Source organism: Paenibacillus sp. sgz302191, from assembly GCF_057749925.1.
Genome location: NZ_JBYLHY010000002.1, coordinates 57,672 through 115,342, shown reverse-complemented (window position 1 = coordinate 115,342; position 57,671 = coordinate 57,672). Strand labels below are relative to the sequence as shown.

The window sequence follows — 57,671 nt, the reverse complement described above, 5'->3', positions numbered from 1 at the left end:
TCTATGCCGTTATTCGCGCTACAGCGATCAATCATGGGGGCAAAACGAATGGTTACACGGTTCCTAATCCAATGGCACAAGGCGAGCTTATTCGCAAAGCACTGGATAAAGCGGGCATCCATGCTCGTACCGTGAGCTATATGGAGGCGCACGGAACAGGAACCGAACTGGGCGACCCGATCGAGATCGCTGGACTTACGCAGGCGTTCGGAAAAGATACGCAGGAAACCGGATTTTGCTCCATCGGCTCCGTTAAATCGAATATTGGCCATTTAGAAGCAGCTGCTGGCATCGCGGGCTTGACCAAAATTATTTTGCAAATGAAGCATCAAAAGCTTGTTCCTACGCTTCATGCGGAGCAATTGAATCCGAACATTCATTTTGCCAAAACGCCTTTTACCGTGCAGCAGAAGCTTCAAGAGTGGAGAAGACCGTCGGTCATCCTTCATGGAGTTGCACGGGAATATCCGCGCATCGCCGGCATTTCTTCTTTTGGAGCGGGCGGGGCTAATGCGCATGTCGTGATTGAGGAATATATACCGCGAACGGAAGAGCGTCCCTTATTCGCTGTTTCACCGGACCAGCCTGCGCTTATCGTCCTTTCTGCCAAAAATGAAGGGCGCCTTCGGGAACAGGTTCTGCGTTTGAACGCCTATTTGGAGAAGCATCTTCTGCAGGATGCAGCTCTTGCCGATATCGCCTACACCTTGCAAACAGGGCGCGAAGCGATGGATGAACGTTTGGCCTTGATTGTATATTCAATGAAGGAATTGAAGGAGAAGCTGCAAGCTTTTATAGAAGGTCAGGAAAGTACCGAATATGTATATCGCGGACAAGTGAAGCGCAATAAAGAAACGATGGCTCTGTTTGCCGACGATGAGATGCAGGAAGCCGTAACCCGCTGGATCGCGCGAAAGAAATATACGAAGCTGCTGGATCTGTGGGTCAAGGGGCTTTCCCTGGATTGGGATCAATTTTATGGAGATGCTCAGCCTCGCCGCATTCCTTTGCCGACGTATGCATTTGGTAAGGAACGGTATTGGATGCCTGAGGATCAGGCGAACACAAGGAGCAGAGCGTTGGTTCAGGGTGTGGAATCCCGCTTGCATCCGCTGCTTCACCGCAATACTTCCGATTTGGCGGAGCAGCGGTACAGCTCCAGCTTTACAGGTCATGAATTTTTTCTCCGTGATCATCGCGTAAAAGGCAGCCGCGTTTTGCCGGGTGTGGCCTATCTGGAAATGGCCAGAGCTGCAGTCGTTGACGCGCTGGGGAGCAGCGTGCAGGGTTCGATGTTGCAACAGAATCAAATCGAGAGAATGCGGCTCAAGAACATCGTATGGCTGCGGCCCGTCATCGTCGATGAGGAAGAGACCGGCGTTCATATTGCTCTGTGTCCAGAAGATAACGGAGAAATTGCTTTTGAAATTTACAGCCTGCCCCGCGGGAATGAAGCGGAGGCAATTGTTCATTGTCAGGGAGTGGCAGAAGCAGGCGCTCCGGCGATCCAGCCGAAGGCGGATCTGGCAAATCTGATGCATGAATGCAAAAACGGGTTTATTTCTCCTGAGCTGCTCTATGAAGCTTTCCATCAGATGGGGATCGAATATGGACCGGGTCACCGCGCCATTGAATCTTTGTACATGGGAAACGATCTGTTTTTGGCCAGGCTGTCTTTGCCCTTATCGGCATCCGATCAGGATCAGGCTTACGTGCTGCACCCAAGCCTGATGGACGCTGCCTTGCAAGCACCGCTTGGTTATTTCCTCAGTTCCGCAGGCGGAGCAGTGCCTGCCCCGGTGAAGCCTGTGCTGCCTTATGCTCTGCAGGAGCTGGAAGTGATATGCGCATGCACGAGCTCAATGTGGGCATTAATCCGGCACAGTCAAGGAAGCAAACCGGGCGATAAACTGCAGAAGCTCGACATCGATCTGATGGATGAAACGGGTCAAATTTGCGTGCGAATGAGAGGATATACAACTCGCGTTCTGGATGAGGAGGGAGACCGTGCAGATACGGCGGTTCAAACAGCGACTTTGTTGTTTGAGCCGGGTTGGGACGAACAGGCGATTGAACCCGCTGTGCAGGCTTCTTTTGAGCAGCATGTGGTGTTGATTTGCGAGCAGGATAACAATCTGGCGGCTTGGCTTGCACAACATATGAATGAAACAAGCTGCATCCATCTTCATTCGGAAGAGGACAGCCTCGCTGAACGCTTTCAAGCGTATGCGGCTCAGATATTGGCACAGCTGCAGGCGATTCGGAACAACGGTTCCAGCGGCAAAGTGCTGATTCAGCTTGTCGGCTCGTGCAGGAATGAACAGCGGCTGTGGACCGGCCTGTATGGACTGCTGCAAACAGCCCAGATGGAGAATTCCAAAATTGTGAGTCAATTGATTGAAATGGAGCCCGAAGCTGCTTCGGAAGTCTGGAAGCAGAGGCTGCTGGAGAACCGTGTACGTCCAACGGACGGACGGGTTCAATATCGCCAAGGTAAACGCCGTGTAGGCGTTTGGAAGGAGATAGAGGCGTTGGATCATACGCCAAATTATCCCTGGAAGGACCGCGGCATTTATGTCATTACAGGAGGTGCGGGCAATCTCGGGCTTATTTTTGCTGCTGAAATGACCCGGCATGTGGAAGGGGCCGTAGTTTTTTTGACAGGACGGTCGCCGCTTTCCGCAGATATGCAAGCCAAGCTGCAGAATCTGGCGTCTTCCGGCAATCAGGTTCACTACAGGCAGGTGGATGCAGCGGATCAAGAAGCCGTTGTTGCTTTCATCGATAAGATCGTACAGGATTATGGCCGATTGGATGGCATTATCCACAGTGCAGGTCTCATTCGCGATCAGTACTTGCATGTGAAAAGTCAGGAACAGCTGCGCGAGGTTATGGCTCCCAAGGTGAACGGCCTGATCCATATCGATGAGGCCACCCGCGGACTTCCGCTGGACTTTTTTATGATCTTCTCCTCTTTGGCTGCCGTGATGGGGAACTTGGGACAGGGCGATTATGCGGCTGCCAACGCTTTTATGGATGCTTATGCCGGATATCGGGTATCGTTAGCCGAGCAGGGTCAACGTCATGGTCAAACGATTTCGATTAATTGGCCGTTGTGGCAGGAAGGCGGGATGCAGGTGCCTGCCCAGACCGGGCAATGGATGGAGGATAATCTGGGGATCGTACCGCTGCCGACGCCATCGGGCATACGAGCTTTGCTTCAGGGATTCGCCGCAAATAAAAGCCGGATTATCGTTGTGAATGGGCGGCCGGCGCCAATCAGGCAAAAGCTGTTTCCGCCGCGCGTTGCTGCGGCAAAGCCGATTGCCGCAACCGCTTCATCCATCGGACAAAACGCGGTTGGAGATGCAAAGAGCTTGCCGGACAAGCTGCTGGCCGCTCTAACGGCAGCGATTTCCAAATTGCTTAAAGTGAACGGCGATGATATCGATATCCATACCGGGCTGAGCGAATATGGGTGTGATTCCATTTCGTTCACTCAATTCGCCAACGATCTGAATCGGGATTTCAAGCTTGAATTGGCGCCTACCGTCTTTTTTGAGTACGAAACCTTGGCGAGTCTGGCTGCCTATTTATTGGAGGAACACGGCCCTAGTATTAGGGAAAAGTTTGCCGAATCGATTGGAAGCCCCGGCGTTTTACGGGCTGCGGGGGAAGAGGAGAGCTTGACCGGTTCAACCGGACAGATCAACCAAGCCGCGTCTGTTTCTTTCGCAACTCGCCGCGGCCGCCGATTTGCCAAGCTTCCCGAGGTTTCTTCCGAAAGAAAGGCAGCTGCCGCCGCCGATTCGGATGCCATCGCGATTGTAGGTGTAAGCGCCTGCTTCCCGATGGCCCGGGACATCGATGAGTTCTGGAGCAATCTGGCCGAGGGCAAAGATTGCATTCGTGAAATCCCCGCTGATCGGTGGGATTGGAGAGCTATTTACGGCGATCCGGCGAAAGAAGAAAATAAGACAAATATCAAGTGGAGCGGTTTTATCGACGGTGTGGACGAATTTGATCCTTTGTTTTTCGGGATTTCTCCGCGCGAGGCCGAATTAATGGATCCTCAGCAGCGGCTGTTGATGACCCATGTATGGAAGGTGATCGAAGATGCGGGAATGTCACCGCAAAGTTTATCGGGTACGAAAACGGGGATTTTTGCAGGAACATCTTTCAGCGGCTACAGCAGTCTGATTTCCAAGGCTCAGCTTCCCGTAGACAGCTATTCCTCAACCGGGCTTGTTCCTTCTGTAGGACCTAACCGAATGAGCTTTTTTCTGAATATCCACGGGCCGAGCGAACCGATTGAGACCGCCTGTTCAAGCTCTTTGGTTGCTATTGTGCGTGCGGTGAGCGCGATTGAAAACGGCAGTTGCGAGATGGCAATTGTCGGAGGGGTGAATACGATCGTTACGCCGGACGGGCATATCAGTTTCAACAAAGCAGGTATGCTGGCGCATGACGGCCGTTGTAAAACATTTTCCGATGAAGCTAATGGATATGTCCGCAGCGAAGGCGCAGGCATGCTCTTCTTGAAGAAGCTGAGCGCAGCCGAGCGGGACGGCAATGTGATTTACGGATTGATTCGGGGAGCTGCCGAAAATCACGGCGGCCGGGCGACTTCATTGACGGCTCCGAATCCGAAAGCCCAGGCCGATCTGCTCAAAACAGCCTATACGCAAGCAGGCATTGATCCGAACACGATCACTTATATAGAAACACACGGCACGGGCACGGAGCTTGGAGATCCGATTGAAATTAACGGGCTCAAATCCGCCTTCCAGTCTTTGCATGAAATGGCGGGAAGTTCACCGAGGCCGGAGGCTTACTGCGGCTTGGGCTCCGTCAAATCGAATATTGGACACGCTGAGTTGGCTGCGGGAATTGCCGGAGTAATCAAGGTGCTGCTGCAGCTTAAACATCGGACATTGGTAAAAAGCCTGCACTGTGAGACGATCAATCCATATATCCAATTGAAAGACAGTCCCTTTTACATTGTGCAGGAAAAACAGGCCTGGATGGCCGTGAAGGATAAGGATGACAATGAGCTGCCCCGGCGAGCGGGCATAAGCTCCTTTGGCTTCGGAGGCGCCAATGCGCATGTGGTGCTTGAGGAATATGTGCCCAAGCATCCTGCTGATCGCCGGACTGCCGCAATCACACCTGACGCCCCCGCGGTTATTGTGCTGTCGGCTAAAAATGAAGATCGCCTTTATGAGCAAGCGAAGCAGTTGTTAGCTTTTTTGCAAAAAAGACAGATCGATGACGCCGCCTTGGCGGATGTCGCTTATACGCTACAGACAGGGCGTGAAGCGATGGAAGAGCGTCTGGCTATGACGGCTTCCTCCGTCCCTGAATTGGAACAGCATCTCCAAGCATTCATACAAGGCGGCGAAGGCAGCGGATTATTGTATCGAGGGCAGGCTCAACGGATTCAAAAGCTGATTGCCCAGTTCGGCTCGGAGGAGGAGACCAGGAACTCTGTAACGCGATGGATGGAGCAACAAGCTTACGCAAACGTGCTGGAACTGTGGGTCAGAGGACTTTCCGTGAACTGGAGTCAACTGTACAAGGAGGGCAAACCGCGTTTAATCAGCTTGCCGACGTATCCGTTCGCTAAGGAACGCTACTGGGTGCCGGATGCCAAGAAAGAGTATGGCAGCCAATCTAACGGGACTTTGGCGTTCCTGCATCCGCTGCTGCATCGCAACACCTCCGATTTTTCGGAACAACGGTTTGAATCGCTTTTTACAGGACAGGAATTTTTCTTCAAGGATCACCGAGTCAACGGGCAAAAGGTTTTCCCGGGCGCAGCCTATTTGGAAATGACTCGCGCTGCCGCGGAGAGATCGCTTGGCGGACCCAACGAAAGCCCGGGAAGCGATAGGACGGATATCCTGTATTTGAACAATATCGTCTGGGCAAGAGCGGTTACGATCGCTGAGGAGCCCGCCAGCCTGCATATTGCACTTGTTCCCACGGAAGCCGGCCAAGCGGCTTTTGAAATTTACAGCGCATCGGATGGCAGTAACAACGAACGCATCGTACACAGTAAAGGATTAGCCGTATGGGGCTATGGAGCAGCTGTGGAAAAGCGGGATTTGCCGGCTTTGCAGGCTTCGTGCAGTCATACCGAAATAAGCCGGAGCCGCGTGTATAAAACGTTTAAGGCCATCGGAATCGACTATGGTCCGTCCCATCAAGGCATTGAAACCCTTTATATCGGAAAGGGGCAAGTTTTGGCCAAACTGGCTTTGCCAGGACCCTTTGCAGTCGGTTCGCATGAATTTGTGCTCCATCCCGGCATGCTGGATGCGGCCTTGCAGGCAACGATTGGCTTTTTGTTGGGTTCGTATGCTGAAGAGGACATGCCGTTAATCCGTCCCATCGTCCCATTTGCCCTGCAGGAGATCGAAATCAGGGGGGCATGTACGGCTTCGATGTGGGCTTTGATCCGTTACAGTGAGGGCAGCCATCCCGAGAGTTCGCTCCAAAAGCTCGATATCGATATGATGGATGCCGATGGAAGTACGCGGATACGGTTGAAGGGATACACTTCTCGTGCATGGGACAGTGAATTGCAACAGGCTGCGGATAAGAATGGAGCCGAGCCGTCGTTGTTTGCGCCGGCCTGGACAGAGCAGGCGGCCAAGGCCGGGCAAGATGTCGAATATGACGAGCATCTGGTCATGATGTGCGAACCGGAACATCCTCTGGAAGACGATTGGAAATCTCGCTTTAACCGTGTTCGCTTTATTGTCCTGCAATCGCAGGAACAGGGCGTTGCTGACCGGTACAAGACGTATGCGGAATGGATACTTGAAGAGATTCAGGCGCTCTTGAGAAAGCCTTCCGCAGGGAAGGTATTGATTCAGCTTGTCTTCTCAACAAAAAAGGAACAGCAGCTTTTCAGCGGTTTGTTCGGGCTTCTGCAAACAGCTGCCTTGGAGAATCCGAGAATAACCGTGCAATGTATTGGCGCGGAGTCGACCGAGGACGTATTTATTTCCAAATTATTAGAAATAAACGCAGGCACTTTGGACATGAGAGTTCGGTATGAAGCGGGTAATCGGTATGTGGGCAACTGGGCAGAAGTGGATCGCCCCGGACAACTGGCAGCCCTGCCATGGAAGGATCGCGGCGTCTATGTCATCACAGGCGGAGCCGGCGGTTTGGGTCTGATCTTTGCCAACGAAATTATCCGCCGGGTGAAAATGCCCGTCCTGCTGCTTGCCGGCAGCACTTCTTTGAAGCCGGAGAAGCGAGACAAGATCAGAGAGATGGAAAAGCTCGGCGCTAAGGTTGCTTACCGGCAAGTCGATATCACGAAGGCTCACAGCGTAAATGAATGGATTCATGAGATACAGCGGGAATATGGCAGAATTGATGGGATCATCCATTGCGCCGGCATCATTCGCGATAATTATTTGTTGAAGAAAACGCAGGATGAGCTGCAGGAAGTTCTCGCTCCGAAGGTTAGCGGTGTGATGCATTTGGATGAAGCGACCAAGGATGAAACGCTCGATTTCTTTATTATGTTTTCTTCCTTGGCGGCAATGGCGGGAAGCGCCGGCCAAGGCGATTATGCCGCCGCGAATGCATTCATGGACGCTTATGCGCACTATCGTTCCCAACTGGCGGCAGAAGGCCGACGTCAGGGACGCTCCCTATCGATCAATTGGCCGCTGTGGCAGGATGGCGGGATGCAGGTTGAGCCCGATCTAGCGAGAATGATGCGTCAGCACACGGGCATCGTCAGTCTGGAGACAGAAGCCGGCCTTCAGTCTTTCTATCGAAGCTGGGCCGCGGAAGGGAGTCAGGTATCGGTAGTGGCTGGCCATCTTCAGCGTCTGCAATCCGCGATGTTCCGGCAGCCCTCGCCGCCTGTGGAGCAAGCACAAGCAGCTTCCAAGCTGTCAGAGGTTGCGGTTCATCCGGACGAATTGCGGGAAAAAGCGGTTCATATGTTGAAGCAACTGCTCGCTGCTGTTATCAAACTGCCGGCGAATCGGATTGATCCCATGATGCCAATGGAGAAATACGGGATTGATTCCTTGATGATCATGCAGTTGAACAACCAATTGGAAGAGACCTTTGGTTCCCTGTCTAAAACACTCTTTTTCGAATATCAGACGTTAGATGCATTGAGCGATTATTTCCTTGAAAACCATCGGGCGCAGCTGCTGAATCTGTTAGAGATTCAACAGCCGCAGCCTGTTTCAGAGGGAGCTGTCACTCACACCGCAGCCTCAGACCCGGTAAGCCGCGAGAAGGTGGAGAGGATCGGCAGTAAGCCTGAGCGATTCGTTCCTTCCCGTCGAGACGAGAAGGAAGCAAGGTCATCCTCTGCATTGGACATCGCGATTATCGGTGTAGCCGGCCGTTATCCCGGCGCAGTCGATATTCAGCAGTTCTGGAGCAATTTGCGGGATGGCAAAGACAGTATCACAGAAATTCCGCAGGAACGCTGGGATTATCGTTTATATTACGATGAAGATAAGACGAAGTTGGGTAAAACGAACAGTAAGTGGGGCGGTTTCATGGAAGGCGTAGATCGTTTCGACCCGCTCTTTTTCCACATCTCGCCTCGAGAAGCGGAAATCATGGACCCGCAGGAGCGTTTATTCCTGCAATGCGCATTTGAAGTATTGGAAGATGCCGGTTATACCCGTGAAGCTTTAAGTAAGCGTTATGGGAATGGCTATGGCGGCAACGTGGGCGTATACGTCGGAGTGATGTATGAAGAATATCAGCTTTACGGAGCGCAGGAGCAGACGCAAGGCCGTTCTATCGCTCTTGCAGGAAGTCCGTCATCAATTGCCAATCGGGTATCGTACTTCTGTAACTTTCACGGTCCGAGTATGGCGATTGATACGATGTGTTCCTCTTCTCTTACGGCGATCCATCTGGCTTGCAATGCGCTCTTGCGCGGCGAATGCGAGCTGGCGCTTGCCGGCGGTGTGAATGTATCGATTCACCCGAATAAGTATTTGAATCTGGGTCAGGGCAAATTCGTTTCGAGCAAGGGCAGATGCGAGAGCTTCGGGGAAGGGGGAGACGGGTATGTCCCGGGGGAAGGAGTGGGCGCATTACTGCTCAAGCCGTTTCATCTGGCGGTCGCTGACGGCGATCAGATTTACGGAGTGATCAAGGGAACTGCGGCTAACCACGGCGGCAAAACGAACGGATATACCGTTCCTAATCCGAATGCCCAAGCTGATGTCATTGCACGAACATTGAAAGAAGCGGGCATTGACCCAAGAACGGTGAGTTATATCGAAGCGCACGGCACGGGAACATCGCTTGGCGATCCGATAGAGATGACAGGATTGACCAAATCTTTCCAGAGGTACACGAAAGACAAGCAGTTCTGTGCGATTGGCTCGGTGAAGTCTAACATCGGGCATTGCGAGAGCGCAGCGGGGATCGCTGGGGTAACGAAAGTACTACTACAGATGAAGCATAAACAGCTTGTTCCTTCGCTGCACGCAGAGACGTTGAACCCGAACATCGACTTTGGCAAGACACCGTTTGTCGTTCAGCAAAGGCTGGAGGAGTGGGTGCGTCCGCAAATCAGCATAAACGGAGTTATGAAGGAATATCCGCGAAGAGCAGGCGTTTCCGCATTCGGGGCCGGAGGCTCTAACGTCCATATTCTTCTTGAAGAATATGTGCCTCAAAGCCGTCAGCATTCTCCGCAGCCTGCCATGGGGCAGCAGCCTGTACTCATTGTGCTGTCCGCCAAACAACCGGAGCGGCTGCGCGAACAGGCAGATCGATTGCTGCATGTATTGCGGCAACAATCGATTTCTGACAACATGCTCGCTGATATCGCGTACACGCTGCAAATCGGAAGGGAAGCTATGGAGGAGCGCCTGGGCATTGAGGCTGCTTCATCGGAAGAGCTTAAGATGAAGCTGGAGGCTTTTCTGGAAGGCAACAACGCTGTGGAAGGCCTTTATCCGGGGCATCGAAAACGAGGGCAAGAGGCATTTCTCGCTTCGGCCGACGAGAGCTCGGCTCCTGATATACCCGGATTGCTTCAACAACGTAAATATGGTGAAGTTCTGGCGTTGTGGAGCAATGGGGCATTTGTGGATTGGGAGGATATGTATGGCGGCGGCATACGGCAGCGAGTCAGTTTGCCCACGTATCCTTTTGCCAGGGACCGCTATTGGGTTCCTGCGATGAGTGACAAAGCGGATATGGAGTTTACCGGCCGTACTCTTCCGCTCCATTCCGGCGATCAGAAAGAAACTGAGGCCGAGGAACAGGTTGCGCTGTACCCGGAAACGGTTGCCTCTGTGTTTCAGAACATGAAGCAGCAACTGAAAAGCGCAGTGAAGCCTTTGGATTTGTCTGCTGCTTCCCCGCAAGCGGCAGAGTCGGAGATCGGGGAAGTGCGCTCTCAAGTGCAGGAGGTTCTCGTACGGTACTTATCTGAATTGCTTGAGGTCAGCGACGAGTACTTGGATGTTCATGTGGAGTTGGATGAGTACGGATTCGATCAAATCAAACAGGTCGAACTTATTCAGAGATTAAATCAGACCTACGAACTGGATATGACACCGGCTATTTTCTTGGAGTATCCGACAATCCTTAATCTTGTCCAATATTTGTTAATTACTTACACCGAAAGATTGACAGCCTACTATCAACGGTTAACCGTCAAAGTGTAAGATATTTGCTGCACGTGTACAGGAGGGAAAAGAATGAAGGTAATGGATCGGCATCTCAGCAAGCTGCTGTGGGCGCAATTGCAGGCTGTGGGCATATCGTTCCATGGAAGTAAGGGAACGGACATTGACCTCAAACACACCGGGATCAGCCATGGATATGAGAGATGGTTGGAAACGAGTTTATTGTTGCTGGTTCAAGAACGAATACTTGCCTGCGATGGGCAGTTTTATTATCTGGCCGATGAAGTTCCTGCGAATGTGAACGCCGTATGGGAGGAATGGGAACAGCAGAAGACAGCTTGGTTGAATGAACCCGATCTGAAAGCTCAAGTGAGATTAGTCGACGCAGCGCTTCGTGCGCTGCCCGACATTCTCGCCGGAAAACTGCCCGCTACAGATATTATGTTTCCAGGATCCTCGATGGAATTGGTTGAGGGTATCTATAAGAACAATCGTGTATCGGACTATTTTAACGATGTGCTCGGAAATACGCTGATTTTATTTATAGAAGAAACACTCAAGCATAATCCTTCTGCGCAGATACGAATTTTTGAGATTGGCGCGGGGAGCGGAGGGACGAGCGCAGGGTTGTTCAATAGATTGCAGGCGTACAGGGATCATATCAAGGAATATGGCTATACGGATATTTCGCGAGCCTTTTTGCTGCATGCCGAAAAAGAATACGGCCCGGACAATCCTTATTTGACTTACCGAATTTTCAATACAGAGCAGTCTGTTGCCGGACAAGGCATTATACCGGGTGCCTATGACGTGGTAATTGCCGCTAATGTGCTGCATGCCACGGCCAATATTCAAAAAACCTTGCGCAACGCCAAAGCCCTCTTGAGAAAAAACGGTCTCCTTTTATTGAATGAAATCAGCACACATTCTTTGTTCACCCATCTGACCTTTGGACTGCTGAAAGGATGGTGGCTGTATGAAGATCCGGAGCTGCGCATTCCGGGCTGTCCTGGACTATATCCTAGTGTATGGCAGCAGGTGCTGGAAAGCGAAGGCTTTGGCTCTGTATTCTTCCCGACGGAAGAATCTCATCATTTGGGTCAACAAATTATCGTTGCTGAAAGCGATGGAGTGGTTCGGCAAATACAGGAAAGCAAGCCCGCTCCATTATCTGAAAAGGAAAAAGGCGAGCTGCCCCCGTCCCGTCGGGACAAACCCAATCGTCCGGTGACGAGCGTGCGTGAGGCTTCCTCCAACTCCAGAATCGTCGATTTCGTGAGAGAGAGATTGATCGTAACGATGTCTGAAGCATTGAAGCTGGACAGGGATCTGATCGATCTTGATCAATCGTTTGCCGATTATGGACTTGATTCCATTATTGGCGTCAATTTTGTTCAAGCGGTTTCCGACATACTGAGGATCGATTTGCAAACCACCGACATCTTTGATTTTAGCTCGATTCGCCGCCTAACGGAGTTTATTGTGTCAGAGCACGGAGATGCCATTGCAGCCATGTTGCCGGGAAGCGAGCATTCTTCGGTTCCTCATCAGGAAATAAAGGCAGAGCCGCAGGAGCATAAAAACGCTTTTAGGCAGGTGGGAAATTCACAGAGAAGCACGATCAGAGAAACGGATACTTCTCAACTGACCGATCAAGCAGACTCTGCCGCTTATTATGAACCTATTGCTATCATTGGAATGAGTGGCAGATTCGCCAAGTCCGGCAGTGTGGATGCGCTGTGGGAACATTTGGCTAATGGCGATAATCTGGTAGATCGAATTTCCCGTTGGGACTTGTCCCAATACCATAAAAAGGAAGACTTGTATTGCGATTACGGAAGCTTTTTGGATGGGATCGATCAATTCGATCCGTTATTTTTCAATATATCGGGGATTGAGGCCACTTATATGGACCCGCAGCAGCGTCTTTTTTTAGAGGAGTCATGGAGGGCGCTGGAAAATGCGGGGTACGCAGGAGCCAAAGTTGGGGGAACTCGCTGCGGGGTGTACGTTGGATGTGCGGCAGGGGATTATAACACACTGTTTACCGAAAACCTTCCTCCTCAGGCGTTATGGGGCTCTCTCAATTCAGCGATTGCGGCTCGCATTGCTTATTGTCTGGATCTTCAAGGTCCTGCTATTGCTGTGGATACGGCTTGCTCCAGCTCTCTTGTTTCGATCCATCTTGCCTGCCAGGGATTGTGGTCCGGAGAGACGGACATGGCCTTGGCCGGAGGTATTTATATCCAGGCTACGCCTCAATATCACTTGTTGGCCGATGGAGCGGGGATGCTGTCGCGTACCGGCAAGTGCTACACCTTTGACAACCGGGCTGACGGTATGGTGCCGGGAGAAGCCGTTGGGGCGGTTGTACTCAAACGCCTCCGCGACGCAATCGATGACGGTGACCATATCTACGGCGTCATTCGCGGTTCGGGGATCAATCAGGACGGTACGACCAACGGCATAACGGCGCCCAGCCTCAAGTCGCAAGAACGGCTGGAGCGCGAGGTGTATGAAACGTTTGGCATTGATCCGGCACAGATTCAGATGGTTGAAGCGCATGGAACGGGCACCAGGCTCGGCGACCCGATCGAGTATCAGGCGCTCAGCCGGGCTTTCCGCCATTATACCGATGATGAGCAATTTTGTGCGATCGGTTCGTTGAAAACGAACATTGGGCATACGCAGCTTGCCTCCGGTGTAGCCGGGTTAATCAAAATTCTGCTGTCCTTGCAGCATAAGCAGATACCGCCCTCTCTACACTTCGAGTCGGGCAATTCGAACATTCAGTTTGCGAGCAGTCCCTTTTATGTGAATACAGCATTGAAGGAATGGAACGTGAAGCCAGGGGTCAAAAGGCGTGCCGCCATCAGCTCATTCGGCGCTACAGGAACGAACGCGCACATGGTGATCGAAGAAGCTCCGCAGATGGAGCGCGTGCACGCCGGGAAGCCGGGTTACCTGATCGTCTTATCGGCGCAAAGCCAGGGGCAGCTGCGTCAGCAGGCTGAACAGCTGGCTGCCTTTTGCACGCAGGAGCCCGGCATCGACTGCGGCAACATCAGCTATACGCTTTTGCTCGGCAGAAAGCACTTCAAGCATCGCTTGGCCTGTGTGGCACGCACGGCCGAAGAGGTGGCAGCCCTCCTTCGCGGCTGGATGCAAAAAGGGAAGCAGCCGCAGGTATATGTCTCCGAGGTTCAGGAGAATGAACGACGCGAGCAGCCATCGCTGAAACGTTATGGCAATGCGTGCATCCGCAGCTGCCGGGAAATCGGGGAAGCTGGCGAGTATATGGAACAATTGTCAGCGATCGCCGATTTATACAGCCTGGGCTACGGCTTGGAGTATGAAGAGCTGTTCGCGGATGGCGGGTATTCGCGGATTCCGCTGCCGACGTATCCGTTTGCGCGGGAGCGTTACTGGGTGCCGGAGAAAACCGCGGCGGCAACCGTGGAGGCAACTGCGGAGGCTTCACACAGCGACTCTGTCTGGGCTAGTAGAGAGGCAGCGAGCGAACAGGAAGCGGCAGAGCTGCTGACCTTTGAGGAGCGGTGGCAGGAGCGGGCGCTCACGGGCGAAGCGGCCGGACAGCGGCAAGAAGGCCGGCGGCAGACGCTGGTCTGTTTCTTGTCTGCGCCGGAGCGGCAGCAAGCGGTCAGCGAAGCTCTTCGGAGGCTGGCCCCGGCAAGCCGTGTGATCTTCATCGGCGAGGGCTCCGGCTTCGAGCGGCATTCGCCAAGCTTCTACAGCGTTCGGCGGGATCAAGGCGATACGTATCGGGAAGCCTGGCAAGCGATTGGCGCCGAACACGGGGAGATCGCTGCGGCCTTCTATCTGTGGCCGCTGGAGGATGCGGGCTTCAACCGGGATTACACGAGCCTGCTGCTGCTGCTGCAAGGGGCAGCGGCAGCGCCGTTCAAGCCTCGGCGCCTGCTGCTTGCCGGACGTTATGAGGAGGGGCTGGAGCGCAGCTTCCTGGAATCGTGGATCGGGCTGGAGCGCTCCTTGGGCATGGCTATGCCGGACGTTCAGGCGGCCTGCATCTATGGCGAGGAAGCCGCTGGAGTCGAAGCGGACCTGAGCGCGTGGACGCAGCGGCTGTGGGCGGAGCTGCAGGAGCCGAAGACGCAGAGCGCGCGTTATCAAGCGGGCAAGCGCTATGTGTGCGAAGTGAAGCCGGCGGAGCTGCCGGCGGTGGACCGGCCGTTCCGAGCGGGCGGCACGTATGTGATCACGGGAGGTCTGGGAGGTCTGGGTCTGCTGTTCGCGGAGCATTTGTTGAAGCGGCAGCCCGTGAACCTGATTCTGACGGGAAGAAGCCGTTTGGATGCGGAGAAAGGCTCCCGAATTCGGGAGCTGGAGGCGGCGGGCGGGCGCGTGATGTATCTGCAAGCCGATGTATGTGATCGGGAAGGGATGGAAGCGGGGCTGAGACAGGTCCGGGACCGTTTTGGCGCCATCCATGGCGTGATTCATGCGGCGGGACTGCTCAGCAGCCAGACGATCCTGAGCACAACGGCAGCGGAATTCCAGCGCATCCTCGATCCGAAAATCGAGGGCGCCCTTGTGCTGGATGAGCTATTGAGGGAGGAAGCGCTGGATTTCGTCTGCTATTTTTCCTCCTCGTCGGCGATTCTGGGCGACTTTGGCTCCTGTGACTACGCGATGGGCAACCGGTTCTTGATGGCGCATGCGAATTACCGGAACGAGCTTAGCCGGCGCGGGCAGAGGCAGGGCAAAACGGTAGCGATCAACTGGCCGTTATGGAAAGGCGGAGGCATGGGAGCCGGCGACGGCGAGCATGCGAAGATGTATTTGCAAGCGAGCGGTCAGCGTTATTTGGAAGCGGAAGAAGGCTTCGCGGTCTTTGAACGATTGGTGAGCGGAAGCAGCGCTCACACGCTGGTGCTTGTCGGACAGCCAAGCCGTATACGGCGGTTTCTGGGATTGAGCGGGGCTTCGGTAGAAGCGAAGCCTCAAGGTGATTCGCTGTCGCCAGCCGTTGCCGCTGCCCGTCCGTCAGGGCAAGGAAGACGCCCTGAGATGAGGGGCTGGAGCGTGGAGCAGTGCTTGGAGTGGGAACTGAAAGAGCTGGTCAGCCAACTGCTGAAAATATCCCGCGAGCGGGTTGACCGTGAAGCGAATTTAACGGATTTTGGCTTTGATTCGATCAGTTTAGCGGACCTTTCCCGGGAAATAATGAACCGTATTGGCATTGAAACGACTCCAGCCTTATTTTACGGATATCCAACGCTTGCCCGATTGGCTGGCTATTTCATGACCGATCATGAAGCTGCGATCCGTACGCTATATCGAGAGCAAGAGCAGGCGCCGCAGCCAATCGGCGTGTTGAGCCCGGTCGTACAAGCCGCCAAACCGGACTCTCCATCCAGCAAGCGCCACATGTCCAGTTTGGGCACAGAGGCGGTGGCGGCACAGCGATCTTCGCAAGAAGAGATTGCGATTATCGGTATGAGTGGGCGCTTTCCCGATGCTCGGAATATTGAGGAGCTCTGGACAATCTTGACCAATGGACAGGATGTGGTGAAGGAGCATCCTTCGAACCGATTTACAGAAGATCCTGGCCGTACTGCCAAATGGAAAGGCGGCTGGGTGCCGGGCGTTGCTGAGTTTGATCCTTTATTTTTCGGCATATCGCCTAAGGAAGCGGAGATGATGGACCCGAGACAGCGCTTGCTGCTGCAGGAATCGTGGAGGGCGTTGGAAGATGCCGGATATGGATCCGAGCAAATCGAACGGGGCAAAATCGGCATGTTTGTCGGCGTGGAAAGCGGTGATTATCAGTATTTAACCGGAATCAACGCTCCGATAACGTCCAATCACGATGCGATTCTGGCGGCGCGCTTATCTTATTTTCTCAATTTGAACGGTCCCAACATGGCGATTAATACAGCCTGCTCGTCCGGTCTGGTGGCGGCCCATCAGGCTTGCTCCAGCCTGCGCAATCAGGAATGCGACACCGCCATTGCTGCGGGAGTGAATTTGATTCTTGCCTCCGGCACCCTGGCAGCGATTAATCAAGCGGGGATGCTGTCCGAGGATGGCAAGTGTTATGTGTTCGATAAGCGGGCTAACGGTATGGTTGCGGGCGAAGCAGTAAGCGTAGTCGTGCTCAAGAGATTGTCTCAAGCGGTGGCCGACGGCGATCCTATCTATGCAGTCATCAAGGGAAGCGGCATAAACTATGACGGCAAAACGAACGGCATTACGGCTCCAAGCGGCGTTGCGCAAGCGAATCTTTTGAAATCCGTTTACGAGCAGTATCAAGTGAATCCGGCTCATATCGAATATATCGTCACGCATGGTACGGGAACTCGCCTCGGCGATCCGATAGAGATCAATGCCCTGTACGATTCATTTAAAAGCTATACCCGTGAACAAGGCTATTGCGCACTGACCTCCACGAAGACGAATTTCGGTCATACTTTTGCCGCTTCCGGATTGGTCAGCCTCATTAGTCTGGTGCAGGCAATGCGGCACGAAACGATTCCGGCCAGTCTGCATTGTGAGACGGAGAATGACTACATTAACTGGAAGGAAAGTCCATTCTATGTGAATAAAACAGCAAAACCGTGGTCGAACAAAGCGGGGCGCAATCGTCTTGGAGCGGTCAGTGCTTTTGGCATGAGCGGCACGAATGCCCACATGGTGGTGGAAAGTTATTCGGCGGATGAAGTAGGGCAACTGCCTTCGGGAACTACGTCTTATTTGCTTGTACTCTCAGCCAAAACAGAAGAAAGTTTGCAGGAAAAAGTAAATGATATGATCGGCTTCATTCAAACGGGAGATGCCGAACAACCGAATTGGAGTCGAATCAGCTATACGTTGATGACAGGAAGACAGCATTTTAGCCATCGCTGCGCAATTGTCGTACAAGGAAGGGAAGACGCGGTTCATCTGCTCGGGACAGCTAAAGGAATAGAAAAGCTGCCGAACCTTTTCCGGGGACAGGTTCCTCGCGATTTTACCGGACAGAAGGCGATGTATGCCTATATCCGGGACTTATTGGCACAGAGCGAAGCCAAACGAGAGGACAGGGAGAAATATCTGGATATGCTCCATGTTTTGGCGGATTTGTACTGCCAAGGTTATGACATTCCGTGGAAGCATCTTCATGAGAATGCACATCGGGGACGCCTGCATCTGCCGACGTATCCGTTTGCCAGAAGCCATTATTGGGTTCGTGATTCTGCGTCTTTGGGCAATCACGCGGCAGCAGTCCAGCCTGCTTTATCGACTATTCAGGAGACGGTTGTTAATGAATCCAGGCCGATTGTTCCAACTGAAAGCGGATCTGTCACTTTGATTGAGCCGCATGTGATAGAGAAGCCGGTGAAGATTACACTGAGTCCGATCCAGCCTGATCCGGTGCGTCCACCGTCTGTGGCGAATTCTGGAAAGCCGACGATTTCCCTGCCATTGACAGGCGGTTCGGAGGCATTCGAGACTCCAACGCTATCGATTGCTTTGCTGGAGCAAAAGGCGACAGTTGCCCCTGCACAAGGGATTTCGATTTCGACCAAACAACTGGAGACCGAGCTGAAACTTAGTTTGGCTGAGGCTTTGGCAATGGAGAGCCATCAAATTGATGAAGAGATATCTTTTATCGATTTGGGATTAGATTCGATCATTGGCGTGGAATGGATACAGAAGATCAACCAGAAGCATCAGACTTCTTTTGCCGCCAGTGTCATTTATGAACACCCCAATGTACGAGACTTCGCAGCGTATTTAGCCAAGGAACTGCATGCAGCAGCGAGCCAGTCAAGCCAGCAGGACTCGGAGTCTGGGAAAACTTCATCCGGAAGTGCGCTGCATGCGGTCCGATTGCCTTCCCGTGAACCTGAACCCGCCGCTGCGGAACAAAAGGGGAACGGCGCTTTGTTCCGCACGATTGCGCAGGAACAACTGCATGTTGAGCTGACGGATAGTTTGGCGGAAGCTTTAGGTATGGAGCGCAGTCAGATTGATCAGGATGCCAGTCTGATCGACATGGGAATGGATTCTATTATAGGGGTCGAATGGATTCAGAAGATCAATCAAACTTATGGTACGGCATTGACAGCTAATGTAATCTATGATCATCCAACGATTCGCACTTTTGCGTTGTTCCTAGAGGAGCAACGGCAACCGCAGCAGGGCAGCGTTCAACCAATTGCCGCCCAAACACCGTCGTCTTCTCCGCTGCAAGAACTGCTCCAACAGGTACAGGAAGGAAATATGGATATTGAGCAGGCCGATCTGCTTCTGCAACAACTGTACTTGGCATCTGTCGGCAGTGCATCCGGGCAAACGAATTGACGTTCTTTTACATACCCATAACCCAGGAGGTAATCATTATGCAAAAACAAGAAATTTTCAATATTGTCGTAGGCCATACTCGCGAGGTGCTTCCCGAATTGGAAAATCATGATTTCAAGCCTGCGGAAAGCTTGACGGAGCTAGGCGCGAATTCCGTCGATCGTGCCGAGATTGTCATGATGACCATGGATTCTTTGGAACTTCGCATTCCTCGCGTTGAGCTATCAGGTGCGCAAAATATCGGGGAACTGGTCGAGGTACTCTATGGGAAATTACAATCCGTCTAAAATTGTTGTCACCGGAATTGGCGTCGTATCGGCGATAGGGCAGGGAAAAGCTGCTTTCACAGAGGCGCTGCTGGCAGGGCGCCATGCCTTCGGCATCATGCAGCGTGCCGGCAGGCAAAAGGACACGGCATTTATAGGAGCAGAGATTTCTTCTCTGCTCCCTCCTGAGTCTATCTCCAAACGGCTGCTTCGAACTTTATCCTTATCGGGTCAGGCTGCGCTCATTGCTTTGCAAGAAGCATGGGAGGAGGCGAGATTAGATGCCGTTGACCCATCGCGTATTGGCTTAGTGATCGGCGGTTCCAACGTTCAACAGCGTGAGCTGCTGCAAACGTACGTAACATATGGAGAGCGGATCGATTTTGTCCGGCCGACCTACGGGATCTCTTTTATGGACAGCGATTTGGCTGGTCTATGCACCGAACAATTCCCGATAGAAGGATTTGCCTATACGATCGGAGGCGCTTCGGCAAGCGGTCAAGCATCAATTATTCAAGCGCTCCACAGCGTTCGTTCCGGGCAGGTGGATGTATGCATCGCGATGGGAGCTTTGATGGATCTCTCCTACTTGGAGTGCCAAGCTTTGCGCTCGTTGGGTGCGATGGGCAGTGACCGCTATGCACAGACGCCGGAGCTGGCATGCAGGCCTTTTGATCAGAATCACGATGGATTCATATATGGAGAGAACTGCGGCGTTGTCGTCATTGAACGGACGGAATCAGCCGTCCGCCGAGGCGCGCAGCCTTACGCGGAGCTGTTGGGCGGAGCGATGAAGATGGATCGCAATCGCAATCCGGATCCTTCGTATGCCGGAGAAGTTCGCGTCATTCAAAGCGTATTAGAGCAATCAGGCTTGTCTCCGCGGGATATTGATTATATTAATCCTCATGGAACGGGCTCGTTGATTGGAGATGAAACGGAGGCCAGGGCGATTATTGACTGCCAGTTGGGACACGCATTTATGAATACAACCAAATCGATTATTGGACATGGCTTAAGTGCTGCCGGCACAGTTGAGGTGGTGGCAACGCTCTTGCAGATGAAAGAGAAGCGGCTGCATCCGAGCAGGAATTTGGAAAATCCGATTCATGACGCATGCCGATGGGTGCAGGGCGAATCCATTCCTCATGCTATTGAGCACGCGCTCACGTTAAGCATGGGTTTCGGAGGGATTAACACCGCTCTTTGTTTCAAAAGACAAGCAGATCCTGGGGAGGAATCATAAATGGTTGCAGTTGGTATCGAGGCGATGAATGTATTCGGGGGAACCGCATATTTGAACGTGATGGAGTTAGCCAAGCACCGTAATCTGGATACGACGCGTTTTGAAAATCTGCTTATGAAAGAGAAGGCGGTTGCACTTCCTTATGAAGATCCCGTTACCTTTGGCGTCAATGCGGCGAAGCCTATTATCGACGAGCTTTCCGAAGCAGAGAGGAATCGAATCGAACTGCTGATTACATGTACCGAATCCGGGATCGATTTTGGGAAATCGATGAGTACCTATATCCATCATTATTTGGGATTAAATCGGAATTGCCGCCTGTTCGAGCTGAAAAATGCTTGCTACGCAGGGACGGCCGGATTTCAGATGGCCGTCAATTTTATTTTGTCTCAGGCTTCTCCCGGAGCCAAGGCTTTAGTTGTAGCGACGGATATTTCACGCTTCCTGGCGGCAGAAGGCGGAGAGGCGCTGACCGAAGACTGGTCCTATGCCGAGCCTAGCGGCGGGGCTGGAGCCGTAGCTGTTTTGATAGGAGAGAATCCCCAAGTATTCCAGGTAGACGTGGGGGCTAACGGATATTACGGATATGAGGTTATGGATACGTGCCGTCCGATTCCCGACAGTGAAGCAGGCGATGCCGACCTCTCCTTATTGTCTTATCTGGATTGCTGTGAAAATGCTTTTCTGGAGTATCAAAAACGCGTAGTAGGCGTGAATTACCGCGATTCGTTCCAATACTTGTCATTCCACACGCCGTTTGGCGGCATGGTTAAAGGGGCGCATCGCAGCATGATGCGCAAGATGGTCAAGGCCGCCACGGCCGAGATTGAAGCCGATTTCCAGCAGCGTGTCACTCCCGGGCTGAACTATTGCCAGAGAGTCGGCAATATTATGGGCGGCACGGTCTTGCTTTCCTTGGCCAGCACAATCGATAATGGCCGTTTTGAAAGCGCCAAACGAATCGGGCTCTTCTCTTACGGCTCAGGCTGCTGTTCCGAATTTTACAGCGGAGTCGCAACCTCGTACGGGCAGCAATTACAGCGCCGATTCCGGATAGAAGATCAGTTGAATCATCGCTATGCCTTGAGTATGAACCAGTACGATACGCTGTTGGCCGGCAGCAATGCGGTGAAGTTCGGTACTCGGAATGTCAAACTTGATGTGGATCTGCTTCCCGAGCCTTTCAGGGCTTCCCAAGGGAAAGGCTTTCTATTTCTGGATCGAATTAGCGAATTCCATCGCGAATACAGGTTCGTCTAATGAATTACGAAACGATTAAAGTCCGTTTTCAAGATAAGGTTTGCGTGATTCAGTTATATCGGCCGGAAGCGAACAATACGATCAATGATCGAATGATAGAAGAGTGCCATCATGTATTGGCGTTGTGTGAAGAGTCTGTCAAGGTTGTGGTTTTGGAAGGATTGCCGGAAGTATTTTGCTTCGGCGCAGACTTCCAGGGAATTTACGAGAAAGCAGCCGACGGGCAAGCGCCTGGGCATGATCCCGAGCCTTTGTATGATTTGTGGCTGAAATTGGCAACGGGTCCGTTTATAACGATTTCGCATGTTCGTGGAAAAGTGAATGCCGGAGGAATCGGCTTTGTTGCCGCCTGTGATATCGTGCTCTCCGATCTAACGGCGGTGTTTAGTTTGTCCGAGCTGTTGTTCGGGCTTTTTCCCGCTTGTGTGCTTCCTTTTTTAATTCGCCGCATAGGTTATCAAAAGGCGCATTATTTAACGCTGATGACACAGCCTGTCTCAGCTTCGCAAGCGCATACCTGGGGTTTGGCGGACGTATGCGACGCTCAAAGCGAGGCGCTGCTTCGCAAGCACTTGCTCCGTCTTCGCAAGCTGCCGAAATCGGGCATAGCCCAGTATAAGCGCTATATGAATCAATTGGATGACGTTCTGGTAAAATCCAAATCTCCGGCGTTGGCAGGAAATAGGGAAATTTTTTCCGATCCTCGCAATCTGGAGGGAATTTTCCGATTTGTCGAGCAAGGACAATTCCCATGGGAGCGTGAGTAATGATGGTTTCATCCGTAGTTTCGATGCATGAGCTTACTCCCGAAATTGTTCAAATCACGATGGAGGACAGGGAGCATAAGAACACGTTTTCCAAGGAATTGATTGAAGGCTTGACGGAAGCCTATGAAAAGATTGAGACTCATCCGAACTACAAGTGTGTCGTCCTGACAGGTTATGACAGCTATTTTGCTTCCGGAGGAACGCAGGATGGACTGCTGGCCATTTTTGAAGGAAAAGAAAAATTTACCGATACGAATATTTACAGCCTGGCTTTGGCGTGTAAAATTCCGGTCATTTCGGCCATGCAAGGCCATGCCATCGGCGGCGGATTTGCCATGGCGTTGTTTTCCGATTTTGTGATTTTCAGCCGGGAGAGCGTGTATACGACCAATTTCATGAGATATGGCTTTACACCGGGGATGGGGGCTACTTTCATCCTGCCGAAGAAGCTGGGATTCAGCTTGGCGGAAGAGCTGTTGATTAACGCCGGCAATTACCGCGGAGGAGAATTGGAGAAGAGAGGAATCCCTTTCCCGGTTCTCCCTCGCTCTGAAGTAATGAATTACGCTTGGGATCTTGCCCGGCAAATTGCCGAAAAGCCAAGAGTTTCTCTAATCACTTTAAAAGAGCATTTGGCAGGTCCGCTTCGGGCCGAACTGTCCAAGGTTGTGGAGCAGGAGGTTGCTATGCATGCCAAAACGTTCCACCGTCCGGAAGTAAAGGATCGAATCTATGAATTTTTTGGCAAATAGCTGACGAAGCTGATCTATAGGAAATCAGCAGTCGGCCGCCGGGAAGGTGAAATTCGTTGAATGTCAAAGACATTTTATATGCGCTGCAAATCGGTACGATGAATTCCGCAGAAGCGGAAAAAGAGCTGATCCGCCGGATCGATGCCGCTGCGGGACAGCCGCCTGCAAGGGTGCGGGAGGAGCAAGCGCCAGCCATGGAGCAGGCGCCTGTACTGCCCCCGGGAGTGCCTGCGGAATCGAAGGTTGTCGAGGTTCAGCGTATAGAGCCGGGAATTGCCCTTGTTACGATGAAGGATCGGGAAAATAAAAACACATTTTCTATAGAACTGATTGTAGGCCTGTTTCAGGCCTTCCATTCCATTCAGGCTAATCCGGACTATAAAGTCATCGTTCTTACCGGATATGACACGTACTTTGCGTCTGGCGGGGGAAAGGACGGATTATTGGCTCTGCATGACGGCAAGATGAAAATGACCGATGTGCATGTCTACACCCTGCCCCTGGATTGCAAAATTCCGGTCATCTCGGCGATGCAGGGTCATGGAATTGGCGGGGGGTGGTGTTTCGGCATGTTTAGCGATTTTGTGGTCATGAGCCGGGAAAGCAGCTATACATGCAACCATATGAAGTATGGTTTTACTCCCGGGGATGGGGCGACTTTGATTTTTCCCGAGAAACTGGGCCCTGTTCTCGCGCAAGAGATTCTTTACACGGGCAACCGCTTCCGCGGAGCGGAATTGGCGGCCAAGGGAGCGCCGGTCCCGATTGTACCGCGCAATGAGGTTATGGCTTATGCGATACGGTTGGCGAAGGATTTGGCAGAAGTGCCCAGAGAATCTCTGATGCTGATGAAAGAACATATGACCGAGCCAATCAAGAAACGGATTACAGCCGTGTTAGAAAAAGAATGGGGGATGCAGCAAAAAACCTTCGTTAACAAGCCGGAGGTGCTGCAAAAGATTTTGTCTGTTTTCGAGCAGTCTTCTCCGATGACGAATGCGCCTGAACTCATTTCCCTGAATCGCAGTACGCGGGGGAATCCTGTATTTTGGCTGCACGGAGAAGGAGGAGGTGTTGAAGGATATCAATATTTTGCCCAGCGGACAGGTCGTCCTTTTTACGGGATTCAGGCGAAAGGGCGCATGAATGCCGACGCCCCGATTCATGGATTGATGGCCATGGCGGCCTACTATGTGCAGTTGATTCGTTCCCTTCAGCCTCAAGGCCCTTACGATTTGGGCGGATATTCGCTAGGCGGCCTGCTTGCTTATGAGACGGCCCGCCAACTGCAACTGTCCGGCCAGGCGGTAAGATCGCTGGTTATGCTGGACACGCTGGACCCTCACGGGATGAGCAAGGTGGCGATATCGGAGCAGGGCCGGATGTTGCAGGCGGTCAATCTGTCCTTGATCAGCCGGCTTCGCCAAGAGCCGGATAAGCTCTACCCGAAGCTGATTCATCCCGAGGAGATCAACTTGGATGCACCCGCTGACGAATTGCTGCTGCATCTCATCTCACTTGGCAAAACACGAGGTTTGTCCATAGCCAAAAGCGATAGCGAGCTGGCTCAGATTTTCAGGAAAAATTTACAGGTTCAAGCCGCATTCAAAAGTGAAAATTTCCGGGTTCTGCCCCTGCCTGACCCCCAAGCGGTCTCCTGCTATTATTTCAGGAACAAAAACGGCAAGTTCTACGGAGATCTGGAACCGTATTTAACGACCTTGCACGATCAGCTTTCCGTAGACCGTACGGCTTATTGGCAAGAATGGGAACGGAGCTTGCCTGATTTTCAACTTATCGATGTAGAGGCATCCAACCATATTACGTTATTGTTTGAAACCGGCGTGTGTGAAACGATAGGGGGATTTTGTGAACAATTGTATCAATAAAATAGTATATGGAGTGATGGATCATGGATCATGCTGAGAAAATGGCTAAGGAAAAAATCCCGACATTGCTGCTGCAATTTTCAATTCCGGCGATTATTGCTATGCTGGTAGGTGCGTTATATAACGTAATCGATCGTATTTATATCGGACATAGTGCAGCAGGTACGCTTGGTATTGCCGCAATGACGATCAGTCTGCCTGTGATGCTGTTTATTTGGGCTTGCGGAACGCTGATTGGAGTGGGGGCTTCCTCCTTGGTGTCGATCAAGCTGGGTGAGAAGAAAATTGCGGAAGCGGAAAGAGTCATGGGCAATGCTCTAATATTGCTTATTTTTGCTTCCATCGCCATTACCATAGCGGGAATGCTTTTGTTGACCCCGATTCTCAAGTTCTACGGAGCAAGCAGTGACGTACTGCCTTATGCCAAGGATTATATGGCTGTTTTTTTTGGCGGAACCTTGTTTTTGTTGGTTGGTTTTGGTATGAATAACTTTATCAGAGCAGAGGGCAATCCCCAAAAAGCGATGCTCACAATGGTCACAGGCCCTATTTTGAATATCCTGATCGCTCCAATCTTCATTTATTGGTTCGGCTGGGGTATGATAGGAGCGGCGCTAGCTACTGTGGTCGCGCAGACGATCTCAACTGTACTTGTCATTGCGCATTTCTTTGGTAAGAAGAGCGTCTTGAAAATTCGTACCGCTCATCTCAAGCCAGAGGGCGCGGTAATCGGAAAAATAATCGCCTTGGGTGCAGCCCCATTTGTTTTGCAAATTGTGACGAGTATTGCAACTGTCATCGTAAATAATAAATTGATTAAGTATGGAGGAGATATCGCTGTATCGGGAATGGGCACGGTCGCCAGTATTCAAATTCTTATCACGATGACGCTTATGGGCATTAATCAAGGCATGCAGCCTATCATTGGATTTAACTTCGGAGCCAAGCATTATGATAGAGTAAAAGAAACGCTTAAATATGCGGCTGTCTCCGCGACTTTGGTGGCGACCTTGTCGTATATACTAACACGTTTAATCCCAGACCGTCTTATTGCCATATTCAACAGCCTTGACGCACAGTTAGTTGCTTTTGGAAGCCATGCAATGAGCGTATATTTGTTTTGTTTGCCGGTTATCGGATTTCAAATTATCGGCTTGGGTTATTTTCAAGCCATCGGCAAAGCTAAGCAGGCTATCCTGTTAAGTTTATCGAGGCAAGTGCTGATTTTCATTCCGGCCCTTTTTATTCTTCCCCGCTTTTTTCAAATGCAGGGGGTGTTAGTTGCCGGACCTATAGCCGACTCGGTATCCTTTTTGATTACGGGAATACTGCTTCTTGTTGAGTTGAGACACCTCAATCGGGAGAGTCGGGAGCATCAGCTCTCTAAGGTACCGATAACAGATATGAAATGAGGGATGTTATGGGGGATTTACCATGTAAAGGGTGCAAAGGCTTGTGCTGCGGTCCTGTTCCTGTTACGGAGAAAGAGCTTAAATTGATCATAAAGAAAGTGAAGTCCATGCCTAAAAAAAGCAGGATGGAGCTTGAGAATCAAACGAGATATTATGGGACCTGCATGTTTTATGATATGGAAAAAGACAGATGCGGCATTCATTCGGTCAGGCCTGGGGTTTGCCGCGCCTTCGGCTATTATAAATCGCTTGTTTGTTTTCGCAATCCGGAAATGGCAACCCAAAATAATTGGACTCCTCAGGATAAACCGATTGGTATGCTATCGATAGATATTACGTGGAAAGCTTTTTAAACAGCAGGGGTGTATTTCCAGATCATTGGAAATGCACCCTTGTTTATTTTAAGCCAATAAATGATGGAGGTTATCAATTTTTCGAATATGAGGCCCGCGATTCCCAAAAAACTAAAAAACCTTATTCGATGGAGCATCGGATAAGGTTAAAAAGATTATTTTATAAGGATTGAAGATCTTTACATATATAAAATGAGATAAAATCCTAAAATATGGAATAAGAAGTTGAAAAAAGTAGTACATTAATTTATAATATAATACGTACATATAAATCATAACACATTAACGGCATGCTGTCAAGGGGTGAAATTAACATTTTACAGGTAAGAGGTTAAAGAAAGTAAATTTAAATGAACCAGTTGTAATCTGCGTTTAGAAAAGGTGGCGAAACATGGATCATATCCAAAGATTAGGCGGAGAAAAGATATCAAAGTTATTGGTGCAATTTTCAGTGCCTGCTATGATTGCGATGTTGGTTGGTGCACTCTACAACGTGATTGATCGAGTATTTATCGGTCACAGTATTGGATCACTTGGTATCGCCGGTATCACGATTAGTTTGCCGATTATGCTGCTTATATGGGCAGGTGGAACGTTGATTGGGGTGGGGGGTTCTTCACTCGTATCCATCAAGCTGGGTGAAAAGAAAGTAGACGAAGCAGAGCAGATTATGGGGAACGCGCTTATGCTGCTGATTATCGTATCGATCTTCATCACTTTGTTAGGCTTGCTTTTTATGACTCCTATTCTTAAAGTATATGGAGCAAGCATCGACGTACTGCCATTCGCGAAAGACTATATGATTTATATTTTTGCAGGAACGGTCTTGATGCTGGTTGGCTTCGGCATGAATAATTTTATCAGAGCAGAAGGAAATCCGAAAAAGGCGATGTTAACGATGCTTATCGGTCCACTATTGAATATTATATTAGCACCCCTATTTATTTTTGGTTTTGGTTGGGGTATGAAAGGGGTAGCCTTGGCGACAGTTCTGGCGCAGGCTGTGTCAACGGCTTTTGTCTTAGCTCACTTTTATGGGGGCAAGAGCACCCTGAAAATACGTATGAAGTATATAAAGCCTGAGGGTGCCCTTGTTGGAAAAATAGTTGCGCTTGGCGCTGCTCCTTTTGTCATGCAGGCCATGTCCAGCCTTCTCAATGTTATAATTAATAATAACATGGTTAAATTCGGAGGAGACATCGCTGTATCGGGTATGGGAGTGGTAGCGAGTGTTCAGGCCCTCGTCATGATGTCAATTATGGGGATCAATCAGGGGGTTCAGCCTATTATAGGATACAATTATGGGGCTGAAAGGTTTGATCGCGTAAAAAAAGCGCTCCGCTATGCGATGATTGCTGCGACGGTTATTCCGTGCCTGGCTTTTTTGATCGCACAGCTGTTTCCAGAGCAGCTTATTGCGAGTTTCAACAGTGAGGATAAGGAGCTTATCACTTTCGGAAGCCATGCCCTTCGCGTGTATTTGATCTTGCTTCCAATTATAGGGGTTCAAGTGATTGGTTCCGGTTATTTCATGGCTATTGGTAAAGCCAAGCAGGCAATGATTTTGAGCTTGTCCAGACAGGTACTTATCTTTATACCAGCTTTGTTAATTCTTCCTCATTTTTTTCAAGTCGAGGGTGTGTTAGTTTCCGGACCGCTTGCCGACTTGATTGCCACTGCCATTACAGGGATACTGCTGCTTTTTGAATTAAGAATTCTTAATCGGAAAAATCAAACGAGCGCAGCAATCCAGATGTCGGCTGTTGAGAAATAGGAACGATTGGAAAGTAGATCATACAAGCTTGAAAGAGCAGGTGTAAGTTCCGTTTTCCAGGGAGGAGGAGTAAAGGATGGCGAACGAACAACATGAAGGATTAGAGACTGAACTTACGCTTGAACAAACGAAAGAGCTTTTATTTGAACTAGGGAAAAAAAGCTCTTCGCTGGCATATACAGAAGTTATGGAGAAACTCGCCCCTTTCGATCAGGATTCAGAGCAGATCGATGAATTTTTCGAGCAGTTGGCTGAAAACGGGATTGATGTGAGCAACGAATTGAATGACGATCCTTCTCATGAGCCCGACGATCATGCTCAGGATGACTTGAATTTTGAGGATAACTTGATCTTCCCGCCTGGTATTAAAATTAATGATCCTGTACGGATGTATTTGAAGGAAATCGGACGTGTTCCTTTGCTTTCAGCAGAGGAGGAAATCGTTTTGGCCAAAAGGATCGAGCAGGGTGACGAATCAGCGAAGCGCAGATTGGCTGAAGCGAACCTGCGCCTTGTCGTCAGTATCGCCAGACGATATAACGGTCGCGGCCTGCTTTTCCTGGATTTAATTCAGGAAGGCAATATGGGGCTGATCAAAGCGGTAGAAAAGTTTGATTATAACAAGGGGTACAAATTCAGTACGTATGCAACTTGGTGGATTCGACAGGCCATTACGCGAGCCATTGCCGATCAAGCTAGAACGATCCGCGTTCCGGTTCACATGGTGGAAACAATCAACAAGCTTATCCGAGTTTCCAGACAACTGCTGCAAGAAATCGGACGCGAGCCTACACCTGAAGAGATCGCCAAGGAGATGGAGCTTAGTACGGAAAAGGTGAGAGAGATTATGAAAATCTCTCAGGAACCTGTTTCACTGGAAACGCCGATCGGTGAAGAGAACGACTCGAATCTTGGTGATTTTATCGAGGATCATGAGGCGCTGGCCCCCTCTGATGCAGCTGCTTATGAGTTGCTGAAGGAGCAGCTGGAGGATGTGCTGGATACACTCACCGAACGTGAAGAGAATGTTCTGCGTCTTCGATTTGGACTTGATGATGGCCGTACACGCACCCTTGAGGAAGTGGGTAAAGTGTTCGGTGTTACCCGCGAGCGCATTCGCCAGATCGAAGCGAAAGCGCTGCGTAAGCTGAGACATCCAAGTCGCAGCAAGCGATTGAAAGATTTTTTGGAATAACATAATGGATGAATAAACGAACGAAGGCGGTGCTACATGGAAGCTGGATTTATTATCCGCTGTTTGAAATGCGGCGAGGAACAGAAAATAGTGCCTGGCAGACGTCCCAACTATCGCAATGAACGCATTGTTTTTGGTACGGACAATTATGGCGCCGATCAAATCTCATGTGAATGCGGAAATGCTCTTGAAGAGCTAAGCAAACATGAAGGCAACGGATTTGAAGGAGAGTTTATTGTAGAGTGGCGAGATATTTCGAAGTAACTTGACTCAGAGGTACAATTATGAAGCCCGCGCGATTCATTAAAAACAGATTGCCAGGTGTTCATAATCCAACGGTCACACATGGGATGGAGGAGCCAAACAAAACGTTGAAGGATATAAAGGGGCTGTCTATAAATCGTTCTCAACGTTAGAACTGGCAGAAATTTGGTGGACACCTATCTAATTATTGATCCTCGAACACGGAGGCCCTTTTATGTTGGACAAACCCATGATATGGAACATCGGAAAATCAGCCATTTACGTGATTCTTATAAACATAGAGCCTATAAAAAGTGGATTGCAAGTATCCGGAAGGATGGCCTCGAACCGGAATTCCAGATCGTTGATATACAGCCAACAAAAGCAGATTCCCTGCGTTCATAACCAATAAAAGTGGCATGGCTTAATCAAATAATGACTTTGCGGCAAAATAGCGGCAATGGCATAATGTTATTGAGGAAGGTGATGTTATGTTCACACCCAAATATTCAATAACTGACGCCATTGCCCGCAGACTAATGGATATACAACGCGCCAGTGTTGTAGTGGATTTGCTTCCATTGCCCGCATCTATTCTGGATTTGCTTAAGAAAGAATCGATGGAAAAGACGGTCATTCTTTCAACGAAAATTGAAGGAAACACGCTTGATGAGGCGACGAAGCGAAAAGTCTTGTACCAAACCAGCAATGACAATGAAGAGCAGGAAGTTTATAACTTAATGAAAGCTTTGGAATACCTGGATGAAGCCGAAAAAAGGCAGCTCCCGGTCACAGAGGAATTTATTAAAAAGCTGCACGCCATTATCCGAATATCGCACGGACGAAGACCGCGTATTAGCGACTATCGCGAAGAACAAAATCAAGTAGGCGGCCGCATTGCTTCTGGTTTTTATTTGCCGCCGGAATGGAAGATCTGGTGGCCTGGGTGAATTCGCCGGGAACCTATTCGGTCCCGGTTCCTATCAAAGCGGGGATTTTCATGTGGCAGTTTCTGACGATCCATCCGTATATGGACGGGAATGGCCGAACGGCCCGGATGATCACGACATATCTTTTACGCCGCGGCGGATATGGCTTAAAGGGGTTATTTGTACTCGAGAATTTCTATGACCGCAACTTGGCTGAATATTATCGCCGACTCCAGTTGGGTCTCCATCACAATTATTATTTTGGGCGGAATGAGGCTGACATGACACTTTGGCTGGAATTCTTTATTGATGGTTTGGCGGAGGTTTTTCAAGAAGCTGCTGCCATCGTAACGGAGAAATCTGCCCAAATGACGAAAATCGAGCCGGATCTGATTCGCAAGTTAGATCCCCAGCAAAGAATGTTGTTCGCTCAATTAACCTTTAAACAAGACACCCTAACGACAAGCGAAATGAGGGACCTGCTTCGTTTGTCGGACCGTTCAATAAGGGAAAAGGTAAGTCATTGGAGAGAAGAAGGATTCATTGAGCCGCGCGATCAAGACGCCAAAAGAGTTCGTTCGGTCAAATTATCCGCGGAATACGAGAAGCTGGCTCAAGACATTCGAAATTCCCCGGATAAGTTCGCCCATTTCCTAAAATGAATGTAGCACTGCGATCTCAATCTGAGATACCGCAGTGCTTTTTTAATTATCTTCAGCATGGTCATCGAGCAATATAGGAAGGCGAATCCTTATAAGTGTCCCGCTGCCTGATTTACTGTCGATTTCCAATGAATAACGTTCTTTATGATGCAACTGCAAGCGACGAAAGACGTTGATCAGTCCAATTCCTGTATGACCGCTCCCATCGGAGTCTCTTGCGAATAGCTGCATTTGGCTGAGTTGATTCTCATTCATCCCAACACCGTTATCTAGAATTTCCATAAATATTTGGTTATTCTTCATGTATCCTTTAATCATGAGAAGCCCATCTGATTCTAACTGATCCAAACCATGGATAATCGCATTTTCTACAATGGGCTGGAGAATCAACTTCACGGTATAACAGGCTTTAATCTCGTCAGCTACTTCCCAAATGATATCAAAGCGATTCTGATATCTAATTTTCTGAATTTGAATATAATGTTCCAAATGTTGCAATTCTTGAGCCATAGGGATCAAGCCGCTGCCATTTGAAATGCTCCCTCGGAAAAACTTTCCTAGTGAAGTAGTCATTTCAACAATGTCCATTGCATTTTTTTTGAATGCCATCCATTTGATAGATTCCAACGTATTGTAGAGAAAATGAGGATTGATTTGCTGCTGAAGGGCATTTAACTGGGCTTCCTTTTCTAAAAGCATCAACTCCTGTTCCCGCAGGTTCGATTGGTAATTTTCGTCAATTAATGCATTTAAACGCTGCATCATATTATTGAAGTAACGGGATAGGATAGCAATCTCATCCTTGCCCTGATATTGCATATGCGCATCAAGATTTCCATCATGCACTTCCTGCATCAGTCTTTTCAGCTTACGCAGCGATTTACTGATCTGAGCAGAGATTAACGTTGCTATCAGGAGTATAATCATTCCGTATAGAATGAAAAAAGCAACACCATACCAAATCAATAAATAAGCCTTTTGTTTTAATTCATTGGAGGAAATAATGCCGACCATTTTCAATTGAAAATAAGAAGCGGTATCATAAAAAACAAGGTAGCTTTTCTTATGAAGAACTTTTGTGTAAGTGCCGTTAGCTTGCTGAAGCATCGTTGTAAACGAGGCATCTGCTTTATTCATGATTTGAGATGAAAGCTCCTTGTTGTCATGTGTGAGTATGGTTCCATCGGCATCAATTAAAAAGAAATAACCGGAATCCCCGCTGTGAACGTTACGAAAAATATCATTAAGCATGTATTGCTCAACATTAATGATCAAATAACCAATTTTTCCACCGTAGTTCAAAGCGCCGCTGCTGCTAATCTTTCGAGCAAATGTTAAAACTGGCGTTCGATACAGATTATTATAAGCCCCGATAAACTGCAGCTCTCCTGTGCTTTGATCCAATTGCTCAAAAATGCGAGAGTAAATTTGCTTAATCGGCACATTGTCGGCGTAGATTCCGGAATAAATTCGCTCTTGATTCGCATTATAGATCTCCATGGATAAGAACTCTTTTTTCTGGAGCTTTAAATTAGCAAACTGCAGCTCTAAAGCTGCTTTATAAGCTTGTGCAGCCTCTGCGGATTTTGGATATTGATTGAGAAAGCTTTGCACCTCGGGATGATAGGCCAGCTGTTGAGTCAGTTTATCATAGCTTTTAAGATCATAGTCGATGTTTCGTTTAACCTGTTCAATGGTATTTATCGTAAAATCGGTGACCTTATTCTGATAGTTATGATAGTTGACATACGTCAGCAGTAAAATGAACAATAAATTAGGCAAAAAGGTGGTCAGTATAAAATAACTAAATAGCTTAAAGCGCAAATTTAGATTCGGGAGAAGCACCGGAATGGTCACAGCCGATTTTTCGTATAGAAGGCTTGTCCCTTTAGAAAGAAAGCCGCAGAATTATTGGAGATTATGTCATTACCGCAGATGATTTTCTGAATTGCCGCACCTTTCCTGATGATATTGCTCGCAACGCTTACTTTATCGATATCCATATGGCTAAGCCATCAACGGGTATGACGATTGTGCATTTGGACCCCGGACAGTCGCATGGTATTCCGTACCGCGCACTGCTGCCAATCGGGATTGAGAATGTAATCGCTGCGGGTAGGGCGATTTCTACGGATCGGGTAACACAAGGCTCAACTCGTGTGATGCCCAATTGTTTCGCCATGGGAGAGGCGGCGGGAACAGCAGCAGCATTGCTTGCCAAGAAGGGGACTAACATCACTCGCAGCATCAATATAGATGAACTGCAGCAGCAGCTTGTTGTCCAAGGGGCTTGGCTGGGTGATCTAATAAATGGGAAATATTCCCTTGTAGAGGATAAAAGGAAGGACTGAGGTCCTTCCTTTTTTTCGTATGTTGATTCCGCATCCCATCAGGCTCGTATCCTGCGAAACTGCTGAGGAGAGCTGCCCGTAATTTTGCGGAACAGGGAATGGAAAAACTTCATATCGGTATAGCCGACATCGTTTGCCGTCTCCTGTACCGTTTTGTTTGTCGTTTTGAGCAGCTGGCAGCATTTTTGAATGCGAACGTTCTGGATATATTGGTTAAATGTCTGGCCCGTGATTCGTTTAAATTGGTTTTGAAAATGGCCTCCGCTCATAAAGTACTGCTCCGCAAGCGATTTCAACGTGATTTTGTCCGAATAGTTCTGTTCGATGAAATTGAGGATATCTTTTATTTTATCCGAAGCTGAAGAGGACGAAGCTTGGTCCGGAACGGACTCCTCCGTTTGAACCCTATGGATGAGCTGCAGCGTTTGCAGAAGGAGAGCCGTTATGATAGGCCTATATCCGACGGAACGGTTTGAGTATTCAAAATAAGCCTGCTGAAATAAAGAGAGGAATCGGTCGTTGTCATCACGATAATAGGACCAGGCGCGGGAAAGCGCATGAGGCTCATACAAGCACTTATACAATTGGGATTCAAGGGGAATCCACTGCCGGACAGGCTCCAGAGCTTTGAGATCGAAAAGAAAATTCATAATGATCAGCGGCTTCGACCTGGAAGCGGACGATGGCCGGAATACATGAGACGTGCCCTCCGGCAGCAGGAATAGATCGCCCTTTTGCACCTTGATCAATGCATGATCGATATAATGGTAGCCGCAGCCTTCCGCGACGAGAGAGATTTCGATAAAATCGTGCTCATGCTGACCCGTTTGGAATGCCTCCGTTTCCCGGTTTAAATAAATCGGGAAATCGGGCTCAAAGAATTGCGCTCCCTTCAATATCTTCGACATTTCGGCTCCTCCTCCAAATATTCACACTCTTGTCAGCTCTCCCTGACGGCTCTAATCATTATTGTAAACGCATCAAGCACGAAGTAAATGGAGCATCTATACATAGGAATTTGTAATATGTTAACCTTTGCTTAAAGCAACGTTCTGCGTGATATGCTGGATACAACACTACATCATGATGAGGATGAGGAAAATGCCGAAGTTCGGGGTTCAAAGCAGGCTGGTCATTTCATATACGTTGATCATATCTTTTGTGATTGCGGCGTTAAGCTATTTGTTTTATCAGCGAATGTCCGCGACAATTTGGGAACGCTCGCTTGAAACTTCCGATCAAATGCTTCAGCGGCTTGAGACTTCGCTGATTCAAACGATTAAAGATATGGATCGGATCTCGGCACAGGTCATTTATAATTCCGATTTCCAAACGCGTTTCGAAGACGCTTTCGCAGGTTCAGATTCATACGATGTTTTGGCCCAAAAGAAACGGTTCGAAAATATTTTGTCCACCTTGAACGGCCCTTCCTTTATCGCCGAGCAGATCAATGTGTTCAATTTGAGCGGCGATTTCATCAGTTATGGACTAAAGATCGATCCCGTCGCAGATCGTACGGAGCTTATGAACAAGATCGATTGGATTCCGCCGACCATACAGAAGAATGGCGATCTTCAGCTCAATCCGCCCCATAGGGATGAATGGTTCAAGTCGGGAGAGATCGTGTTTTCTTTATCCCGTTTGTTTCCGAACAATGCCGCCTTCGAGCCGCGCATCGTAGAAGTACAACAGCGATATGACAAGCTGGAGGAGATTATAGGGGACTCCGGCAAGCATGCGAACCTTCAATTGTTCATATTCGACGACCAAGGGAACCGATTTTATCCTTCGGACACGGAAGGCGACGGTTTGCCTATTGCCGGACGGGATATCCCAGCTTTGCAATCCAATATGTTCCATTCCACCACCAAGGTGTATCAGGGGAAAAATTATATGGTCGGGTGGCTCCGTTCGTCCTCTTATGGGCTAACCGTCGTATCGGTTCAGCCGGAAAGCGCGCTCCTCAGTCCGATTCAAAGTCTTCGCAACGCCGTTCTGACCGTAGCCCTGTTAGCGGAGATCGCTGCACTGCTTAGCGCCTATGGGATCGCTTCAACCATCACCCTGCCTATTCGGCTAATCCTTAGGCATGTAAAAATGTGGGATATCGATAAACTCAACGTGATGCGAAGCGGGCCCAGCAGCAGAGCTTATCGTTGGGCCTCGTTCGAAATTCGGGAATTGTATGACGATATTGTTGCGATGAAGACACGGCTTGGGCAATCGGTGGAACAACTGCTTGAAGCCAGGCAGCGCGAGAATATGGCTCAACTCCGCGTGCTTCAGACACAGCTTCAGCCGCACTTCGTATTCAATACGCTGTCATCAATCGGCGTACTTGCCGAAAACTCCGGGGCTGATGCCGCCGCCTCCATGTGCTATAAGATGATGGGCATGATGGAATATATGAGCAGATCTCCTTCGGGGCTTACTAAGCTAGGCGATGAGCTGCGGTTCACGGTTCAATATTTGGATCTCATGAAGCTTCGCTACCAACAGCAGTTCGATTATAAAGTCGAAACGGACGAAACGCTTGATGATGTCCCTATTCCTAAATTTTTGCTGCAGCCGATCGTCGAAAATTCTTTTGCCCACGGATTTAAGCAGGTATACCCGCCTTGGAACTTATGGATAAGGATCAGCCGGGGAGAAAAAAATGATTGGCTGATTCGTGTTCAAGACAATGGAAGCGGTTTCTCTGCGGAGGCGCTGACCCGGATTAAACGTTTCATCGCCGGCCTCGACAACGCATCCGTCTCCATCACGGACGAAGTCGCCTCAAAAGGAATCGGCGGGCTTGGACTGGAGAATGCTTTTGCGAGATGTTATTTGTTTCAGAAGGGACGGGTTGCGTTTTCTCTTCGCAATTTGAACGAGGGCATGGAGCTGATCATACGAATGGAAAGACGGGAGGAGATTGACGATGTTTAGAATTATCATTGCTGAGGATGAGCCCCTCATTCTGCAAAGCATTGCTCAGAAGATACGGGACATCGACCCCGACTTCAAAATCGTAGGGGAGTACGAGAATGGTGAATATGCCCTGTTGGATCTTAATCTTGTGAAGCCGCATATTTTGCTGACGGACATCTACATGCCGGTCATGGACGGCCTCACGCTGATCGAGCGTGCCAAGGAGCAGCAGCCGTCGCTCGTTTGCGCTGTTTTGACAGGGTATCGCGATTTTGAATATGCACGCAAGGCTATACAGGTGGGCGTATCGGACTTACTCCTGAAGCCCCCGACCGAGGAAAATATAAGGGGATTTCTGCATAAAGCGAAGGCTAAGCTGCTTTCGGATCAATCGTTAATCGAGGCCGAGCTGCTGCAGCAGTGGGCCTTTCAGAAGTCGGACAAACAGGAGTCCGAGCAGATCGGGCAGCTGGCGCAGGAATATTTTTATCATGCGAATTACGCGGTTCTGCTTGCATGGATTCCCCCTCAACAGGAGAGCGATTGGGTTGAATACCCGAATCAATGGCAGGTGAAATCGCTGTTGAACGAGGGAGAGTCCTTCTATGCTTTACCGGTATCGCCGCATCATCAACGCGCTGTAGTTATAGGCTGCCACAGCCTGACGGAAGTGAGACTCGAACAGTTTCTTGCTGCATCGGCGGGGCATGGAACAGAAACAGAACGTTCCGTCTGCTTCGTGGCGGCCAAGGTTGAAAAGCTGCAAGCCGAATTGTCGGGAACGCTTTATCTGCTGCAGAAAGCCGCGCATAGAAACTTCCCGCTGAATGGCCGGAAATGTATGGATCTTAAGGAGGGGGAGTCGCTATCCGAGCCGAAGGCTCTGCCTCTTTCCAATACGCTGGAAGAGGAACTGGGAGAACTGCTGGCCAAGCAGCGAAAATCGGAATTTCTGCGCAAGCTGCAGACACTGCTGGAGAGCGAACCCTGGTCCTCTTCCACACGGGTACGCTGGTACGATTCTCTGACCGATATGATGAAATTATGGGTGGCTAAGCATAAGGAGCTGTCACGTCTACCTGCACTGGCTCATTGGCATTCCGAGCTGGAGGAGCTGATTTGGCAGGCTGCGGACCTTACAGCCGTTCGTTATAACGTACAGGAAGCTTTCGTATCGTTGTTCGACACCTCCGAGCATGTACGTGAGGCCGATGCTTCATGGACCGTCAAGCTGAAGTCGTACCTGGAGCAAAATTATATGCGAAACATTTCCCTCTCGGATCTGGCGGATACGTTCGGCCTGCATCCCTCGTATTTGGGCAGGATATTTAAGCGTCAATATAAGTACAGTCCGATCGACTACTTGATTCAGCTGCGGATTGATATTGCCAAGCGGCTCATCAGGGAGAAGCCCCGCATGCTGTTTAAGGATGTTGCCGAGATGGTGGGCTACAGCGATCCGTTTTATTTCAGCAAAATTTTTAAACAACAGACGGGGCTGACTCCCAGGGAGTACAAGAAGCAGCACTCAGGACATTGATTTTGCCCTATAAATTGTTTGCATTTCCCCCATTACCGGGATGAAAAGCGTTTCTATAATAGGAATTGTAGACCGATGCTATAAGTGAAATGAGGGGGATGGACAATGGCTAACAGGAAAAGAGTGGCGGCGTTCATGCTGATTTCGGCTTTGTCGGCAGGAATGCTTGCAGCATGCGGAGGGGGCGGCGGTACGGCAGGTACTACAGCGGCACCATCGGCCAATGAAGTGGGGGATAAGCCGACCGCACCTGCGAAGAAGGACCCGGTGAAGCTCACCTTTACGACGGTGGCGAACGGAGACTCGGAGTCGCAAGCATTTAAAGAGATCTTCATCAACTATGAAAAAGAAAGCGGTAACAAGGTCGACCTGCAAATTCTTCCCGATGTCACGCAGTATGAGAATATTGTCAAGACTCGCTTCGCGACACAGGATCCGCCTGATATTTTTTATTTCTTCGCCGGTCCGAACGAATATACGACGATGCAGGCCGAGAAAAACCTGGTGGACATGACAAAGGAAGCCTATGTCGGTCAGCTTACTCCGGCAGTCAAAGATTTTTACACGGTAGCCGGCAAAATTTATGGCATCCCGTGGGGCTCCTATAACGCGATGGGTGTGCTATATAACAAGGACGTGTACCAAAAGAACGGTCTTTCCATTCCGAAAACCTATGCGGAACTGCTGGACAATGCCGACAAGCTGAAGAAGGCGGGTGTTACACCGTTCTATGAAGCCGGGAAAACCGGTTGGCCGACGCAGATCTTCTCGCTGGCCGCATTTCAGACCTTCGTCCTGCCGACCATCGGCGGTAACGACGGAGTGAAGAAGCTGAACGAGAATACTTTGCGGCTGACCGATATTCCGGAAATGAAAAAAGTGTTTGAGCGGCAGTACGAGCTTAACACCAAAGGCTACTTGAACAAGGATTTTCTTTCCGGCACGTACGAGAATCAACAGGATGCGCTGGCGAACGGAACGGCGGCGATGGCTTTCCAAGCGGACTGGATGCTCCCGGAAATCTCCAAGCGGTTCGCCGACAAAGTCAATAACATCGGATTTTTCCCGCTTCCTTCGGATAAGGATGCAGGCGTCGTATCGCTATACCCGCCAAAGCAAATATTCGTGACCAAAACGTCGCCCAGAGCCGAGGCTGCCATTGAGCTGTCGCGCTACATGACGAAGCCGGAATCGCTCGCGATCTGGTACAAGTACAATCCGGGCATACCGGTGTACAACGGCGTGAAGGCGCAGCTGTTCCCGGCCCAGGAGGATATTTACAAATACATTCAGGGCGGCAATGGCGTCATCCAAATTCAGCTCAGGCTGCAAGCGGGCTTCTTCGATTACGATAAAATTACACAAGAACTGGTTGCCAAGGGCGATGCACAGAAGGCTGTCGAGCAAATGGATAAAAACTACAGACAAGACGGTAAGAATAAGAAAATTCCCGGATTTTGAGTCAACAAATAATCAATTAAAGGAAGGGGAGATGGAGGCGCCATCCCCCGTTTCCTTTCTTCAGGAGACGATGTCATGTTGAAACACGTACGATATCCGATAGCTTTCATCATTCCGGCGCTTGTCGTTTATTGTGGTCTGTTCGTTTTTCCGGCCATCTCCGGTTTTGTGTACAGCTTTACGGACTGGAGTTCGTACAGCGACGCCATCCAATTTATCGGACTTGATAATTACCGGCAGCTGTTTTCGGAAGGAGTGCTTGGCACAGCTATCCGCAACACGCTGGTTTACGCGGCGGCTGTGACGGTCGGTGTCAATGTGATCGGCTTGATGCTCGCTTTGCTGCTGAACCGCAGCTCCCGCCTGACGCCGCTGCATCGAACTGCTTTTTACATGCCCGTCGTGATCGCGCCGCTTATTGTCGGTTACATTTTTACGGCGATCTACAATCCCGAGCTAGGAATTTTGAATCATTCGCTCCGGATGATTGGGCTGGGTGTTCTGGCCGTCGATTGGCTCAACGATTCCAGGTTTGCGCTGCTTTCAATTATCATGACCGAGCTGTGGCGCAGCTCCGGCTTTGCGATGGTTATTTATTTGGCGGGCCTCAAGACGATACCGAGAGATTTGCTGGAGCAGGCCGACGTCGACGGTGCCGGAGCTGTTCAGAAATTCCGCGCGATTACGTTCCCGCTTCTGGCCACGTCTTTCACGGTGAATGTGCTCCTGACGATCATCGGCTCGCTGAAAGTGTTCGAGACGGTGCTCGTGTTGACAAACGGCGGACCCGGCTACGATACGGAAGTGTTTAATACACTCATCTTCCGTAACTTTTCCCGCGGCAACTGGGGGTATGCAACCGCTTCCGGATTATTCCTGACGGTTATCGTAACGGCTGTCGCCTTCGTCTTTTTGCGGGTACTTCGAAAGAGGGAGGTAGAGCTATGAGAATGCCATCAGGCAAATGGAGCGGGCTGGGGCGAGAAGCTTTATTGATCGTGCTGGTCTTGATCGTCATCGTGCCGTTCTATATGATCACAGTCAATTCCATGAAGGATGTCGGCGAAGCGACACGGTTTAAGCTGACGCCGCCGGGGACAATCCATTGGGAAAACTTCAGGACCGTTTTCCAAGAAGGAAATATTGGGCGGGGCTATTTGAACAGCGTCCTCATCTCGGCCGGAGCGCTGATCTTGACCAATTTGTTCGGCTCGATGGCCGCCTTCAGCATTCAACGCAACAATAGAAGGCTGACTAACGGATTGTATTATTTCTTTGTCGTCGGCTTAGTGATGCCTGTGTCTCTCGTACCGACCATCAAGTTGATGATTCAATTGGGCATTCATAACACATATCACGGAATGATCCTATATTATGCCGCCGTTCTGCTGCCCTTTACGATTTTTCTGATGACAGGTTATGTAAAGACGATTCCGCGAGAATTGGACGAATCCGGAATTATCGACGGCTGCCGCCCCATGCGGCTGTTCTGGACGATCATCTTTCCATTAATGCAGCCAGTGCTTGTCACCGCTTCCCTCCTGACCGTCGTATCCGTATGGAACGACTTCATGGGACCGTTCTACTTGATGACCGACGGCACCAAATGGACGGTGACCGTTTCCGTCTACAATTATGTGGGCAAATACAGCTCGGATTGGAATTTGATTTTCGCCGATATACTTATTGTCATTTTGCCGATTCTGCTGCTCTATTTTTTCCTGCAGAAATATATCGTGGAAGGCATGACGGCGGGCGCAACTAAAGGATAAAAAAGGAGAGTTGTTGAAATTGACCGATAAGCTTCCCTATTATGAAAAGCTGCTGCGGGGCTATATCGTCTCCCAAGCGGATACGATTCTCAAGGAGCCCGTACACTATTTGAAGCATCCCTTTGTAGACCCGGGTTCCGTGTACGACGGCAATTTGTGGGACTGGGACTCATTCTGGGCGGTATACGCTTTATTCAATATTGCGGATGATGGGGACGAGGAGCTCCGGAACCGGTATATTCGCCATGCGAAGGGGAACGTTCATAATTTCCTTGATTATCAAATGGAGGACGGCTACATTCCGATGATGGTTGCTACGGTGGACGGCAACGCTTCGCTGCCGGAGCCGTATCTCAACTATATGCGCCGGCAAGGGCATATCCTGAACATGCACAAGCCGTTTCTTTGCCAGCAGATTGCGATGATCGGCGGTTTTTCCGGTGATTACGAATGGATTCAAGGCGATTACGGGAAACTGGAGGCATATTTCGACTGCTACGACAAAGGATATTTGAACACGAATTGCGGTCTGTATGTGTGGGCGGACGACATTATGATCGGGATGGACAACGATCCGGCGACGTTCGGCCGGGCCCGCTTCTCCACAGCGAATATTTATTTAAATGCCTTCATGGTCGCCGAGTTGCGCGCCATGGGCGTCATTAGCGAACGTTTGGGACGACCGGATCGGCGGGACGCCTACTCGGCGAAGGCTGATCGTCTCGCAGCCGCTATTCAAGCCGAGTGCTGGGATCCGAGAGACCGCTTCTACTACTCCGTTGACGTCGATATCCAAACGCGGCACTTCGATTGGTTTCACAAAGGGCTCGGCGTCTTCTGGAAGACACTTCCGATTAAAATTCGGGCATGGTCGGGCTTCATCCCGATGCTGGCGGGTATCGCAGACAGAGAGCAGGCAGCCAGCCTCGTCGTCCATGCAGCGGATCCGGTCACCTTCAATAGCCCTTACGGAATCGCTTCGCTTGCACAGGATGAGAAAATGTTTGACGTCAGCGCTACGATCAACCCGTCCAACTGGCTTGGACCGATCTGGATTGTGGCCAACTATGTGGTGTTTCGGGGGCTTATGAACTACGGATATGTTTCTGAGGCTCGAGAGCTTTGCGGTAAAATCGTTCGTCTGCTCGGAGAGGATTTGGAGCGCTCGGGTACCCTGCATGAATTTTACGTTCCGCAAACCGGGGAGCCGGTCATGAATGGAGGCTTTCTGAACTGGAACCTGCTCGTGCTGAATATGATCGACGAGCTGGAAGGCAAGCCTCCGATCTGCAGATTCTGGTTGTAGCGGCGGTTAACCCTTAGGCGGTCAATCTCAGCTGCCAAAGGGTTAACCTGCATCAGTGAAACAAGACTACAGCAGAGCGGTTACCAGTTATTCCCGGAAACTTTAACAATAGTAAAGCCAGGGCATTTGTCTTGGCCATAAATGGCCGTAATTCCAGGGTTATTCACTCTTACATTGGTAAAGCTTGCCGAGCCGACGGCCGGTCCTTGCTCGTCTTCCGCTTTGACGACAAGCTTGATGCCATAGCGGGTGGCATTATTGATATTCACGTTCTCTACCCGAACGTTCGTCATTGGAAGGGCTTCCGGATATTTGGACTGGAACATCAATCCGAAGTAAACCGGATTATTGATGTCCACATTTTTGACCCAAATATTTTTGAAGTCTCTGTCGCCACCGAAGAACCAGATCGCGCCGAAATTCTGATAATTGTTGATCTTGTCGTCAGCACCGGCACTGGTCCAGAAATCTCCGCCCGTGCGGTCCAGCGTGACTCCGTCGATGACGGTATCTTTATCGCCGAAACCTAACGTGTTGTACCCGAAGCTTAAGCTGCTGACGGTCAAGCCGGGGTAAGTCAAGGTATCCGCACCGTACAAGTTCTGGAACAGGTTGTCTTGACCGCCGTATACGGCAAAAGCGGCGGCGCGTCTGACGTTGACGGCGGTGAGATTGGTGTATTTGTTGCCTGCATTGTAAGACCCGCCGGCATCGACCGCACTGAACAAGGCGAACGCATCGTCTCCGGTTGCGCGTGCATAGTTGTTGTCGATGATATTGTAGGACGATCCGTTGGTCATGTTGATACCGTCTGCAAATGTGTTTTTGATCCGGTTGTTTCTGAACGTATTGTAGGAAGAGTTGACTCCCCAATACAGGCATATAAAATGCTCGGCCCAAATATTCTCAACGGTTACGTTCTGCATGCCGTTCCCGTCAATAAATTTTCCGGGTCCGTCTACCCGGTATACATAGTTGCCCCAAGCCGACAAGTTTTTGATGATGGAACCGTTGGCGGAGGAACTGATATTGAATCCGACATCGGTATTCGTTTGGTCTTGCGGAGCCGTCAGCTTGGTGTACCACGGGCCTGCGCCGATGATTTCCGTCGCCCGGCCATACAAGAAAACTTTAGACGAAATGGTCCATTGCCCGGCGGGAATGAAGATCCCTTTCTTGGTAGTATCTTGCCTGAATTCCGTCAGTGCTTGCTCAATCGATTTGGTGCCGGACACTTCCACATATTTGGCCGGATCGGGATTTGACGCCGGAGGCGCGACGTTTTCCGTTTCCAGCAAATCGACATAAATCCAAGGAACGTCCCCTGAGTCTTTTTGAATCCGGATTTTGGTATCGGCAGGATAAACCTGGTCAAGCATGAGCTGGGCATCTTCATAGAGCCAGTATGCTTTCGTACCGGAGTTGTTGTATCCAAGCTGTCCGAGAGTGTCCGGCGTTGCGTATACGTAGGAGTACTTGGACGTGACGTTAAAGTTGCCCTTGTCAACGCCGTTCACGTAAATGCTAATCGTTCCGGTTGTGTTCTCCGCAATGGCATTGCGCAGAACGAGAGCATTAGCAGGAGAGGTGAGCGTAAACTCTACATATTTTCCGGTTGCATCGAGATAAACGGCGGAACGTCCGGAAGCTTCGCCTGCAAAATCGCCCGGCAAAAAGTTTGGAGCCAACCGGGTGCCGTTGGTGCTGTTGGACGAAGCCTCGGCTTCCAGGATCGTGAACGGCATGTTCGCTCCGCGCCCGGCATACAAGCTTGTCGTGCTGGTGTTGTTGCCTTGTTTGCTCGCGACTTCGTTGGCATCTGCCGCAACCGTTGTCGTGACCGTGTAGCTGCCATTGACCGCCGTCCATGTGCCGATGGTAACATTGGCGGATGCTCCCGCTGCCAAGGCGCCGGTATAGGAGCCGTTAAAAGTTTGAATCGTTGTGCCCGCAGCGTTCTTAAGCGCCAGCGTTACGGCGTGAGCGCCGCTGGAAGAAGCGATATTCCCCTGATTTTTGAGGTTTATGGTGAAGGTGACCGTGTTGCCGGCGCTTGGATTGCTAGGCGTCCATGAAGTTGTTGCGACCAAGTCGGAGCTTGACACCGGATTAACCGTCATCGAAGCCGGATTGGTGAAGCTGTTGTTCGTCTCGTTCATTTCGATAACGGTGTTGTCTTCGTCGACCTTGGAACTGACGGAATACGTTCCCGCGTTCTGGGCCCCGATAGTGGCCGACACGCCGGCGGATGCTCCCGCTGCCAGCGCCGAGACGGAAGCGGACCCGACTTTCGTCGTTCCCAGATAGAAATTAACCGTCGTGGCCGCAGAAGCAGCCGTGCCGATGTTTTTCACCGTGGAGGTGAGTGTGACGGCGTCGGTTTCTGACGGAGAAGCCGGCGACCACGATATGCCCGTGATGGTCAGATCCGGATTCGATGCGGGAGTTCCGATGACCTCGAACTCGGCCGCTTGCCCTGCAGGCGCGCCGGAGTTGGATGTGAACTTGAGCTGGACCGCGCTGACCGTCGCCGTGACCGGGATGGTCACCTTATTACCGGTTGCGGGATCAAAGGTATAAACGGTCGCGCCAACCAAGTTGTTGAAGACCGTGGAGTTCTGGTCATGTCCCAGCACTTGAATGGTTTGCGTGCGCGTCGACCATATGGAGTCGGGGTTCAGTTTCACCACGACGGAGGTCACACTCGCGTTGGCGCCCAGGTCCGCCGTCAAGGTGTTCGGATATGAACCGCCGGCTCCTTCCCAATAGGTCGACGTGCTGCCATCGTTCGCATTCGCCGCCACGAAATTTTGCGTATTCGAAGAAGCGGTGACCGGCTTGTTCAAGGCCAAGTTGGCCGGAGCTGTAGGCGGCTGCGGATCACCGCCTCCTTGCACAAAATGGATCCAGTTGAGATTGAACCCGCCGCCGCCTGCATAAACGCGGAGCGTTTGCTGCCCGGCGCTCAAGTTCACCGTGGCTGTGACGGTCTGCCAAGTCTGCCAGCCGCCGGTATTCGGCACAGCGGTAGCGGCAAGTGTGGTTGCGTCGGAACGAAGCTGGATCTGACCTGTCGTATTCGGGCTGGCCACACGATATTCAACCGTGTAGGAGCCGGCGGCTTGCACGTTGATGCTGTAGTCCAGCCAGTCGCCGTCATCAATCCAACCGACGTTCAGGCCGCCGCCGGTATCCGACGTCGTTTCCGTCTGGATCCCGCTCATCGCGCTGTAGTTTTCGGCTTCGATTTTGCCCGGGATCACTACCGGCCCTCCGCCGGCGCCGTACACCTCCACCTCTGAGAATTGCCCGGCCGGCCAGACGGTGTTGGCGGTTACGTTAAGCCTGACGTAACGGGTGTTGACAGCGGCGAAGTTGACCGTCACCGTGTTGCCCGAGGCCGGATCAAATGTATACCCGGCGGAGTTGACCATATTCGAGAAAGTCGTGCCGTCGGTACTTCCTTGAATCGATAACGTCTGCGTTCTCGCTTCCCAGCCTGACGGAAGCTTCATGACGATCTGGTCGATCATGACCGTGCTGCCCAGATCCACCTGAATCCATTGAGGTAAGGCATTGTTTGCGCTTTCCCAGTAAGTTGCCTGGTTGCTGTCGTTGATATTTGCCGCTGTGTATGGTGCGCTTGTCGAACTGCTTGCCGTAACAGCTTTGCCAATCGCCAGATTCGGTCCTCCAACTGCCTGGGCAGGTTCAGGTAGTCCGATAGATGTTAGAAAAGTGCCTAATACCATGGTAAGGAAGCAAAGCCAAGCGATGATTCGTCTTTTGCTTTTCACGAGTTTCATCTCTCCTTTCAAAATAAAGTTTCCTCGATTGAAACTCTTAGTTGTCCTTCTCACCCATTATTTGTCGTTGTTTTTGCCTTCCCTCCTCTGATTTGAATGATGATCCGGTGTTACCTTTTGATCATATGGCAGGCTGGTTAAGACATAGAAGTAGTAATTCTATCGATATCGTGTGCGGGATTACGAACTGGCATTTTTGCATGCAATTCAACAAGCGAAAATTCGTTCGGCAGCATGCCTGTCGATCATGTCTATTTCTATGGAATGTATGGTTATTTTTACCGGATATAAATATTTGGAAAATCGGATGCGCGATTTGATATATTATGGATGGAAGGAGGTCATCCGAATGGGGGTAAAACTAACCAATCCATTGACGAAAATGAGCGTGAATCATCAGTTGATCTTGTTGTTTCTGCTTATGATCAGCCCCGTTTTTATTTTGCATGGGTACGGGAATATGAAAACCGAGCAAATTTTAAAGCGAAATGCGGCGAATGCCTATGCGGAGTTGAATAAACAAAATCATGCGTTGCTCAATCGGGATATGGATTCGATCAACAAGATCACAGCGACGATTATTCAAAATCCGCTCACGCAGCAATTGATTCCGACCGAAGCCGACCCCGTTGTCGAGCGGGTCCGCAAATATGAAGCCATGGATAAGCTGCTCAAAAGTTATTCGATCGGCGTCAACGGGGGAGAGGCCGTTTATTTTTCCTTATATGTCTACGATCCTCATGAATACTATTCTTTCGCTCCTCCCAAACTCAGAATCACGACTCAAGCGGGAGTTTTTTTTCTTTCGGACCGAAATACGCCTGACTGGTTTCATGAAGCTGTTCAAAAAAACGGCAAAGGCTACTTGAGAATCATCGATAATTTCGACTCCCCATCGAAACAAAGCACACTTACTTATGTCCGGGCCGTCAACTCTATCTCCCAAGGCAACGGAGTCATCGGCGTGCTGGTCGTAACGAACATAGATAAAATCATCGAGGAGTCGTTCCAAACCGTATCTTTGCCGAATGGCGAAATCTATTTAACCGATTCGTCGGATTTGATTCTCGCGGCGACAACTCCCAGCCTCGGAACCACACTTTCGCTGCCGCCGGGCGCTGGAGACGGAGAGCCGCTGAAAGACACGATCGACGTCATTTCTTCCGGATACATCTATGTGGTGAATTATAGTCACGTCCTTGAGCAAAAACTGGTCTACCGTATTCCGGTAAACTCGCTGCTGCAGCGGCAAAACGAGCTCAAAAAAGTCATCCAATTAATTTCCGTTGTGTACTCTATATTTGTATTTGCCGTCATGATGTATTTTTGGAGATCCTTAATGAATCCGCTGCAAAAATTAGTTGTTTTCGTCAGATCCTACGTGCCGGGTAAAGCGGTGCCCAAGACTCCCGATAAGAAAAGAAATGATGAATTGGGGGTGCTGATTTCTTCCGTTTACGACATGGCGGGCCGCATGAATACCCTCATCCATGATCAATATCAGATGGAGATTAAACAGAAAGAAGCGCAGCTGCAAATTTTGTATCAACAAATCAATCCCCATCTGCTTTATAATACGCTGGAAAGTATTTACTGGAAAAGCTCGTTGGAAGGAAACTCCGAATCGGCGGAGATGATTAAGGCTCTTTCCAAATTGATGAAAATCGGCTTAAGCAGAGGAAGAGAGCTGATTACGCTCAAGGAAGAATTGGAGCATGCGGCCGCCTACGTAAGTCTTCAGAAAACAAGATACGAGGCTGGGTTTCAGGTACATTGGACGATTTCGGATAACGTATGGAAGTATCTCATCCCTAAAATCACGCTGCAGCCGCTTATTGAAAACGCTATTATTCATGGAGTGAAGAATATGGGGGAAGACGGGGAAATCACAATCTCGGCCTTGGAACAAGCTGATAAAGTGATCATCCGGGTCGAAGATAACGGATATAAAGAAGCGGATTACGAGATGATCGAACGCTTGTTGAACGAAGAAAAAACGAATCCGTCATTAGGTTACGGAATAAGAAATATCCATCAAAGGATACAACTGCATTTTGGAAAAACGTATGGGATCAGCTACCGGAAAAGAGAAGAATACGGGACGGAAGTAACGATTATGCTGCCTAAATGTGAAGAACGAGCTTGATTTCAACTACTGCATTTCATGGGGGAGAGCCGCATGTACAATATTTTGATTGTGGACGACGAACCTTTCATCTGTAAAGGGCTCAGCAAACTGCTCGCTTCGTCCGGCTTAAACATTAACATGATCTTGCTCGCGCATAGCGGTTATGAGGCGCTGGATTATTTAAGATTGGAAGAAGTCGACCTGCTCATAACCGATATCCAAATGGGCGAGATGAACGGTATTGAATTGATGCATCAAGCGAAATTAATTAAGCCGTGGGTCCAAACGATCGTTGTTTCCGCGCATGAGACGTTCCAATATGCACAATCGGCCATTCGATTAGGCGCCAAAGATTATTTAATCAAGCCTCTGATCGGCGATCAATTTTTGGATTCGGTCCGAAATGTTTTGCTAAAAATGGATAAACCGATGACGACGCATGAGGAATTCATCGCCAATCTAAACCAGCGATTTCGTTTAGAAGAGCCGCTGCCTCATACCACCGAGCTGTTGAATCGGCTTCTTACCGACCCTGCCAAAGTGTTGACCGGTTCCCCGGCTGCACATAAGCTGAACGGTATCCCTCTGGAAGGACCTTATTTCGCGGTATTAAAAATCAAACTAAACCTGTCGTTGAACCCGGAGGAGCGGAACTTCTCCGCCAAAGACAGGGACTTATTGCAATACGCCGTGTTGAATATTGCCCAAGAATTGTTGGAGGAAGAGGGGAACCATATCACCTTTTACTCACCGGATCAGGAGATTTCCGTCATTCTCCAGTGGGATGAGGAAAAGCATAGGGACAGAAGCATCAATAAAATCAATCAATTGGATATGCTGGGACGAAGTCTGAATTATAACATCCAAAAGTATTTGGCCCTTCCATGCGTTGTGGGAATAAGCCAAATCCTGAATGGGATCGAGTTCCTGGGCGTGTTGAACGAGCAAGCGCAGAAAGCGATCCGATACAGCCGGGAACATCCGGATCATTATGTATTTTATTATGGGGATTTCAACTGGAACAGCTATTCGAAAGACCCGACGGAAGAAGAATGGAACGTACAGCACAACCTGATCGTGGATAAAGCGAAAGCGTATATTGACGACAATTTCGGCCTGAAGGGCCTGACGCTCCACGAAGTTGCCCAAAAGAACCACGTGAGCCCCAATTATTTGAGCTATTTGTTCAAGAAGCAAACGGGATACAATTTGTGGGAATATGTCATGAAATTAAGGATGGAGGAGAGCAAAAAACTGATCCTGACCACCGATCTGCGCCGTTATGAAATATCCGAAAGGGTCGGATACGAATCCCCGGAGCATTTCAGCAAAATATTCAAAAAATATTTCGGGGTCAGTCCGAGCGAATTGAAGAAGTAAGATCACCTATCATTCGCATAGTTTTGCACATGTTCATGTTTCCTCTGCTTTTCTAAAATGGAAGAAAGACACTTAGAAAAGGAATGAGGGAGATCCGTTGAAGCAACCAGCAGCAGCGTTGCAGTCTCAATATGCGGAAACCGGGCGCAAATCCGGAATTCCGCGGATAAGGAAAAAGCATATATGGGGCTATCTGTTTATTTTGCCGGCTGTCGTCTTGTTTGTCTTATTTTTGTGGATGCCGATCATCAAAGGATTCGTTTACAGCTTGTACCATATCGATTTTGTCAAAGGCGACGAATTCGTCGGGCTGAATAATTACCAAAAGGTGCTTCGCGATCCTGATACCTGGCAAGCCGTGAAAAATACTTTATACTACATGCTTCTGTGCATAGTGATCGGGTTTTGGGTGCCCATTGTGTTTGCCATCGCCACTTCGGAGCTCAAAAGATTCCAGGGATTTGTCCGCGTCGCCGCTTACTTGCCTAACGTTCTCCCGATCGTGGTGTTGTACGGACTGTGGAGATGGTTGTATGATCCGGTCGGCCCGATCAATGCCATTCTGGTCAAGCTGGGTTTCGAGCCGGTTTCTTTTATGACGGATACGAAATGGTCGATGGCCTCGCTTGTATTTATGGAAACATGGCAGCAGTTCGGAGCGGCTATGCTGATTTATTTGGCGGGATTAAGCGGCATTCCCCGGGATTGGTACGAAGCTGCGGAAATCGACGGGGCGGGCGTATGGGCCCGGATTCGTTACATTACGCTGCCCTCCCTGAAAAGCTTGATTCTCCTGTTATTCATTCTGCAGTTTATCGCCACCTCGCAGGGATACCAGTCCCAGTATGCCATGCTCGATGGAGGTCCCAACAAAGCGACGTTAACATATGGCCTATTGATTGTAAAAAGTGCCTTCACCAGCCAGGATTATGGTACAGCTTCAGCTTTAGGGGTGTTGATGTTTGTCGTGCTCGGCGGTTTGGCGGTCCTGCAATACAAGTTTTCCAAAAAGGAGGGGGACTGAACATGAAAGGCTCCGAACGCGGCATTCTTTCGGTATACGATCTAAGGAAAAGCACGAATCGAATCGTATATCTGGTCATGTGTTTGATCATCCTCGCCATGGTTTGTTCCATGCTGTATCCCATTGTGATCACATTTTTTAACGGGCTAAAGCCCAATGCGGAGGTCAACTCGTTTCCGCCGCGCTTGTTCCCTTCGGAATGGCAGTGGGGGAACTTCAATCAGGGCTGGAAGTATATTGATTTATTGCTTTTCTTGAGAAATACCTTGATAATTTTTGCCGGCAATATCATCGTTACGTTCCTTGTGTTGGGACTGGCTTCATTTAGCTTATCCCATTTGAAAGTGCCTTTCCATAAAGTCATCAACGCCTTTTTCCTGATTACGCTCTTCATTCCGCCGACTACCTACATCGTTCCCAATTTTATGAACTTGAAGGAACTGGGCTTGATCAATCATTTTGCTGCGTTTTGGTTTCCCGCGGCTGCTAATGCTTTTTATCTGCTCCTGTTAAAAAACTTTTTCGGGGGCATTCATTCGGAAATGTTTGAAGCGGCCAGGATGGATGGCGCCTCCGATTTCACATGCTTTTACCGCATCGCTGTTCCGTTATCGATTCCGATTTTTGCCACATTGGCCATTTTTATTTTTTCCACCGCATGGAATGATTGGTTTTGGCCGTCTATAGTAATGCACAGCGATAACGGGTATCCTCTTGCCACGGCCATTTATAAATATGTGATCAACGTCCGCAGGATGAATTTGAACATCAAGTTTGCGATCTTGTTTATGGTCGCGCTCCCTCCGGTTGTCGTATTCCTTATCTTCCAAAGATTTATTTTGAGAGGAATCCAGCTAGGTGGGGTTAAGGGCTAAAAATGTGGCGAGTTCGAAACGTAAACATGCACATGACCCGAATAAAAATACACCTTTTTCTTGTATAAATTCCGAATTATGATAAATGTGCAGCATCAAAATCACATTGGAAAAGGGGAATTCCTGTGAGCAAACGCAAAGTGACGGCAATGTCAATGTCTCTCCTTGTACTCAGCTCCTTACTGGCCGCATGCGGCGGTTCCAATCAAGGAGCAGGCGCCGACCAATCGAAAAACCCGCCTGCCGCCTCCGATTCCGGCAGTACTGCAGCCGGCAGCGCACCGGCAGAGGACAAGAAGAAGATCACGATCAGCATCTATTATCCAACGCCTGATCAGGTGGAAAAACGGGCACTTGAAGACGACAAAATCAAACGGTTTAACCAGAAGTATCCGAATGTTGAGATCGTCAAGAGCGATTGGCAGTACAATCCGAATGAAATTGGCATCAAAATGGGCGCCAACGAAGCCCCGACACTCTTCAATACATATGCGACGGAAGGCAAATTTTTGGCTGAAAAAGGTTGGGCGGCCGACATTACGGACCTTTTCAACAAATATGAGTTCAAGAATCAGATGAACCCGATCTTGCAAAGGCAATTTTTGATAGGAGACAAAGTGTATGGAATAGCTCAACAAGGCTATGTAACCGGAACGGTCGTCAACAAGAAGATGCTGGACGATAAGAAGGCTGCGGTTCCCGGATACGACTGGACCTGGGACGATATGCTGAACACTGCCAAAGCGGTGGCCGATCCTGCCAAAGGCATTGCCGGCATTGCGCCGATGGGCAAAGGCAACGAAGCGGGCTGGAACTGGACCAACTTCTTATTTGAAGCCGGCGGAGACATTCAGAAGGTTGAAGGCGGCAAAGTCACAGCGACCTTCAATTCGGATGCGGGTGCGAAAGCTCTCAAATTCTATCAAAGTCTGGCCTGGGATGCCAAAGCCATTCCGAAAGATTGGGCTCTCGGTTGGGGCGACGCAGTGAGCGCCTTTGCTCAAGGCAGAACGGCAATGGTGATCGCAGGTCCGGACGGCCCGGTTGACCAGGCGCTGAACCAAGGCGGCATGGAGCCTGCCAATGTTCTTGTTTATCCGATGCCTGCTGCCGATAAAGGGGGGAAACACACCGGAGTTTTAGGCGGAGACTTCCTGGTGATCAACCCGAAAGCAACGAAAGAGCAGCAAGAGACGGCATTCCGTTACGCAACGTTCGACTATTTCTCGGATAAAGGCCTGGCTTCCATTGAAGCAAGCATTCAGCAACGGAAAAAAGATAATAAATATTTTGTTCCCCCGGTCATCGAGTACTTCACGCCGGACTCGGTATACGGTCAAAAGGTGAAAGCCGTATACGACAAGTACGATAATGTGTATCAATACTCCCCTGAGATTATGAAGCTGCTGGACGGGAAACCGGAAGCGCAGTTCAACACGCAAGATTACTATGCGACGATGACAAGTGCGGTTCAAGAAGTATTTTCCAAAAAGGACGTCGATGTCAAAGCCCAACTGGACGAGGCGGCGAAACTGGTACAAGAGAAATTTTACAACCAAATTAAACCTTAATCATGTTCACAATCCGGCTCTGATGTTTAGGGCCGGATTTTTTTAAGACATTCCGCTTGAATAACAGGCTGCATTTACACAGTGAATCCTTAATGATAAAATAAATCATACATGATAAACGATAAATGATGAGTTTAGGGGGATCCTGCTTGGATGATTTGAAACTGTGGTATTCCAGCGCCGCTTTGGACTGGTCGCAAGGGCTCCCTATCGGTAACGGTAGATTGGGGGCCGTTCTTTATGGGGGGATCGATAAGGAAATCTGGAGCATGACGGAAGTCACCTACTGGTCAGGACAATCGGAACGGATCGAAAGCCATTCCAAGGGCAAAGCCGATCTTGAGCAGATGCGGCAGCATTTTTTTGCAGGGGATTTCAAGCATGGAGAAGAACTGGCCCAGCGTGCGCTGCAGCCTAAAAAGCAAAATTTCGGGACTCATTTGCCGATGTGTCAAATCGTTCTTCGTACCGAGCATCTTGCAGATGATTTCTATCGTGAATTGAATCTTGATAACGCTCTCATACATACTTCCTACAAAGCAAACGGACATATCCACAAGCGGGAAATGTTCGCTTCACACGCCGATAACATTGTGGTTTCCCGATTATGGAGCGAGCAGCCGGGAGGGGTTTCTTTTTCGATTGGCGTGGAAGGGCAAACAGATCGTTTTACATGCTGGCCGGAAAGAGACGATACGATTGCCTTTAAAGGGCAAGCGACTGAAACTATGCACAGTAACGGTCAATGCGGCGTGCTCTGTCAAGGGATGCTTAAAGTGGTGATTCAAGGTGGAACGATTTGTGCAGGTACCGATCAACTTGCGATAAAAAATGCAGATGAAGCCTGCATCTACTTTGCGGTCAACACGGATTATGGAAAAAGCGATGAAGACTGGCTGCATGAATCTGAACGCCAACTTGAACTAGCTGCGGCCCAAGGATATCCGAGACTCAAAGAAAATCACATTGCCGATTACCGCAGCTTGTTTGCCAGAGTAAATATAGACTTAGGTCATTCAAGCTCTTCCCGCTTGCCAACCGACGATAGAATACGGATACTACGGACCGGCCAAGACGACGACCCGCAATTATTTGCATTATTTTATCAATATGGGCGATATTTAATGATTTCCGGCTCGCGGGCTGACTCCCCATTGCCCTTGAACTTGCAGGGGATATGGAACGATGGCGAAGCCAATCGCATGCAATGGAGCTGCGATTACCACCTGGATATCAATACGCAAATGAATTACTATCCAACGGAAGCAAGCAATTTGGCAGAATGTCATCTTCCTTTAATGGCTTATATTGAGCGATTGGCGGTTGCCGGCAAAACGTCAGCTCAGCAATTTTATGGATGTATTGGCTGGGTGGCACATGTATTTTCTAATGCATGGGGCTTTACAGCTCCTGGATGGGAGACCTCTTGGGGATTGAATGTTACCGGCGGCTTATGGCTTGCATCCCAACTGCGAGAACATTATGAGTTCAACTTGAATCGGGAGTTCTTAGCGGAACGGGCATATCCGGTATTGAAAGAAGCGGCAGCCTTTTTTCTGGACTATATGACTATACATCCGCAATATGGATGGCTCGTAACAGGACCGTCGAACTCGCCGGAAAATAGCTTCTATGTAGAAGACGGCGAGCACCAATTGTCAATGGGGTCTACGATCGATCAAATGCTGGTGCGGGACTTATTCGTCTTCTGCTTGGAAGCCTCTGAGCTGCTGCAGGGCGATTTCGAATGGCAGCAAAGGCTGAAACATGCCATCGCATTACTGCCTCCGCTGCTTATAGGCAAGCAGGGGCAATTACAGGAATGGCTTGAAGATTATGAAGAAGCCCAACCGGATCATCGGCATCTGTCCCATTTGGTCGGCTTATATCCAGGCAGTCAAATCACCTTAAGAGGAACGCCGGAACTGAGCGCAGCTGCCAGACAAACATTGGAAAACCGTATGCAGCGTGAAGAGCTGGAGGATGTTGAGTTCACGGTGGCTTCCTTCGCAACCAGCTTCGCCAGATTGCAGGATGGCGCCAAAGCGTATAAACACTTAACGCATTTGATCGGTCAATTATGCTTTGACAACTTGCTGACGTATTCCAAACCGGGCATTGCCGGAGCGGAGAAAAACATATTTGTCGCAGACGGAAATTTTGGGGGGACGGCAGCTATAGCGGAAATGCTGGTGCAAAGTCATGCCGGTGAAATTCATTTGCTTCCGGCACTTCCCGAGAAGTGGCATACCGGAAAGGTTACGGGCATGCGGGTGAAAGGCAACGCAGAAATAAGCTTGTTCTGGGAGGATGGGGAATTGGTTGAGGCCGTTCTTCATGCATTCTCGGAGCGGCAGACTTTTCTTCATTATCGGAATCAGGCGGCAAGCATTGTTCTTGAGCCTGGATTCGTGTATATCATTGACAAGCAACTGAATGTAACAAGGCGTTAATACGCGCATAAATACCGGCTGGACCTATAACAGAAGAGGAGTGTTTCGAAACTTCCAACTTGGAAGGGAGAATGGCCATGCCAAAATATTCGCGTTTATTTCGAAGATTTCTGATCTCTTATATGATTATCTTGATCATACCGAGTATAGCCGGCTACATGTCGTACCGTACGGCTATCGCTGTCACGCAGTCGATATCCATTGAGAACAAAGTGACGCAGCTTCAAAAGAGCCAAGAAATTTTGGAGCGGAGAATTGCGGAAGTGGAAAGTTTTACAAGACAGCTTGCTTTAAATCAGGATTTAAGCGTGCTTTTGAACGAAAAAATGGTGGATGAGAAAGCGAATGTGTATGGTATATGGAAAATCACGAGAGATATTAAGGCATACAGCCAAACCAACGATTTTTTGAAACATTTTTACATTTATTTGAATAATTTTAACGTCATCCTCACGCCGGGAAATGCTTATTTTCGGCCTGAACATTATTATCAGACCTCACATTACAACAATCTGTCGTTAGATGAGTGGAAAAGGACGGTATTGGAAAAAACGCACAGAAGCGAAATGATGCCGTTAAGTCCCTTCATCAGTAATGGTGTACAGAGCTCCGTGATCACCTTTATGCAGTCCCTCCCGTTAGACAGCTTTAACGATTACCCGCCGGCAGCGGTTGTCACGATCATTGACCAACAAACGATCAACAGCCTCTTATCCGGACAAAGGGATGCGAATGGCGGGTGGACCTATATCAGCGATGCGAGGGGTCAAACCATTAGTTTGCAGGGTATCAGTCAGTCTGAAATCGATCAATTGTCGGTGGATAGCCGTTTCGATAAGGCGAAGATCAGTCAATTTTATAAAGATGACCTGGTGATTACGATCCGCTCCCAATTAACAGGCTGGGTATACAGTACGGGAATTCCAAGATACGCTTTAATGGAAAATGCGAATAAAATCAAATACATTACATGGTCCGTGACCGGTGTTGCCCTAATTATCGGACTTCTCATCGGTTTTTTACAATCTTATCGTAATGCGGCGCCGATCAATAGGCTGCTGAGCGTGATGAAAGAGCAGTTTGGCAAGGACGCAACGGTGGGGCGGAATGAATATGATTTTCTGCAAGGGAACATGCGCAATATCATAACCAACAACAAGCGTCTGGAATCCGAGCTGAATCGTCAGCTTCCCTTGATCCAGGATGCTTTTCTTAAAAGGCTGATTGCAGGAGAATTTCAATCCAGGGAAGCGATTATTTCCGCCGCCTCTCAGGCGAATACGGGGCTTCACATGAATGCCGGATATACCGGAATCTTGCAGATCAACGGATACTCAGGCTTGGACAGCGTTGAAATTCTCAATGAGCT

At 49.7% G+C, this 57,671-nt stretch carries 29 protein-coding genes and 3 pseudogenes (2 of these 32 cut by a window edge); 29 read left to right on the top strand and 3 right to left on the bottom strand.

All coding sequences use genetic code 11. The features are described from left to right. The 15 genes and pseudogenes from AC3G2T_RS03090 to AC3G2T_RS03020 all read left to right on the top strand — a co-directional run. Positions 1–10,613 (top strand): annotated as a pseudogene (locus AC3G2T_RS03090) (SDR family NAD(P)-dependent oxidoreductase); its annotated part reaches 7,039 nt to the left of the window's first position; the annotation flags it as partial. 105 nt (positions 10,614–10,718) lie between these two features. After that, positions 10,719–18,974, top strand: a complete 8,256-nt coding sequence (locus AC3G2T_RS03085; RefSeq protein ID WP_488434498.1) for an SDR family NAD(P)-dependent oxidoreductase — start codon at positions 10,719–10,721, stop codon at positions 18,972–18,974. Between the two features lie 38 nt (positions 18,975–19,012). Then, positions 19,013–19,261, top strand: coding sequence for an acyl carrier protein (locus tag AC3G2T_RS03080; RefSeq protein ID WP_474681329.1), 249 nt, complete (start codon positions 19,013–19,015; stop codon positions 19,259–19,261). Continuing rightward, positions 19,239–20,486, top strand: coding sequence for a beta-ketoacyl synthase N-terminal-like domain-containing protein (locus tag AC3G2T_RS03075; protein ID WP_488434497.1), 1,248 nt, complete (start codon positions 19,239–19,241; stop codon positions 20,484–20,486). The genes AC3G2T_RS03080 and AC3G2T_RS03075 overlap by 23 nt, the downstream gene beginning before the upstream one ends. After that, entirely contained in the window at positions 20,487–21,746 is a 1,260-nt protein-coding gene (locus tag AC3G2T_RS03070; protein WP_488434496.1) for a hydroxymethylglutaryl-CoA synthase family protein, read from the top strand. Then, a complete protein-coding gene (locus tag AC3G2T_RS03065) occupies positions 21,746–22,513 on the top strand; it encodes an enoyl-CoA hydratase/isomerase (protein ID WP_488434495.1) in 768 nt (255 codons plus the stop codon). The genes AC3G2T_RS03070 and AC3G2T_RS03065 overlap by 1 nt, the downstream gene beginning before the upstream one ends. Positions 22,514–22,515: 2 nt before the next feature. Beyond that, the gene (locus AC3G2T_RS03060; protein WP_474681345.1) at positions 22,516–23,265 is read left to right on the top strand and encodes a polyketide synthase; all 750 of its coding nucleotides are present in this window, start codon (positions 22,516–22,518) and stop codon (positions 23,263–23,265) included. Positions 23,266–23,321: 56 nt separating this feature from the next. Beyond that, positions 23,322–25,154, top strand: a complete 1,833-nt coding sequence (locus AC3G2T_RS03055; RefSeq protein ID WP_488434494.1) for a polyketide synthase — start codon at positions 23,322–23,324, stop codon at positions 25,152–25,154. Between the two features lie 23 nt (positions 25,155–25,177). Then, positions 25,178–26,566: an MATE family efflux transporter gene (locus AC3G2T_RS03050; RefSeq protein WP_488434493.1), complete on the top strand. Its 1,389-nt coding sequence runs from the start codon at positions 25,178–25,180 to the stop codon at positions 26,564–26,566. A gap of 8 nt (positions 26,567–26,574) precedes the next feature. Continuing rightward, positions 26,575–26,919: a YkgJ family cysteine cluster protein gene (locus AC3G2T_RS03045; protein ID WP_474681323.1), complete on the top strand. Its 345-nt coding sequence runs from the start codon at positions 26,575–26,577 to the stop codon at positions 26,917–26,919. Between the two features lie 391 nt (positions 26,920–27,310). Then, the gene (locus tag AC3G2T_RS03040) at positions 27,311–28,693 is read left to right on the top strand and encodes an MATE family efflux transporter (RefSeq protein WP_488434492.1); all 1,383 of its coding nucleotides are present in this window, start codon (positions 27,311–27,313) and stop codon (positions 28,691–28,693) included. Between the two features lie 76 nt (positions 28,694–28,769). Beyond that, positions 28,770–29,888, top strand: a complete 1,119-nt coding sequence (gene rpoD / locus AC3G2T_RS03035) for an RNA polymerase sigma factor RpoD (protein ID WP_474681320.1) — start codon at positions 28,770–28,772, stop codon at positions 29,886–29,888. A 36-nt stretch (positions 29,889–29,924) separates the two neighbouring features. Beyond that, complete coding sequence (locus AC3G2T_RS03030) at positions 29,925–30,152, top strand: hypothetical protein (protein ID WP_474681319.1); 228 nt, start codon at positions 29,925–29,927, stop codon at positions 30,150–30,152. Between the two features lie 91 nt (positions 30,153–30,243). Beyond that, a pseudogene (locus AC3G2T_RS03025) lies at positions 30,244–30,336 on the top strand (ribonuclease H1 domain-containing protein); the annotation flags it as partial. 286 nt (positions 30,337–30,622) lie between these two features. After that, positions 30,623–31,722, top strand: a pseudogene (locus AC3G2T_RS03020) (Fic family protein). 42 nt (positions 31,723–31,764) lie between these two features. Here the strand turns inward: AC3G2T_RS03020 and AC3G2T_RS03015 are convergent. Next, positions 31,765–33,579: a sensor histidine kinase gene (locus AC3G2T_RS03015; protein WP_488434491.1), complete on the bottom strand. Its 1,815-nt coding sequence runs from the start codon at positions 33,577–33,579 to the stop codon at positions 31,765–31,767. Positions 33,580–33,629: 50 nt separating this feature from the next. Here AC3G2T_RS03015 and AC3G2T_RS03010 point away from each other — a divergent pair, with 50 nt between their 5' ends. Further along, entirely contained in the window at positions 33,630–34,073 is a 444-nt protein-coding gene (locus AC3G2T_RS03010) for an FAD-dependent oxidoreductase (protein ID WP_488434726.1), read from the top strand. Positions 34,074–34,111: 38 nt separating this feature from the next. On the opposite strand, the gene AC3G2T_RS03005 is transcribed toward AC3G2T_RS03010, so the two are convergent. Continuing rightward, positions 34,112–34,981 (bottom strand): AraC family transcriptional regulator, encoded by an 870-nt coding sequence (locus AC3G2T_RS03005; RefSeq protein WP_488434490.1) that lies wholly within the window; start codon positions 34,979–34,981, stop codon positions 34,112–34,114. A 193-nt stretch (positions 34,982–35,174) separates the two neighbouring features. Between AC3G2T_RS03005 and AC3G2T_RS03000 the strand changes: the two genes are divergently transcribed. The 6 genes from AC3G2T_RS03000 (at position 35,175) to AC3G2T_RS02975 (ending at position 43,065) form a co-directional block, all read left to right on the top strand. After that, entirely contained in the window at positions 35,175–37,004 is a 1,830-nt protein-coding gene (locus AC3G2T_RS03000; RefSeq protein WP_488434489.1) for a cache domain-containing sensor histidine kinase, read from the top strand. Beyond that, on the top strand, positions 36,997–38,526 hold the full coding sequence (locus AC3G2T_RS02995) for a response regulator transcription factor (protein WP_488434488.1): 1,530 nt from the start codon (positions 36,997–36,999) through the stop codon (positions 38,524–38,526). The genes AC3G2T_RS03000 and AC3G2T_RS02995 overlap by 8 nt, the downstream gene beginning before the upstream one ends. A 105-nt stretch (positions 38,527–38,631) precedes the next feature. Further along, the gene (locus tag AC3G2T_RS02990) at positions 38,632–39,987 is read left to right on the top strand and encodes an ABC transporter substrate-binding protein (protein ID WP_488434487.1); all 1,356 of its coding nucleotides are present in this window, start codon (positions 38,632–38,634) and stop codon (positions 39,985–39,987) included. Between the two features lie 75 nt (positions 39,988–40,062). Beyond that, entirely contained in the window at positions 40,063–40,935 is an 873-nt protein-coding gene (locus tag AC3G2T_RS02985; RefSeq protein WP_488434486.1) for a carbohydrate ABC transporter permease, read from the top strand. After that, on the top strand, positions 40,932–41,759 hold the full coding sequence (locus AC3G2T_RS02980) for a carbohydrate ABC transporter permease (protein WP_488434485.1): 828 nt from the start codon (positions 40,932–40,934) through the stop codon (positions 41,757–41,759). The genes AC3G2T_RS02985 and AC3G2T_RS02980 overlap by 4 nt, the downstream gene beginning before the upstream one ends. Positions 41,760–41,778: 19 nt before the next feature. After that, on the top strand, positions 41,779–43,065 hold the full coding sequence (locus tag AC3G2T_RS02975) for an MGH1-like glycoside hydrolase domain-containing protein (RefSeq protein ID WP_488434484.1): 1,287 nt from the start codon (positions 41,779–41,781) through the stop codon (positions 43,063–43,065). Positions 43,066–43,145: 80 nt separating this feature from the next. Here the strand turns inward: AC3G2T_RS02975 and AC3G2T_RS02970 are convergent, their stop codons facing one another. Beyond that, on the bottom strand, positions 43,146–46,871 hold the full coding sequence (locus AC3G2T_RS02970) for a carbohydrate-binding protein (protein WP_488434483.1): 3,726 nt from the start codon (positions 46,869–46,871) through the stop codon (positions 43,146–43,148). 349 nt (positions 46,872–47,220) lie between these two features. Here AC3G2T_RS02970 and AC3G2T_RS02965 point away from each other — a divergent pair, with 349 nt between their 5' ends. From AC3G2T_RS02965 to AC3G2T_RS02935, 7 genes are all read left to right on the top strand, one after another. Further along, entirely contained in the window at positions 47,221–49,017 is a 1,797-nt protein-coding gene (locus tag AC3G2T_RS02965) for a cache domain-containing sensor histidine kinase (RefSeq protein ID WP_488434482.1), read from the top strand. Positions 49,018–49,050: 33 nt separating this feature from the next. After that, entirely contained in the window at positions 49,051–50,379 is a 1,329-nt protein-coding gene (locus AC3G2T_RS02960; protein ID WP_488434481.1) for a response regulator transcription factor, read from the top strand. A gap of 118 nt (positions 50,380–50,497) precedes the next feature. Continuing rightward, positions 50,498–51,403: a carbohydrate ABC transporter permease gene (locus tag AC3G2T_RS02955; protein ID WP_488434725.1), complete on the top strand. Its 906-nt coding sequence runs from the start codon at positions 50,498–50,500 to the stop codon at positions 51,401–51,403. Positions 51,404–51,405: 2 nt separating this feature from the next. Then, the gene (locus AC3G2T_RS02950; RefSeq protein ID WP_488434480.1) at positions 51,406–52,278 is read left to right on the top strand and encodes a carbohydrate ABC transporter permease; all 873 of its coding nucleotides are present in this window, start codon (positions 51,406–51,408) and stop codon (positions 52,276–52,278) included. A 149-nt stretch (positions 52,279–52,427) separates the two neighbouring features. Then, entirely contained in the window at positions 52,428–53,849 is a 1,422-nt protein-coding gene (locus AC3G2T_RS02945) for an ABC transporter substrate-binding protein (RefSeq protein ID WP_488434724.1), read from the top strand. Between the two features lie 149 nt (positions 53,850–53,998). After that, complete coding sequence (locus AC3G2T_RS02940) at positions 53,999–56,302, top strand: glycoside hydrolase family 95 protein (RefSeq protein WP_488434479.1); 2,304 nt, start codon at positions 53,999–54,001, stop codon at positions 56,300–56,302. 77 nt (positions 56,303–56,379) lie between these two features. Then, positions 56,380–57,671, top strand: partial view of a helix-turn-helix domain-containing protein gene (locus tag AC3G2T_RS02935; protein ID WP_488434478.1) — the 5' portion only. The gene runs 1,009 nt beyond the window's last position; only the first 1,292 of its 2,301 coding nucleotides appear in the window; it begins with the start codon at positions 56,380–56,382; its stop codon lies off the right edge, out of view.

Bases quoted from the DNA above. Each gene is read 5' to 3' on its own strand.
- AC3G2T_RS03085 (WP_488434498.1), top strand. From the start codon at position 10,719: ATGAAGGTAATGGATCGGCATCTCAGCAAGCTGCTGTGGGCGCAATTG.
- AC3G2T_RS03080 (WP_474681329.1), top strand. From the start codon at position 19,013: ATGCAAAAACAAGAAATTTTCAATATTGTCGTAGGCCATACTCGCGAG.
- AC3G2T_RS03075 (WP_488434497.1), top strand. From the start codon at position 19,239: ATGGGAAATTACAATCCGTCTAAAATTGTTGTCACCGGAATTGGCGTC.
- AC3G2T_RS03070 (WP_488434496.1), top strand. From the start codon at position 20,487: ATGGTTGCAGTTGGTATCGAGGCGATGAATGTATTCGGGGGAACCGCA.
- AC3G2T_RS03065 (WP_488434495.1), top strand. From the start codon at position 21,746: ATGAATTACGAAACGATTAAAGTCCGTTTTCAAGATAAGGTTTGCGTG.
- AC3G2T_RS03060 (WP_474681345.1), top strand. From the start codon at position 22,516: ATGGTTTCATCCGTAGTTTCGATGCATGAGCTTACTCCCGAAATTGTT.
- AC3G2T_RS03050 (WP_488434493.1), top strand. From the start codon at position 25,178: ATGGATCATGCTGAGAAAATGGCTAAGGAAAAAATCCCGACATTGCTG.
- AC3G2T_RS03045 (WP_474681323.1), top strand. From the start codon at position 26,575: ATGGGGGATTTACCATGTAAAGGGTGCAAAGGCTTGTGCTGCGGTCCT.
- AC3G2T_RS03040 (WP_488434492.1), top strand. From the start codon at position 27,311: ATGGATCATATCCAAAGATTAGGCGGAGAAAAGATATCAAAGTTATTG.
- rpoD (WP_474681320.1), top strand. From the start codon at position 28,770: ATGGCGAACGAACAACATGAAGGATTAGAGACTGAACTTACGCTTGAA.
- AC3G2T_RS03030 (WP_474681319.1), top strand. From the start codon at position 29,925: ATGGAAGCTGGATTTATTATCCGCTGTTTGAAATGCGGCGAGGAACAG.
- AC3G2T_RS03005 (WP_488434490.1), bottom strand. From the start codon at position 34,981: ATGTCGAAGATATTGAAGGGAGCGCAATTCTTTGAGCCCGATTTCCCG.
- AC3G2T_RS03000 (WP_488434489.1), top strand. From the start codon at position 35,175: ATGCCGAAGTTCGGGGTTCAAAGCAGGCTGGTCATTTCATATACGTTG.
- AC3G2T_RS02995 (WP_488434488.1), top strand. From the start codon at position 36,997: ATGTTTAGAATTATCATTGCTGAGGATGAGCCCCTCATTCTGCAAAGC.
- AC3G2T_RS02990 (WP_488434487.1), top strand. From the start codon at position 38,632: ATGGCTAACAGGAAAAGAGTGGCGGCGTTCATGCTGATTTCGGCTTTG.
- AC3G2T_RS02985 (WP_488434486.1), top strand. From the start codon at position 40,063: ATGTTGAAACACGTACGATATCCGATAGCTTTCATCATTCCGGCGCTT.
- AC3G2T_RS02980 (WP_488434485.1), top strand. From the start codon at position 40,932: ATGAGAATGCCATCAGGCAAATGGAGCGGGCTGGGGCGAGAAGCTTTA.
- AC3G2T_RS02970 (WP_488434483.1), bottom strand. From the start codon at position 46,871: ATGAAACTCGTGAAAAGCAAAAGACGAATCATCGCTTGGCTTTGCTTC.
- AC3G2T_RS02965 (WP_488434482.1), top strand. From the start codon at position 47,221: ATGGGGGTAAAACTAACCAATCCATTGACGAAAATGAGCGTGAATCAT.
- AC3G2T_RS02960 (WP_488434481.1), top strand. From the start codon at position 49,051: ATGTACAATATTTTGATTGTGGACGACGAACCTTTCATCTGTAAAGGG.
- AC3G2T_RS02950 (WP_488434480.1), top strand. From the start codon at position 51,406: ATGAAAGGCTCCGAACGCGGCATTCTTTCGGTATACGATCTAAGGAAA.
- AC3G2T_RS02945 (WP_488434724.1), top strand. From the start codon at position 52,428: ATGTCAATGTCTCTCCTTGTACTCAGCTCCTTACTGGCCGCATGCGGC.